The following is a 57,671-nucleotide window of genomic DNA, read 5'->3' on the forward strand; positions in this document are numbered from 1 at the left end:
GTGGCGAGCAGCACCGGCCATGTCCCGAGGCCGAAAGCGAGCATCAACAACGCGCTGTCCAGCGCATTGCCCTGACTCGCCGACCACAGCAGCGTGCTGTAAACCAGTCCGCACGGCAGCCAGCCCCACAGCGCGCCGAGCAGCAACGCACGGGGCAGTGTCGACACTGGGAGCAAGCGGTTGGCCAGCGGCTGAATGTAGCGCCACACGCCGCGTCCCAGGCTTTCGATGCGGGTCAGCCCGCTCCACCAGCCGGCCAGATACAGGCCCATGGCGATCAGCAGCAACCCGGCGAGGATGCGCATGAACATCGCCGCCGGACTGTTCGCCACCGCCCAGCCGGCCAGGCCGATCAGCAGGCCGGCCGTGGCGTAACTGAGGATGCGTCCGAGGTTGTACGCCAGCAGCAGGCGAAAGCGCCGACTGCGCTGTTCCTTGGGGATCGCCAGGGTCAGCGCGCCCATCAGGCCGCCGCACATCCCCAGGCAGTGACCGCCGCCGAGCAGGCCGAGGATCAGCGCTGAAACCAGCAGGGGAGCCAGCTCAAGCATGGGGGGGCGCCTTGTCCTGCGGTTTGTCGGACTTGGCTTCGTCCACGGCGGCGGTGTGGTTCGGGTCCTGATCATCGAACAGGATGCTGTGGGCCGGGCCATCGAGGTCGTCGTACTGACCGCTGTCCACCGCCCAGAAGAAGATGTACACGGCGATGGCCACGATCAGCAGGGCCGCGGGGATCATCACGTAAAGAGCTGGCATCGGTACTCCAGGCCCGCGCGGTTCAAGCCGGCAACGGGCGGGTTTCTGAGCGGGGGGCGGCGACCGGCGCACTCGGCAGGCGAGTCAGGCGCAGGGCATTGAGCACCACGGTCAACGAACTGATCGACATGCCGACCGCGGCCCACACCGGGGTGATCCAGCCGAGGGCGGCGAACGGCAACATGAGGCCATTGTACAGCGCCGCCCACAGCAGGTTCTCGATGATTACCCGGCGGGTGCGCCGCGCCAGCGTGAACGCCTGCACCAGCGCGTCGAGGCGGTTCGACAGCAGCACTGCATCGGCACTGGTCTTCGCCAGATCGGTGGCCGACCCCATGGCGACGCTGATGTCGGCGGCGGCCAGCACCGGTACATCGTTGACGCCGTCACCGAGCATCAACACTTTGCGTCCTTGCTGATGCAGTTGCTGCAGCACCTGCAACTTGTCATCCGGGCGCAAGCCGCCACGGGCCTCGTCGATGCCCAGTTCGGCGGCGACGCTGGCGACCATCGGCGAGCTGTCGCCGGACAGCAGCAAGGTGCGCCAGCCCCGGGCCTTGCACGCGGCAAGCAGCGCGGGCGCATCGTCGCGCAGGCGGTCGTCGAGAGCGAACCACGCCAGCGGGCCTTGATCGCTGCCGAGCAGCAGCCATTGCCCCGCTTCATTCGGCATCGTCGGCACAGGTGTGCCGCTGAGGTCGCAGACGAAGGCTGCCTGACCGATGCGCAAGCGCTGCGAATCGACCAGGCCTTCGAGGCCGAGTCCCGGCGTGCTGTGGACGTCTTCGGCGGCCAGTGGTGCACGGCCGAAGGCACGGGCAATCGGGTGTTCCGAGCGGTTTTCCAGGGCAGCGGCGAGGCTCAGGCATTGATCGCTGTTCAGCGTCGCCAGCGGGCGAATCGAACGCAGCACCAGCCGCCCTTCGGTGAGGGTGCCGGTCTTGTCGAAAATCACCGTGTCGATCTGGTTCAGGCCTTCCAGCACATGGCCGCGGGTCAGCAGCAGGCCAAGTTTGTGCAAGGTGCCGGTGGCGGCGGTCAACGCCGTTGGAGTTGCCAGCGACAGCGCGCAAGGGCAGGTCGCGACCAGCATCGCCAGGACGATCCAGAACGCCCGCGACGAATCCAGCTCCCACCACAACAGGCCGATGGCCGCCGCGGCAATCAGCGACAGCAGCAGAAACCATTGCGCCGCCCGGTCGGCGATTTCCGCCAGCCGGGGTTTCTCCGCCTGGGCGCGATCGAGCAGGCGGACGATGGCCGACAGCCGCGTGTCCTGACCCAGCGCCAGCACTTCGACGGTCAGTGCGCCTTCGACATTCAATGTGCCAGCGGTCACGGCGTCACCGCTCATGCGCGGTTGCGGCAGGTATTCGCCCGTCAGCAGCGATTCGTCGATGCTCGACTGGCCGTCGAGGATCTTGCCATCCGCCGGCAGGATCGAACCCGGCTGCACCAGCACCCGGTCGCCGAGGCGCAACTCAGTGAGCAGAATGCGTTCGCTCTGGCCGTCGGCGTCGAGGCGCAGGCACGAGGCCGGTAGCAGATTGACCAGTTGCGCCGTCGCGGCGGCAGTGCGTTCGCGGGCGCGGCGCTCCAGATATCGCCCGGCGAGCAGGAACAGCGCAAACATGCCGACCGCGTCGAAATACAGCTCGCCGACCCCGGTGATCGAGGTCCAGATCCCGGCAATGTAAGCGCTGCCAATGGCCAGCGACACCGAGACGTCCATGGTCAGGTGGCGGGTGCGCAAGTCGCGCATCGCGCCTTTGAAGAACGGCGCGCAGCTGTAGAACACGATCGGCGTGGTCAGGAACAGCGCGACCCAGCGCAGGATCGTGTGCAGCTCGGGGCTGAGGTCGATGTTGAATTCCGGCCAGGTCGCCATGGTCGCCATCATTGCCTGGAACCACAGCAACCCGGCGACGCCGAGTTGGCGCAGGGCCAGACGGTTCTCGCTGGCCAGTTGCTCGCTGGCGCGGTCGGCCTGATACGGGTGGGCGGCGTAACCGATGTGGCGCAGTTCGGCGAGGATCTGGCTCAGCGGCAATTGCGCATCGGCCCAGCGCACGTGCAGTCGATGGTTGGACAGATTCAGGCGCGCTTCGGCGACTGCCGGCAAGGTGCGCAGGTGCTTCTCGATCAGCCAGCCGCAGGCGGCGCAACTGATGCCTTCCATCAACAGGGTGGTTTCGGCAAGTTCGCCTTCGTGCCGGACGAAAGGTTGTTGCACGTCGGCGCGGTCGTACAGCGCCAGTTCATCGGTCAGTTGCACCGGCAGCGCTTCGGGGTTGGCCGAGGCTTCGCTGCGGTGCTGGTAGTAACTTTCCAGGCCACCGGCAACGATGGCTTCGGCCACGGCCTGACAGCCGGGGCAGCAGAACTCGCGGGACTCCCCGAGCACGACGGCGGTGAAGCGGCTGCCCGACGGAACGGGCAGGGCGCAGTGGTAGCAGGGGAGTGGGGTGGTCATTTGTGATGCCATGCAAATCTAGTGTGGCGAGGGAGCTTGCTCCCTCTAGGCTGCGAAGCAGTCGTAGGGCAGCCATTCATTCTGCCTGAATGAACCGGGAAGCTGGTTACAGGGGCGCTTCGCACCCCAACGGGAGCAAGCTCCCTCGCCACCGTGCAGATTGTTATTTATCCAGGTCTTCGGCGCCCTGCAGCGGCTCATCACCGAGCAGCAGATCCTTGTCATGGCTGACCTGTTCCTCTTCGAACATGCGCCACACGTGGTCATCCTGGCTGCCCAGCAGCTCGACAAAACGCCGGCCTTCGACCTTGTCGCCCAATTGGCCGATGTAGCGACCGGTTTCGGTTTCGCTGCGGGTCAGGACGATCTTGCGATCCTTCTCCGGCTGGGTCGGCGAGATCAGGTTCAGTTCCAGGGTTTTCGGCTGGCTGTCGCCGCTCAGTCGCAGGTCGACTTCGCCGGTCACGTCGTCCAGATGCACGTTGGCGCGCATCTTCAGTTCCTGCGCCAGCAGTTCGCGATCCAGTGAGCGGTTGATGCCCTTGCCGGCCTCGTAGTAGTTGTCGTTGACCAGGTTGTCCGGGTTGTTCACCGCAATGGTCACCATCGACAGGGTCAGGGTCACCGAGCAGGCCAGAATCCCGATGATGATCCATGGCCAAAGGTGCTTGTACCAAGGGCTTGCGGCGTTTGCGGCGGGCATGTTCAGTTCTCTCAACGGGTTTGTGGGCCGATGAATCGGCTCTTGGCTTCAACGTGGACGCTGTCGTTGTCGGCATCCTTGAGGATGAATTTCACCTCGTTGGTGCTCGACGGCAATTGTTCCGGTGCGCTCGACAACTCCACCGGCATGCTGAAGATCTCACCGGCCGGGACCTTGATCTCGCGTTTGCCCTGCAGACGCAGGTCCGGCAAACCGGCAGCTTCCAGCACATAAGTGTGGTCGCGCTGATCCTTGTTCATGATCTTCAGGCTGTAGACGTTTTCGATCCGGCCCTCGGCGTTCTCGCGGTACAGCACGCGGTCCTTGCTGACGTCGAAACCGACCAGCGAGCGCATGAAGAACGCGGTGACCAGCAAGCTGATCATCGCCAGCAGCACCACGGCATAGCCGATCAGGCGCGGCCGCAGTTTATGGGTTTTCTGGCCCGACAGGTTGTGTTCGGTGGTGTAGCTGATCAGCCCGCGCGGGTAATCCATCTTGTCCATGATCGCATCGCAGGCATCGATGCACGCGGCGCAGCCGATGCACTCGATCTGCAGGCCGTCGCGGATGTCGATGCCGGTCGGGCAGACCTGGACGCACATGGTGCAATCGATGCAATCGCCCAGGCCCATGGCCTTGTAGTCAACGCCTTTCTTGCGCGGGCCACGGCTTTCACCGCGACGCGGGTCGTAGGAAACGATCAGGGTGTCCTTGTCGAACATCACGCTCTGGAAGCGAGCATACGGGCACATGTAGATGCACACCTGTTCGCGCAGCCAGCCGGCGTTGCCGTAGGTGGCGAGGGTGAAGAAACCGACCCAGAAGTACGACCAGCCATCGGCCTGACCGGTGAAGAACTCGAACACCAGTTCGCGGATTGGCGAGAAGTAGCCGACAAAGGTCATGCCGGTGACGAAACCGATCAGCAGCCACAGCGCATGCTTGGCGGCTTTGCGCAGCAACTTGTTGCCGCTCATTGGCGCCTTGTCGAGCTTGATGCGCTGGTTGCGATCGCCTTCGGTGACCTTTTCGCACCACATGAAAATCCACGTCCACACACTTTGCGGACAGGTGTAGCCGCACCACACGCGACCCGCGTAAACAGTGATGAAGAACAGGCCGAACGCGGCAATGATCAGCAGGCCGGACAGCAGAATGAAGTCTTGCGGCCAGAACGTGGCGCCAAAGATGAAGAACTTGCGCTCCGGCAAGTTCCACCACACGGCCTGATGGCCGCCCCAGTTGAGCCAGACCGTACCGAAATACAACAGGAACAGCGCGGCGCCGCCGAGCATCCGCAGATTACGGAACAGACCGGTGAAAGCACGGGTGTAGATTTTTTCTCGAGAGGCGTAAAGATCGACGCTGTTGTTCGCGTTTTTGCTCGGTGGTGTGACGTCGTGTACCGGAATCTGGTTGCTCATCATTGCATCCCACGGCAGTGGAAAAATGCCTCGGTCGATACGTGCCGACCGCGGTCAGAAAGAGGTGGTGCAGTGGCGCAATGATACGCCTGTCGCTCTGACTCAAGGGTGCGACCTTTGGTCGCGTTGGGGAAAAAGCATTATTGGTGTAGCGAATGCAGCAAAGCCTGATGCAGATCAATTGACTTGTTGAGTATGGACAGTTTTGGCGCGGTCGCTCGTTCAATGTTCCCACGGGTTGATCAGGGCGACGCCGCTCGACTGGAAGTCACCGACATTGCGGGTGACCACCGTGAGCCCGTGTACCAAGGCCGTGGCGGCGATCAACGCATCGCTTTCATTGGCCTGGTCAGGCACATGCAGGCTGGCGCAGCGCAGGGCCACCGCGGCATCGACCGGCAGGATTCGTGTTTCGAAGGCCGGCATGACGTGACGCGTCAGCCAGCGGCGCAACAGCTTTCCTTGAGCAGGATCCCGCCGTTCCATTCGCAGCACTCCGGTTTCCAGTTCTTTCAAGGTAATGGCCGAGATGTACAAGCGCGGCGCGATGACGCCTTTGGCCCAACTGACGACATTGGCATCGGCTTGCGGCTTGCGAAGTTCGGAGATCACATTGGTGTCGAGTAAATACATCAGGACAGATCCACGGGACGGTGAATGATGACTGCTCGCTCGGTTTCGAATTCGATGTCGGCAGTTTCCGGCATGACCAGCAAATCGACGATGCTGGCGGTTGCACCGCTCAGTTTCTGATACTCCTCAATGCTCAACAGTACGTGAGAGGCCTTGCCACGGTCTGTGATGATCACTGGACCCAGGCGCGCAGCCTTTTTGGCGCTGCTGGTGTCCTGATTGAATTCACGGCTGGAGATGGTGGTGATTGCCATCATGGTTGACCTCTCGCAATACAGATGTAGCAACGTTACTACTTCGCCTTTGGTGCGGCAATCGAGGAAGACAGGACCCAGCCGTCCGCTGGTCGGTTCATGGCTGGCACCAGGCGAGCCGACCTCGCTGAGGGCGCAGGCCGGCTCGGGTTTATTCGGAACGGTCTTCAAGCTCAGGGAAGTCTGCCGCCGCCCAGGCTATCGAGGCTGCCGGTATTTCGGTGGGGTTTTGTACTGCCTTTGGCGTCGGGTTGCAGGCGTTTGCGCGTTGCCAGGACAGCGGAGTCCCCGGGGGCTTTCGATGATGGGTTTGCGTCATCGGCTTCGGTGAGGTCGTGCTCCACCGGAAGACGGGTTTTGTCGTCATTCAACATAGCGGCTTCATCCTTGAAGTGGCTCCGATGCGGGTCATCGGGGTGTGGAAGACCCTACAGAGCCGGCTGAATCGAGTCCATCAGGCATGTGTCTCAAAGTATTAATTTCAATACCGTTGTCCATGTTATGGAAATATTATTAGTTAATTATCTGGTTTTAAGTTTTCCTTGTTTTCGAATAACTTGCTGGCTGTTCTGCAGCGTATGAGTTGCATGTTCATGTGTTGATAATTAACTAAATAATGGATTGTTATGATGATCAAGGAAGTTAAAAAGCTTTTCGCTTGTCTGTGCCTGTTATCGCTGAGCTCTTTTGCCTGGGCCATTGAAGGTGTGCCGCAGCACATGGTATTTGCCTCGGACCCGCAATACCCGTGGACCGAGAAATCCGACAGTGGCGAAGATGAATCGAGCGCGGACTTCGAAAAGCGCTCGAAATGGCTGGTGGAAAGCCAATTCGCGAGCATTGCTCAGTTCCGCAACGAAATGGGCGGGCAGGCCGCCGTGCCGCTGATGATCAATGGCGACATGACCGCGTTTGGCCATGGCTGGCAGCGTTCGTTTGTCCGGACGATGCTGAAGAAACACTTTGGTGATCACTATCTCTACGGGTTGGGTAATCATGATTATCAGAACAACGTGAATGACTGTTTCAGTGAAAGTTGTGCGGCGGGCAGTATTGTCGATTACCGTGATCATCACGTTGATAAAGTCGATAAGTTCGATGTTGAAGTCACCGGCAGCTTCTTGAACAAGCACTATCTTGGCAGTCTTGCCTATTCAAAGAATATCGGTGACATTCATCTGGTGCAGCTGAACAATGAGCCCACCTATCAGGTGAAAATCTCCCACGCCTTGAATCCGACTTCCTTCGATATCAGGCAGTCGCTGGACTGGCTGGAGAAAGATTTGTTACTTGCGCGGGCGCAGGGCTACGCGATCATTATCAATATGCACAAACCCTATGACTGGGCAGGCAGTTGGGATCAGGAAAAGCGCTTTCGCGAAATGATTGAGAAGTATCAGGTGACAGCGATTTTTGCTGGCCATTTCCACGCCGAGGGGGGCAGCAAGACGAATGTGGGGAGCGTGCCGATGTTCCTGAGCGGCGCGGCTTCCCAGCAGACCTACCTGACCGCCAGTTTTTCCAGGGACCGCAAGCAACTGGAGGTGAGTCTGGTCGAGGCTAACGAGTGGCGCAAACGTACGCCGGTTGCCACGGTGCCGGTGAAAACGATCTGGGCCAATCGTCCATAAAAAAGCCCCCGTCAGGTCACTGGCGGGGGCTTTTTTCCTGCGTCAGGCGAGGGCTTTACTGGGCCTCGGCTTCCGCGGGTTTGTCTCCGTGGGACAGGCTGTACACGTAAGCCGCCAGCAGGTGCACCTTGTCGTTGCCTTGCAGTTGTTCCTGCGCAGGCATCTGGCCCTGACGGCCGTAACGGATGGTCTGCTGCAGTTGCGCGAAGCTCGAACCGTAGATGAACGCCGCCGGGTGGGTCAGGTTGGGTGCGCCCATCGCCGGGGTGCCTTTGCCTTCCGGACCGTGGCAGGCCACGCAGTTGGCGGCGAACAGTTTCTGGCCGTTGGCCGGATCAGCCTTGGTGCCTTCCGGCAATTTGCGGCCATCAAGCTGGGTGACCACGAAGGCCGCCACATCGGCTACGCCTTGCTCGCCGATCACTTCGGCCCAGGCCGGCATCACCGCGTGACGACCGCCCATGATGGTGGTCTTAATGGTTTCCGGTTCGCCGCCCCAGCGCCAGTCGGCGTCGGTCAGGTTCGGGAAACCGTAGGCGCCCTTGGCGTCGGAACCGTGGCACACCGAGCAGTTGGAGGCGAACAGGCGGCCCCCCATCTTCAGTGCTTGCGGATCCTTGGCGACTTCTTCGATTGGCATCGCCGCGAACTTGGCAAAGATCGGCCCGAACTTGGCGTCCGAGCGGGCCATTTCCTTTTCCCATTCGTGCACGCCGGTCCAGCCGGTCTTGCCGTTGGCGAACGCGGTCTGCTTGTCGTTATCGAGGTAGTTGTAGCCCGGCAGCAGACCTTTCCAGTTGCCCAGGCCCGGGTACAGCACCAGGTAGCCCAAGGCGAACACGATGGTGCCGACGAACAGCATGAACCACCATTTCGGCAGTGGGTTGTCGTACTCCTCGATCCCGTCGAAGGAGTGGCCGACCGTTTCGTCCGTCTGTTCGCTGCGCTGGCCCTTGCGGGTCGACAGCAGCAGCCAGGTCAGGGCGAAGATCGTACCGAGACTGAGGACTGTGACGTACAGACTCCAGAATGTAGTCATTCTTTGTTACTCCTAGAAGCTTGCTCGACGTGCTTGATGGCTTCGGGATCATCCGCAAAAGGCAGCAAGGTCGCGTCTTCGAACTCCGACTTGCGCTTGGGGCTGAACACCCACAGCGCCAGACCGATGAAGGCCACCATCACAACGACGGTGCCCAGGCCACGAATCATCCCGATATCCATTAAGAATCACCGTTTGCTTTTGATGATGGTGCCCAGGCCTTGCAGATAGGCCACCAGCGCGTCCATTTCGGTTTTGCCCTTCACGGCATCTTTGGCACCGGCGATGTCTTCGTCGGTGTAAGGGACGCCGAGCGTGCGCAACACTTCCATCTTCTTGGCCGTGTCTTTGCCGTCGAGCTTGTTTTCCACGAGGAACGGGTAAGCCGGCATTTTCGACTCGGGCACGACGTTGCGCGGGTTGTACAAGTGCGCACGGTGCCAGTCATCGGAGTAACGACCGCCAACCCGGGCCAGGTCCGGACCGGTACGTTTGGAACCCCACAGGAACGGGTGGTCCCAGACGCTTTCACCAGCCACCGAGTAGTGGCCGTAGCGTTCGGTTTCGGCGCGGAACGGGCGGATCATCTGCGAGTGGCAGCCGACACAACCGTTGGCGATGTAAACGTCGCGGCCTTCCAGTTCCAGCGCCGAGCGCGGCTTCATGCCTTCGACCGGCTTGTTGGTGACGTCCTGGAAAAACAGCGGAACGATCTGGGTCAGGCCGCCAACGCTGACGGCAATGACCATGAAGAAGGCCAGCAGGCCAATGTTCTTCTCGACAGCTTCATGCTTCATCAGTGAGCTCCAACGACAGCGATCTGGGCGGCGGCTTCGGCTTCAGCCGGGTTCGAGGCGCGCACGGTGCGCCAGACGTTGTAAGCCATCAACAGCATGCCGCTGGCGAAGAATGCACCGCCCAGGGCACGGACGATGTAGCCCGGGTGGCTGGCCTGCAGCGCTTCGACGAACGAGTAGGTGAGGGTGCCGTCATCGTTGATTGCACGCCACATCAGGCCCTGGGTGATGCCGTTGACCCACATCGAGGCGATGTACAGCACGGTACCGATGGTCGCGAGCCAGAAGTGCGCGTTGATCAGGCCGGTGCTGTGCATCTGCGCACGACCGAACAGTTTCGGGATCATGTGGTAGATCGCGCCGATCGAGATCATCGCCACCCAGCCCAATGCGCCGGCGTGTACGTGGCCGATGGTCCAGTCGGTGTAGTGCGAGAGCGAGTTGACGGTCTTGATCGCCATCATCGGACCTTCGAAGGTCGACATGCCGTAGAACGCCAGGGAGACCACGAGGAAGCGCAGGATCGGGTCGGTACGCAGCTTATGCCAGGCGCCCGAGAGGGTCATCATGCCGTTGATCATGCCGCCCCAGCTCGGCGCCAGGAGGATGATCGACATCGCCATGCCCAGCGATTGCGCCCAGTCCGGCAGAGCGGTGTAGTGCAGGTGGTGCGGGCCGGCCCAGATGTACAGGGTGATCAGCGCCCAGAAGTGCACGATCGACAGGCGATAGGAATAGATCGGACGTTCGGCCTGTTTCGGCACGAAGTAGTACATCATCCCGAGGAAGCCGGTGGTGAGGAAGAAGCCCACGGCGTTGTGGCCGTACCACCACTGGATCATCGCGTCGGTCGCGCCCGAGTAGGCGGAGTAGGACTTGAAGAAGCTGACCGGCAAGGATGCGTGGTTGACGATGTGCAGCATCGCGGTCACGACGATGAACGCGCCGTAGAACCAGTTACCGACGTAGATGTGCTTGGTCTTGCGCTTGGTGATGGTGCCGAAGAACACCAGCCCGTAGGAGATCCAGACAATGGCCAGCAGAATGGCGAGCGGCCATTCCAGTTCGGCGTATTCCTTGGTGGTGGTGTAACCCAGCGGCAAGGTGATGATTGCGCCGACGATGACGGCTTGCCAGCCCCAGAAGGTGAAGGCGGCGAGGCTGTCGGAGATCAGTCGCGTCTGGCAGGTTCGCTGCACGACATAGTAGGAAGTGGCAAACAGTGCACAACCACCGAAGGCGAAAATCACCAGGTTTGTGTGCAACGGGCGCAGGCGTCCAAAGCTCGTCCACGGCAGACCGAAGTTCAACTCCGGCCAGACCAGTTGCGAGGCGATGAAGACACCGAGCCCCATGCCAAGGATCCCCCAGACCACCGTCATGATGGCGAACTGGCGGACTACCTTATAGTTATAAGCAGTCGGACTGATTGCTGTGCTCATTCTAAGGTTCCACGGTTTAGGTGTTTTATTAGGATTAAAATCGGCCGCAAGTATGCAGAGAGCAGGGGGTCATTGCAACGCGCCATGACCTGGGTCAATGCTTTCCAACGCTGATTCTGCGGCCTTTCCATACGCCGCGTAAGGACAAAATTGGCCTCGGACAAAATGTCGCAGCGGACGAAAAAAGCGAGGGGTTCAGGTCAGTTGTAACTGGGTATGTTCGAACGCAGTGATCGGGTGACGGACGGTCATTGGCGCGATAGCCGGTATCCACCGGGCTTTGCGCCCTGTCAGTCAGGCGATTTGTCGAACACATCGCTCAAGGTCGACCTGGAACCGGCACGAGCCAGTCCGCATCGAGCAAGCGTAGACCCGAATCGGGGGATTCGAAAGGAGAGGGTGCGAAGGGGTGCGACAATGCGTCGCAAAGGGGCTGGATGCTGCCGCACCGAGAACGGTGCGGCAAAGGTGTAGGCAATGTTTACTGTTTATTGTCTTCAGTAATCAGTTTTTCTGTATTCAATCCGTGCGACAGGCTGTACACATAGGCTGCCAGCAATTGCACTTTATCGTTGCCCAGCAGTTCGCTCTGCGCCGGCATATGGCCTTGGCGGCCATGGCGGATGGTCTGTTCAAGCTGCGTCAGGCTGGTGCCATAGATAAATCCGGCCGGGTGCGTCAGATTCGGCGCACCCATGGCTTCAGTGCCGTGGCCGTTTGCCCCATGACAGGCTACGCACGTGGTGCTGAACGCTTGCTGTCCGGCTTGCAGGTCCGCCTTGCTGTCGGCGGGCAGCGGCAGGCCGGCCAGTTCGTGACGCACATACGCCGCGACGTTCTTCACCCCGGCTTCACCGAGCACTTCGCCCCAGGCCGGCATCGCCGCCATCCGCCCACCCATGATGGTGGTCTTGATGGTGTCGGCGTCGCCGCCCCAGCGCCAGTCGCTGTCGGCCAGGTTAGGGAAACCGAACGCGCCCTTGGCGTCGGAGCCGTGGCACACCGAGCAGTTGGAGGCGAACAGTCGGCCACCCATTTTCAGTGCCTGCGGATCCTTCGCCACTTCTTCCACCGGCATGGCGGCGAACTTGGCGAAGATCGGCCCGAATTTGGCGTCAGCCTTGTTCATCTCCTTTTCCCACTCGTGGACGCCGGTCCAGCCATCCTCGTAGCCGGGCAAGACACCTTTCCAGTTGCCCAGGCCCGGATACAGGATCAGATAGCCCACCGAGAACACCAGCGTGCCGGCGAACAACATGAACCACCATTGCGGCAGCGGGTTGTCGTACTCCTCGATGCCGTCGAAGCTGTGGCCCATGGTCTGGTCGACGCTGCCCTTGGTCTCGCCCCGACGCGTGCCGATCAGCAGCCAGGTCAGGCCGATCAGGCTGCCGATGGTCAGTACGCAGATCCACGTACTCCAGAAGGTGGTCATGGCCGGGTACTCCTTGGTTCAGATGCTTGGGTAGTGTCGGGTTGCGGCTCGTCGGCAAACGGCAACAGGCGCGCTTCGGCGAATTCCGGCGTGCGCTTGCGGTTGAACACCCAAAGCGTCAAACCGACGAAGGCGACGAACACCACCACCGTGCCGAGGCCGCGAATCAGGCCTGCACTCATTTCAATGACCATGGCTCACCTCTTGCTCTTGATCGCAGTGCCAAGCACTTGCAGGTAGGAGACGAGGGCGTCCATTTCGGTCTTGCCCTTGAGGCTGGCGACCGCGCCGCTGATGTCGTCGTCGGTGTACGGCACGCCGAGGGTGCGCATGGTCTTGAGCTTGGTTTCGGTGTGGCTGCTGTCGACCGCTTGCGTGACCAGCCACGGGTAGGCCGGCATTTTCGATTCCGGCACGACGTTGCGCGGGTTGTACAAATGCGCGCGGTGCCAGTCATCCGAGTAACGCGCACCAACCCGGGCCAGGTCCGGACCGGTACGCTTGGAGCCCCACAGGAACGGGTGATCCCACACGCTTTCACCGGCCACCGAGTAGTGCCCGTAGCGTTCGGTTTCGGCGCGGAACGGCCGGATCATCTGCGAGTGGCAACCGACGCAGCCCTCGCGGATGTAGATGTCGCGGCCTTCCAGTTGCAGCGCGGTGTAGGGCTTCATGCCTTCCACCGGTTTGTTGGTGACGTCCTGGAAGAACAGCGGGACGATCTGGGTCAGGCCGCCGATGCTCACGGCGAACACCATGAGCAGCATCAGCAGGCCGACGTTCTTTTCAATCGTTTCGTGTTTCATGGCGGACTCCTCAGGCCATCTGCGCGGCAGCAACGACGTCAGCAGGCTGCGAGGCCCGCACGGTGCGCCAGGTGTTGTAAGCCATCAGGAACATGCCGCTGAGGAAGATCGCCCCACCCACCAGCCGCACGACGAAGCCTGGGTGGCTGGCCACCAGGGTTTCGACGAAGGAGTAGGTCAGCGTGCCGTCCTCGTTCACCGCGCGCCACATCAGGCCTTGAGCGATGCCGTTGACCCACATCGACGCGATGTAGAGCACGGTGCCGATGGTCGCGAGCCAGAAATGCGCGTTGATCAGGCCGACGCTGTGCATCTGCTCCTTGCCGAAGACTTTCGGGATCATGTGGTACAGCGCGCCGATGGAAATCATCGCCACCCAACCCAGCGCGCCGGCGTGGACGTGGCCGATGGTCCAGTCGGTGTAGTGGGAGAGGGCGTTGACCGTTTTGATCGCCATCATCGGACCTTCGAAGGTCGACATGCCGTAGAACGCCAGCGAGACCACGAGGAAGCGCAGGATCGGGTCACTGCGCAACTTATGCCAGGCGCCCGAGAGGGTCATCATGCCGTTGATCATGCCGCCCCAGCTCGGTGCCAGCAGAATCAGCGACATCACCATGCCCAGCGACTGTGCCCAGTCCGGCAGCGCGGTGTAGTGCAGGTGGTGCGGACCGGCCCAGATGTACAGGGTGATCAGCGCCCAGAAGTGCACGATCGACAGGCGATACGAATACACCGGACGTTCGGCCTGTTTTGGCACGAAGTAATACATCATCCCGAGGAAGCCGGCGGTGAGGAAGAAGCCCACGGCGTTGTGGCCGTACCACCATTGCACCATCGCGTCGGTCGCACCGGCGTACACCGAGTAGGACTTGGTCAGGCTCACCGGCAACTCAAGGTTGTTGACGATGTGCAGGATCGCCACGGTGATGATGAACGCGCCGAAGAACCAGTTGCCCACATAAATGTGCTTGGTCTTGCGTTGCATGATCGTGCCGAAGAACACGATGGCGTAGGCGACCCAGACGATGGTGATCAGGATGTCGATCGGCCATTCCAGCTCGGCGTATTCCTTGGAACTGGTGTAACCCAGTGGCAGGCTGATGGCTGCCAGCAGGATCACCAGTTGCCAGCCCCAGAAGCAGAACGCGGCGATTTTCGGTGCAAACAATTGCGTCTGGCAGGTGCGTTGCACCGAGTAGAACGAACTGGCGAACAGCGCACAGCCACCGAACGCGAAGATCACCGCGTTGGTGTGCAGCGGGCGCAGACGGCCGAAACTGGTCCAGGGCAAATTGAAGTTGAGTTCAGGCCAGACCAATTGGGCCGCGAGAAAAACCCCGAGGCCCATGCCGACGATGCCCCACACCACCGTCATAATGGCGAATTGGCGGACCACCTTGTAGTTGTAGGCGGTACTGATAGAAGTGTTCATGGTTCCCCATCCACGGTTCAGCCGAAGTGAGCGCCAACAGCGCATCCTTCGCCTGGAGTTATAGGCAGACTAAAAGCGAGGCAAGCATGGACAAACAGCACAAGGCCAGTATTGACGGGGATCAATGGGCGCCGTGTGTGCGGGATCGTGGGTGGCTGTGGGATGGCGCATCGGGCGAGGCTTCGGCGACGTTGATCCTTGCGCATGGGGCGGGGGCGCCGATGGACAGTGAGTGGATGACGGATATGGCTGGGCGCCTTGCTGCATTGGGCGTGAACGTGTTGCGGTTTGAGTTTCCTTATATGGCGCAGCGGCGGGTGGATGGGGTCAAGCGACCGCCGAATCCTGCTGCGAAACTGCAGGAATGTTGGCGTGAGGTTTATGCCGAGGTGCGGCGTCATGTCACTGGGGTTTTGGCGATTGGCGGGAAGTCGATGGGCGGACGGATGGCCAGTCTCCTGGCGGACGAGTTGGGGGCTGATGCGCTTGTCTGTCTCGGGTATCCGTTTTATGCGGTTGGGAAACCCGAGAAACCGCGGGTTGAGCATCTGGCTGGGTTGAAGACGCGGACTTTGATTGTGCAGGGGGAGCGGGATGCGCTTGGCAATCGTGATGCTGTCGAGGCTTACGATCTATCGCCGAGTATTGAGGTGTTTTGGTTGGCCTCTGGGGATCATGATTTGAAGCCGCTCAAGGTTTCCGGGTTTACGCATGAGCAGCATTTGGCTAGCGCCGCGCAGAAGGTGGCTGCGTTTCTCAAGCTCTGATCCAGATTTTGAACCGCGTGAAGATCGGCTCCCTTTCCCCCTCGCCCCCCTGGGGGAGAGGGCTCGGGTGAGGGGGTAGATCTTGAACGCGACACCCTTTTCGATCTGTGTGCATATCCATTGCTGCGGTAACGGCTTCTTAGGGTTCCGCCCTTACGGCGGGTCACTTTTTACAAACGCCTAAAAAGTAACCAAAAACGCTTGCTCCTACGTCCGGCCCGCTCGCTGGGGCTCGGGGTTCCTTCGCTCCGGGATCCATCCGGGCGCATCGCCTCCGGTTTGCTTCGCTGCACCTCCTCTCGATGTGTTTGGCTTCGCCAAACGGTCGCTGCGCTCCCACCCCCGGATGAATCCCTCCACTCAGCCTTCCGACGTCGCCCGTGGATCAAGATCAAAAGCGGCAGCCGAGCTAACGCTCATCCTGTTGAGTGGTGAAAAGCACAAGCGGTGCGCGTTCTGCCCGATTGTGGGGGGCTGGCTTGCCAGTGATGGCGGCCTGACAGCCGACCAACCCCAACTGAATGCACTCAGTCAAATTGTGGGAGCTGGCTTGCCAGCGATGGCGGCCGACCAGCCGACCAATCCCCAACTGAATGCACCCGATCCAATTGTGGGAGCGAGCCTGCTCGCGAAAGCGGTCTGCCAAGCACCATCACTTTCAGACCCGCAATAAAAAACCCGGAAGCTTTCGCCGTCCGAGCTTTGAAGATCAAAAGATCGCAGCCTTCGGCAGCTCCTACACAATCGCTTTTTAGGAGCTGTGGCAGGCTGCAATTTTTTTACTTTGTAATGGGAAGCCTGCCAGTGATCACAAATTTATCGAACACTTTCTGCCCATCACGCGCGGCTTGCCGAACATCAAGGAATGTCAGTTCATCACGAGCTTTCTGTTTTGCGGGTTTTCGGGCGTAGATTGTATTCATGCTGGCCGGTCTGCGTGATTGAGTAGCGACCGGCAAACGATAGAACCTGGCTTCATCGAGCAACAGTCGGCGCATTCTGGGCGAGTTGTAGGCAGAGTCTGCATTGCTTGAGTGAGATCTTCGCGGACAGAGAAGGCCTCATCGCGAGCAGGCTCACTCCTACAAGGGATTGTCGTTGGACACAAATCTGTGATCCCACGTTCCAAAGTGGGAGCGAGCTTGCTCGCGAAAGCGGTCTGCCAACACCATCACTTTCAGACCTGCAACAAAAAACCCGGAAGCTTTCGCCGTCCGGGCTTTGAAGATCAAAAGATCGCAGCCTTCGCCAGCTCCTGCATTGGAATGCATGTTCCTGTAGGAGCTGCCGAAGGCTGCGATCTTTTGCTTTTAGCGGTTAAACCGCTCCACCAACGAATACTGCGTATTCGCCGTCTTCGTCAGCTCTTCACTCAGCAACGCCGAGTTATGCGCCTGTTCCGACGTCTGATCCGCCAATTCCGAAATATTGCTGATGTTGCGGCTGATCTCTTCAGCCACCGCACTTTGCTCTTCGGTCGCCGCAGCAATCTGGGTGGTCATGTCGGTGATGTTGGCCACCGCTTCACTGATCCCGACCAACGCCTGATCCGCTTCCAGCACCCGCGCCACGCCTTCTTCGGCCTGGCGATGCCCGGCTTCCATGGTTTGTACGGCGCTGGAGGCAGTTTGCTGCAGCTTGGCGATCAAGGCATGGATCTGCCCGGTGGATTCGCTGGTGCGTTGCGCCAGTTGGCGCACTTCGTCGGCGACCACGGCAAAGCCACGGCCCATCTCGCCGGCACGGGCCGCTTCGATGGCGGCGTTGAGGGCGAGCAGGTTGGTCTGGTCGGCGATGCCTTTGATCACGTCGACCACGCCGCCGATTTCGTCGCTGTCCTTGGCCAGTTGCGTCACGGTCAGGCCGGTTTCGCCGACGACGACCGACAGGCGCTGGATGGCCTCGCGGGTTTCCCCGGCGATGTCGCGGCCGCGACCGGTCAGGCGATTGGCTTCCTGGGTGGCGTCAGCGGTGCGCTGCACGTGGCTGGCGACTTCCTGGGTGGTGGCGGCCATCTGGTTGACGGCGGTGGCGACCTGTTCGGTTTCCACGCGCTGACGCTCCAGGCCGGTCGAGCTGCTGTGCGCCAGCGAGTCGGACTGCTTGGCCTGATCGGTCAAGTGTTCGGCGGTGTCCTGCAGGCGGGTCAGGCAGGTTTTCAGGCGGGCTTCCTGGCTGAGGATCGACATTTCCAGACGCGCTTGTGCGCCACGGCTGTCGGTGTACATCTGCGCGATCAGCGGGTCGGAGGTGGTCTGTTCGGCCAGGCGCAGCAGGCGCTTGAGCCCGCGTTGTTGCCATTGCAGGCCCATCAGGCCCAGCGGCACCGACAGACCGGCCGCGAGGGCAAAGCCCCAGTGCGAGTTCAGCGTTGCGCCGATCACGAAGCTCAGTTGGCTGACCAGAATGAACGGCAGCCAGTCTTGCAGCACCGGCAGCCATTTGTCGCTGGAAGGGATCGCCGACTTGCCTTGGTTGATGCGTTGGTAGAGCGCTTCGGCACGGCGGATCTGTTCGGCGGTGGGTTTGATCCGCACCGACTCGTAACCGACCACCTGATTGCCGTCGAACACCGGTGTCACGTAGGCGTTCACCCAGTAGTGGTCACCGGATTTGCAGCGATTCTTGACAATGCCCATCCATGGCAAGCCTTGTTTCAGTGTGCCCCACATGTGCGAAAACACCGCCGCCGGGACGTCAGGGTGACGGACCAGGTTGTGCGGCGCACGGATCAGCTCTTCACGCGAAAACCCGCTGATTTCGACGAAAGCGTCGTTGCAGTAGGTGATCACGCCCTTGGCGTCGGTTGTGGAAATCAACCGCTGCTGAGCCGGGAAAGTCCGTTCGCGTTGTGTAATGGGCTGGTTGTTACGCATGGTTTTTCAATCCGCAAGGCTTTGAAAGGTTGTCGGCGTTGTCAGGAAATTATTGAAGTTTTTTTTCAGATATAAGTACGGCGTCGCAAAACCGCTCTTGCTTCAACCGGCCAGCATCGGATAGGTGAACAGCGCAAAATGCAGCAGGTTCAGCCCAAAGTGCGTGGCGATTGCCGCCGCCAGCCCGCCATAACGGTAGGCCAGACCATAGCCGACACCTGCCAGACCCGCCAGCAGCACCCAGTGCCATCCCGCGCCCAGATGCGCCAGGGCAAAGATCAGCGACGCCAGCAGCAGGGCCAGGTTTTCACCCTGGGGCAGGTGCTTGAACAGGCGACTCAGGCCGCCCTGTATATAGCCGCGAAACAGGGCTTCCTCGACCAGCGTCACCAGCAGCAGGTTGTTCAGCAGCCACAGCCACGCCTGATCGGGCCACTTCGGCGCCCAGGCAATCATGCCGAACAACAGCGCGCCACCCAGCGCCAGAGTTGCGCTCAGCGCCAGGCCGAGGACGCTGGCGTACACCGTCAGACGCAGAGAGCGTGCCGCGACAATCCATGGGCAGGCCAGCAGCAGCCAGAAGCCGATCAGAGGTTTGTCCAGATTGAGGTACATCGCAAACGGCACGGCGTCGTCGGTGAAGCGCATCCGGGCGATGGCCCGACCGTTGTCGAACCCCGGCAACCAGTGCAGCGCCAGCGACAGGGCGAGGAAGATAAACAGAGCGTGCCCCAGTAACCGCGCCACCGGCACCTGCTGTTGGCGCACGGCGAACCCGGCCACCAACAACAATCCGAAGGAGATCAGCGCGAGCCAGCCGAGTTGGCCAACACTCAATGCCCATCCATAACCGAGGCTGAGAAGTGCCAGATAGAGCCATGGCAACGCCTTCATCGAAAGTCCTTGTGCAGAATTTTGTGGAAGGGCTTTCTACACGGGTGAGGGCGTTGGGACAAGTAAAGGTGTGGCGGGATGTGGGGACAGCCTACAAACCTGAAGCCAACTCGATCACCTGTAGGAGTGAGCCTGCTCGCGATGAGTTCGTGTCAGTCGAACGATATATAGCTGACACACCGCGATCGCGAGCAGGCTCACTCCTACAGGGTTTTGTATTTGGCTGAGGAATCAGCGCAGATCGAGCTTCGCCGCTGCGCGTTCGGTAATTGCCGTACGTGTCTTCAACGATGCCGCTGCACGCTCACGAGCCTCATCGACGATCGCGCTCGGTGCCGTCTGCGGACTGCCCGACTCAAACGGTGGTGCCGGCGCATATTCCAGTTGCAGTTGAATCAATTGCGCCGCCTCGGCCCCCACCAGTTCGGCGGCCAGCACCAAGGCAAAGTCGATCCCCGCGGTAATTCCGCCACCGGTAAACAGATTGCCGTCGCGCACCACCCGGTCCTTTAATGCAATCGCGCCGAGTTTCGGCAGCAGTTCGTGATAGGCCCAGTGGGTGGTGGCGCGTTTGCCTTTTAGCAGTCCCGCCGCACCCAGCACCAAGGAGCCGGTGCACACCGACGTTACGTACTTGGCCTGCGCCGCCTGACGCTGGATGAACCCCAGCGTCTGTTCATCTTCCATCAGCGGCCCGACCCCGGCGCCGCCGGGCACGCAGATCACATCCAGATCCGGGCAGTCGTCGAAGGTGGTGGTCGGTTTCAGCAGCAGGCCGGTGCTGGCGGTGACCGGCACCAGGTCCTTCCAGATCAGATGCACCTGCACGTCCGGCAGCGAGGCCAGCACGTCGTAAGGACCGGTCAGGTCCAGTTGCTGCACCTGTGGAAACAACAGAAAACCGATCTGCAACGTCATGGGGCATTTCTCCATTTGAGGGGTGGACGGCTTCACTGTAGGCGCGTAGGTTCTGGCGTATACGCCAATCACCCCACGAATTACGCCAAATGCCCAAAGCCGTTCACGTACTCGCGTTTGCCAGCATGCAGATCCTCGACGTCACCGGCCCGTTGCAGGTGTTCGCCTCAGCCAACGACCTCGCCCGCCAGCGCGGCTTGCCCGTGCCGTATGCGCCCTCGGTGATTGCCCGGGAGGGCGGGGCGGTGATGTCGTCGGCCGGGCTGGCGGTGCTTGCCGAGCCTTTGCCGCGGCAGCCCAGCGATACCTTGATCATCGCCGGCGGCTGGGGCATTTACCCGGCGGCCGAGGACCTGGCGCTGGTGGACTGGGTGCGCGAACACGCAGCGGGTTGCCGCCGCGTGGCTTCGGTGTGTACCGGTGCATTTCTGTTGGCCGCCAGCGGCTGGCTCGACGGCCGCCGCGTGGTCACCCACTGGACCCGTTGCGAGCAACTGGCGCAGCAGCACCCGCAGCTGCAGGTCGAAGCCAATCCGATCTTCATCAACGACGGCCCGGTCTGGACCTCGGCGGGCGTCACCGCCGGCATCGATCTGGCGCTGGCGATGGTCGAGCAAGACCTCGGCCGCGAAATCGCCCTCGACGTCGCCCGGCATCTGGTGGTGTTCCTCAAACGCCCGGGCGGGCAATCACAGTTCAGCGTGACCCTGGCCCTGCAGAATCAGGGCAATCGTTTCGATGACCTGCACGCCTGGATCGCCGAACACCTCACCTGCGACCTCGGCGTCCCGACCCTGGCCGAACAGGCCGGCATGAGCGAGCGCAGTTTCGTCCGCCACTACCGCGCCGATACCGGCCAGACCCCGGCGCGGGCCATCGAACTGATCCGCGTCGAAACCGCGCGGCGTCTGCTCAGCGACACCGGACTGCCGGTGAAACGCATCGCCGCCAACTGCGGGTTTGGCAGTGAAGAAACCTTGCGCCGCAGTTTCCTGCGGGCGATTGGCGTGACGCCGCAGGCGTATCGGGAGCGGTTTTCGGTCAGTGCTGGCGAAGCAGAGTCAGCGACGCCCTGAGGGAAAGCTATCCGAACAGCGCTTTCTGCCAATGAGCTTCGCCGATGATCGCAATCGGTACGCCGCTGTCTCTCAGTTCTACGGCTTTCTTGATCTTGGTGCCGTAAGAACTGTGAAGCCACTGATCATTGCCGATGCTGCCCACCACCAGGTAATGGATCTTTTTGCTGACGGAGCCACCGATAAGTCCGCCACGTTCGATGATCTGCGACTCACATTCCTTTCGTGGACCGTAGGCCATGATGCCTGTAAAGAGGAATACCCGATCGGCCAGACATAATTCCGGGGCCGGGTGGTCGAGAGGAAGGCTGGTCGATGCTGTATGAGGTTGTGCGCTGCCGACCGACAATCCCGTGAATTGATGGAGCATTTCCAGCAACTCCACGGATTCATCGGCATCCAGTACTCCGTCGCTGAGCATGTCGGCGAGTCGTTTATAAAGAATGTTTACAACCGGATCTTCCAGGTGCACTAAATGGGTTTCGATCCATGTCTTGAGAAACTCGGCTTCCTGCTGGTTGATCTTGCCGTCGGCGGCAAGTCCGGCGGCAATGCCGACCAGCGCATCGGCTGAACGACGGTCGATCCTGGCCTGATGAAAGAAAGCGCTGTTTTGAAATTCCTGATGTAAATCGACCATTGCTGCTTCTCCTTAAGCCTCAGCTTCCGCCACCTGATTGAAATACTTGGTCCGATCCGGAGTAAACGTCACCCGCATCTTCGTCCGCGAACAGGTCAGTGCACGTTCTTCACCCAGATCAATATCCAGATCTTCCCCACGCAAGCCCTGCCACTGCGCCAGGTATTTCAGCGAACCGTATTTCTCGTTTTTCTTCAGGCTGCGGCTCACGCCACCTTTCCAGCCGAGCACGGGCAGTTCGCCGGCGAGGCATTTTTGGGCGAGGTCGGGGAAGCGGGCGGCGCGCTGGCGGCCGATTTCCCAGCATTTGATCAGGCCTTTGTCGGCGTCGTCCCAGAGTTGGATGCGGGTCAGGCCGGTACGCAGGGGCGTGGCGATGGGGCGGTGGACGTGCTGGGTCATTCTGGTTCCTTGAATTCGGGTTTTATTGGACAGCTCCGCTGTGCCCGTTGCGGTGGATGGTAGGGGGGGATGTAACAGCTGGCAACAAGGTATTTCGGGGTGTAAGTGCAAGTTGCGGGGGAGGGAATGTGTGGGAATCGTTGAGTGGATGTAGGTATGGAGGTATGCAACCTGTGGCGAGGGAGCTTGCTCCCGCTCGGCTGCGCAGCAGTCGCAAAGTCAGGCAATGCGGTCCCTCAGGACAAATGGGGCGCCGGGTTTGGGGCCGCTTCGCGACCCGGCGGGAGCAAGCTCCCTCGCCACAAAGGGAATTATTCTGCTGATGGCTGCGTAGGACTTGGCCTGGTAAAGCACAGTTTTGTGGAATATGTCCTACAGAAAGTGGCGAGCTTTACGGCTGCCACTCACTCTTTTCCCCACTCAAGCGCCGATCAAGAAAGCTCGCCGCACTGATCAACGCCAGATGCGTCAGCGCCTGCGGGGTGTTGCCCAAGTGCCGGCCCTTGCTGTCGAACTCTTCGGCGTACAGGCCCAACGGATTGGCATAGCGCAACAGTTGTTCAAACTCCAGGTGAGCCTTTTCCACCTGACCGGCGCGGGCCAGGCATTCAACGTACCAGAACGAACAGGCGGCAAACGCGCCTTCAGTGCCAGTCAAACCGTCGATGTTGGCGTCGTCGTTGCGGTAGCGGTAAACCATGCCGTCGCGCACCAGACTCTTTTCAATGGCCTCCAGGGTCGACAGCCAGCGCGGGTCCTTGGCGCTGACGAACCGCACCAGCGGCATCAGCAGCATCGAACCGTCGAGCGCCGTGCCGCCCTTGTACTGGACGAAATGGCCGCGCTCCTCGTCCCAGAAGTTGTCCCAAATGTCGGCGTAGATCGCCTGGCGGGTCTGGTCCCACTGGACGAACGGAGCCGGCAGCGAGCGTTTCGAGGCCAGACGAATCGCCCGGTCCAGCGCCACCCAGCACATCAGTCGCGAATGCAGGAAGTGATGCTGCTCACCGCGCATTTCCCAAATCCCGACATCGGTGGTCTGCCAGGTCTCACACACCTGATCGACCACTTCGCGCACATGTTTCCAGCCTTCGTGGGAAATCGCGTCGCCATACTTGTTGACCAGATACACCGCGTCCATCAGCTCGCCGAAGATATCCAGCTGGATCTGGTCATAGGCGCCGTTGCCGATGCGCACCGGTTGCGCGCCGCCGTGACCGGACAAATGCGTCAGCTCGGTTTCCGGCAATTCCTGACGACCGTCGATGGCATACAGGATGTTGAGTTTGGTTGAGTGACCCTGGCAATCGCTGACCCGCCCGCGCAGCCAGCTCATGTAGGCGTTGGCCTCGCTGACGAAACCCAGGCGCATGAACGCGTAGACGGTGAACGAGGCATCGCGGATCCAGGTGTAGCGATAATCCCAGTTGCGCTCGCCGCCGGGGGTTTCCGGCAAGCCGAAGGTCGCGGCGGCAAGGATCGCGCCGTGCTTGCGCGAGGTCAGCAGCTTGAGTGCCAGCGCCGAGCGATTGACCATTTCCCGCCAGCGCCCGCGATAGTTGGACTGGCCGATCCAGTCTCGCCAGAACTTCAGCGTGCGCTCCAGGCACATTTTTGCGCCGTCATCCTTGAAGCGTGGATCGTCGGCACCACCGAGGATGAATTCGGCGGTTTCGTTGTGCTGCAGACTGAACGAGGCGACGGCCGATTCGCCATCAATGTGCAGCGCCTGATCCGCCACCAGACGCAGCGACGGCTGGCCCTCGGCGCTGAAAATCACCGACTGCCCGGCCATCTGCGCCCGGGTCTCGGCGCGGGCGTAGTCATGGCGCACCGCGCAACGCATGTGAAAGGTTGCCGCGCCGCTGACCACCCGCACCCGACGCATCAGCATCGGCAGGTCATCCTCGCTGTCGCCTACCGGCAGCAGGTCGGTGATTTCCACCACGGCATCGTCGCTGAGCCAGCGGGTCTGCAGGACGTTGGTGTCGGGCAGGTAGATCTGCTCGCGGCGGGCGTCGGGCAGGTCTGGCGCAAGCTGGAAAATCCCGGCGTCGGGGGTGTCCAGCAGCGAGCAGAAGATCGACGGACTGTCGAATTCCGGCCAGCAGAAAAAATCCACGCTGCCCTTGTCGTTGACCAGCGCCGCACTGCGCATGTCGCCGATGATGCCGTGGGCGTCGATGCTGCTTTGTCGTTCGAGGTGATGCTCAGCCATTGCCGCGAAACTCCGGATAAAGACTCATGCCGCCGTCGATGAACAGGGTGGTGCCGACGATGTAGTCGGCGGCATCGGAGGCGAGGAACACCACCGCGTTGGCCACGTCCTCGACATCACCGATGCGCCCGTAGGGGATCAGCTCCAGCAGTTTCTCACCGGCGGCGCCTGCGGTGGCCTCGCTGTTGATCGCGGTACGAATAGCCCCCGGGGCAATGCCATTGATGCGAATGCGCTGATGGCTGACTTCCTGAGCGAGGGTCTGCATCAACTGATCGACGCCGCCCTTGGACGCCGCGTAATTGACGTGCCCGGCCCACGGGATGCGCTGGTGCACCGAGCTCATGTGAATGATCTTGCCGGCCGCCCGTGACACGCCTTCGCGTACGCCCTGGCGGTTGAAGATCCGCAGCGCGGCGCGGGCGCAGAGGAACTGGCCGGTGAGGTTGACGCCGATCACCGTGTTCCAGTCTTCAATGGTCATGTCCACGGCCGCCGCATCCTTTTGCAGACCGGAATTGGCCACCAGAATGTCCAGCGAACCAAAGGCCTCGAGGGTCTCGGCGAACAGCCGTTCGACCTCGTCTTCCTTGGATACGTCGGCGCCAATCGCAATGGCCTGGCCACCGTCGGCAATGATTTGTCGCGCCAGGGCTTCGGCGGGTTCGGCCTGGCGGTTGTAATTGATGACGACTGCGGCGCCGGCAGCGGCGAGGGCTTTGGCGGCGGCGTGGCCGATGCCGGAGCTGGCACCGGTGATCAGTGCCACCTGGCGGGCGAGGGATATTTGCATGCTCGAAATGCCTGGGTTAAGGGCTTAGTCAGCTGACCCATGGCGAGCTGTGAGAGTTCATCCGCATGCATGAAAAGATCGACACGTTCAGACGTGATAGCGGCCGCTGTGCCGGTGCCATTCAAGACTACCGGCGACCCAGCTTTTTATGCCGGTCAGAAAACGCTGCAGTAGCGGCGATGCATCCGGCAGCACCGCTTGTTCCGCCGCTTCATACAGGTGCACGATTTCGTCATGAATGTGCGCGCACTTGATCATTGCTTGTCGGGGCGAGCAATTGTGTTCACGAGCCAGTAACAGCGGCAGATTGAAATCGCCGATGGCGGCCTGATTTTCCTTGTGTGCCGAATACAGATCGTTGGCGATGATCGTGGCACTGGCGGCCAGCGTGGTCACTCGCCGCACGGCAGGGGCGCTGTAAAGGTGTGCGGGCAGTTCGTATCCGCCGATCACGTCGATCAATGACATGCAGGGTAGAAAGCTGTTGGTCTGGCGTTGCGCGAGGTATTCCCAGATGGCTGGGGTCAATCCTTCCAGACGCCAGGCCGCTTCGGCCGTCATGGTGACAAACATGGCGATGATTTCGTGGCGTACCCTGGCCACTTGTGCGGAAGATGCGAATGCCTGAACACGGTTCATGTAGGCGCGAAGCGCAACCAGTACCGGGTCACTGTTCAGTGCCTGATCAAGACCGCAGCGAAAGCGAGAGGGCAGGTGCGCCGTCTCCAGTGCGGCCAGTGCCAGCGAGAGTCGGGGACCTACCAGGCGCGGTTCGGAGCCGGTTCGTTCGTCATCGCAGTAGTAATCATCCACGGCAAACAGGGCGGCGATGCATTGTGCCGAAAGTAGCAGGCGATCGAGGTCGTGAGTATCTGTGTGGCAAAGCATGGCGAAGCGACCGAACCCCATGGCGCGGACCTTTTCCAGCTGTCCCGGAAATATCCCGACCTCCTCGATCCATGGCATAAGCCGTTCATCGACAGCCTCGGCCAGCGCCCCATCGACCCGAAACGGCGCCGGGCAATACAGCGGCGGGACGGCCCAAGGTGAATTTGCCCGTTTTCCAGAAGCATAGGGCGTTGATCGTGCCGTTGACGCGTCGCGGACGGCCTCGAACCACTGCCTTACACCCACGATCCCGAACTGCTCGAACATCCGGCGAAACCAGATCGTGAACTGATCGGGTACCTGTTCGATCCGTTGGGTGATCTCCTCCAGTGATAGCCACTCCCAACTTTCGACCTCCTCGGGATTGGCTAACGGATCGAGCTGACTGAGGCCGGCAAACACGTGGTCAAATTCGTGCTCGATCAGTTGATTGGACACTTGCTCGTAATAGAGCATCGAGGCGACTTTCTGCAGTTTGCACCTCGTGCCCATTTCTTCCAGCAGTCGACGGTGGGCAGCGGCGGCCGTGCGTTCGCCGGGGCGAGGATGCCCGCAGCACGTGTTGGTCCATAATCCGCCGGAATGGTATTTGCCTAACGCGCGTTGCTGCATCAGCAACCGACCTTGGGAGTCAAAGAGCAGGATCGAGAATGCGCGATGGCGCAGTCCCTGGTGATGCACTTTCAGCTTTGGGGCTACACCGGTCGGGCGATCCTTGGGTGATACCAGAATAAGCTGTTCTTCCATGGCAAGGCTCCTTGGCGCATGCGCCATGGGATAGTGCTCAAGAGCAGGTGCTCGTTCATTGAGCCAAGGACTCATGAGAACCGCAATCGCACTAAAAGGCACCTGTAAAACCTGACAGGTGTGCGCGAATTTCGACTGTCGGTCATGTGATTCCAGAAGTGAGCGGTAATGCCATTGGTCTTGGGAGTGATCCTCAGCGAGTGCCTGGAATCGCAAGGTGTCGAGTTTCGCGCCTTCACATTCCACCAACAATTGCGCGCTTCCACGCTCGTCAGCCTTTATGGCAACTTGGCGGCCCCTGATGAGGCTGTACCCATGGCAAATCCTTACCGCGAATTGTTCACCGCCCCCGGTGCCCGAAACTTTGTACTGGCCGGGATGATCGCGCGCATGCCGATTTCCATGACCGGTATCGGCGTGATCACCATGCTGTCGCAACTCAAGGGCGGGTATGCACTGGCGGGGGCGGTGGCGGCGACGTTTGCCCTGGCCACGGCGTTTTGTGCGCCGCAGGTCTCGCGTCTGGTCGACCGCTTCGGTCAAGGCAAGGTGCTGCCGCTGTCGGCGTTGCTTGGCGGCGGGGCGTTGCTGATGTTGCTGCTGTGCACGCGCTTGCAGGCGCCGACCTGGACGCTGTTCATCTTTGCCGCGCTGGCCGGTTGCATGCCGAGCATGTCGGCGATGGTGCGGGCGCGCTGGACCGAGATCTACCGCGGCCAGCCGCAATTGCAGACCGCCTATGCGCTGGAATCGGTGCTCGATGAAGTGTGTTTCATCGTCGGCCCGCCGCTGTCGGTGGGGCTGTGCGTGCTGGCGTTTCCCGAGGCCGGGCCGCTGGCCGCGCTGCTGGCGCTGGCGATCGGGGTCACCCTGTTTGTCGCCCAGCGCAGCACCGAGCCGGCGGTGCACCCGCAGGAATCGCAGCATCAGGGTTCGATCATTCGTTCCACCGACATTCAATGGCTGCTGGCATTGATGGTCGCCATGGGCGTCATCGTCGGTGTGGTCGATGTGGTCAGCGTCGCGTTCGCCCAGCAACAGGGGCAGCCGGCAGCGGCAAGCATCGTGCTGTCGGTGTACGCCATCGGATCTTGCCTGGCCGGTATTGCCTTCGGCGCGATGCGTTCGAAATGGCCGTTGCCGCGGCTGTTCCTGTATGGCGGCATCGCGACGGCCGTGACCACCTTGCCGTTGCTGCTGGCGAGCAATATTTTCGGGCTGTCGCTGGCGGTGTTTGTCGCCGGTCTGTTCTTTTCGCCGACGCTGATCGTTGCCATGGCGCTGGTCGAGCGCATCGTGCCAGCGGCCAAACTCACCGAAGGCCTGACCTGGCTGGTGACCGGCCTGAGCATCGGCGTGGCGCTGGGGGCGGCGGGGTCTGGCGCGCTGGTGGATGCCTTCGGCGCGCGCAGCGGGTTCTGGCTGGCGATTGTCGCCGGGGCAGTGGTACTCGGCTCGGCGGTGCAGAGTTTCCGTCATCTGAAATAACGGTTGCCGAGGCGCAGGGCTAATTTGCGTCAGGTTGTCTTCGTTCTTCTATACAGACAACTTTTCGAGGTAAGCCGGGTGACTCAGCTGACATTGCTGTGCCTTCCTTATTCGGGCGCCAGTGCCATGGTCTACAGCCGCTGGCGGCGCAAGCTGCCGCAGTGGCTGACGCTGCAACCGGTGGAACTGCCGGGGCGTGGCGCGCGCTTCAACGAGCCGCTGCAAACCGACTTGCGCACCCTGGCCCGACAACTGGCTGCCGAGCTGCAACCGTCGTTGCGCGCGCCGTATGCGATTTTCGGCCACAGCCTCGGGGCCTTGCTGGCCTGTGAGCTGGCGCATGCATTGCGCGCGCTGGGCCTGCCGGAACCGGTGGCGCTGTTCGCCTCGGGCACCGCGGCGCCGACGATGCGCAGCGACTACGATCGCGGTTTCGCCGAACCCAAGACCGACGCCGAACTGATCGAACAATTGCGCTCCCTCAATGGCACCAGCGAAGAGGTCCTGGCCAGTGCCGAGTTGATGAGCCTGACCTTGCCGATCCTGCGTGCCGACTTTCTGCTGTGCGGCACCTTCCATCCGCTTCAGCGTGCGTTGCTGAAATGCCCGATCCACGTGCTGGGCGGCACCACCGACCGCGCCACCACCGAACAACTGATCGGCTGGAGCAAGGAGACCCTTGGCAGCTTTTCCGTGGACATGCTCGCCGGCGGGCACTTTTTCATTCATGAGCATGAAGCCAAGGTGCTGAAGGTGATCAAGGATCAACTGGAAGTGCACCATCGCCGGCACAGTCTGATGGCCGCTGTGTAGCGCGATTCCTGGCTTCACCCAACCCCCTGTAGGAGTGAGCCTGCTCGCGATAGCGGTCTGTCAGTCGCTGCATTATTGACTGAAAAACCGTTATCGCGAGCAGGCTCACTCCTACAGGGGTTTGTCTTGTCTGCAAGTTGTTCTCATTCGCTAATTTTTCCGGTCTGCATTCGTTTTATAGGGACGACGTGCCTTTGTGCTTCCTGCCTACTGATCCGGATGCTGAGAAATGAATGCTGAAGACTCCTTGAAACTTGCTCGCCGGTTTATCGGGTTGCCCCTGGAAAAGCGCCAGATGTTCCTCGCGGCCTTGCACAAGGAGGGCGTGGATTTCGCCCGTTTTCCGATCCCTCGGGGAGTCGAGGCCGATGACCGGCAGGCGCTGTCCTACGCGCAGCAACGCATGTGGTTTCTCTGGCAGCTCGACCCGCACAGCGGCGCCTATAACCTGCCAGGCGCGGTGCGCCTGACCGGATCTCTGAACCTGGCGGCGCTGGAGCAAGCGTTCGCCCATCTGGTCGAGCGTCACGAAACCCTGCGCACAGTGTTCCAGCGCCAGGGCGACGACAGCCTGCTGCAGGTGCCGGCGTCGAAGCCGCTGCTGATCGAGTCGGTGGATTTCACTGGGTTGAGCCCGGCCGAACGTGAACTCGCCGTGGCCGACGCGGCTCAGCAGCAGTCGCTGCTGCCGTTCGATCTGGCCGTGGGGCCGTTGCTGCGGATCAAGCTGCTCAAGCTCGACCCGCACGAGCATGTGCTGTTGCTGACCCTGCATCACATCGTGTCCGACGGTTGGTCGATGAACGTGCTGATCGACGAGTTCATCCGTTGCTACGACGCGTTCGACGCCGGCCAGCCGGTGCAACTGGCGGCGCTGCCGATCCAGTACAGCGACTACGCCCTGTGGCAGCGCCGTTGGCTGGAAGCGGGGGAGCAGGCACGACAGCTCGATTACTGGCAGGCGCAATTGGGTGATGAACACCCGGTGCTGGAGTTGCCCACCGACCACCCGCGTCCGGCGATGCCGAGCTATCGCGGCACCCGTTTCCCATTCGCCATCGACGGTGCGTTGGCCGAGCAGTTGCGCGGCACCGCCCAGCAGCATGGCATCACCTTGTTCATGTTGCTGCTCGGCGCGTTCAACGTGCTGCTGCATCGTTACACCGGGCAGGCCGACATCCGCGTCGGCGTGCCGATTGCCAACCGTAACCGCAGCGAAATCGAGGGGCTGATCGGCTTCTTCGTCAACACTCAGGTGCTGCGCACCCAACTGGACGGGCAGACCCGGGTCGATGACCTGCTGCGCGCGATCAAGGAAACCGCGCTTGGCGCCCAGGCCCATCAGGACCTGCCGTTCGAGCGTCTGGTCGAAGCCTTGAAACTGGAACGCAGCCTCAGCCACACGCCGCTGTTCCAGGTGATGTACAACCATCAGCCGCAAGTCGCTGACATCACCGCGGTCAGCACCGCTTCCGGGCTGGAGCTGGGCGTGATCGAGTGGCAGGGCCGCACCACCCAGTTCGATCTGACCCTGGACACTTATGAAAAGGCCGGCACCTTGCACGCCGCGCTGACCTACGCCAACGATCTGTTCGACCCGCAGACCATCGAGCGCATGGCGCAACACTGGCTCAACCTGTTGCGCGGCATGGTCCAGGACAGTCGCCAGCGCATCAGCGATCTGCCGATGCTGGAGCACGCCGAGTATCAACAGATCGTCTGCGACTGGAACCGCATGCCGGCCGATATCGCTGCAGCCTCGTGCATTCATGAGTTGATCGAGCAGCAGGTCGCCCGGCAGCCGCAGGCGCTGGCGGTGACCTTTGGCGAGCAGGCATTCAGCTACGCCGATATCGACGCACGGGCCAATCGTCTGGCGCACAAATTGATCGAGTGCGGCGTCGGCCCCGAAGTGCGGGTCGGGGTCGCCATGCAGCGTTCCGACCATTTGCTGGTCGCCTTGCTCGCCGTGCTCAAGGCCGGTGGCGCCTATGTGCCACTGGACCCGGACTACCCGGCCGACCGCGTCGCCTACATGCTCGAAGACAGCCGTGCGCGGGTGTTGCTGACGGAGCAGGCCATCGCGCAAACGCTCGTGGTCGGCACCGACACGCAAGTGTTGCTGCTCGACTGCATCGCTGGCGAACTGGCGGCGTACCCACGCCAGGCGCCCGTGACTTCGGTGACCGCCGACAACCTGGCGTATGTGATTTACACCTCAGGCTCGACCGGCAAGCCGAAAGGCGTGGCCATCGCGCACCGCAACGTGCAAGCGCTGATCGACTGGTCGCGCAGCGTCTACAGCGGCGATGACATTCAAGGTGTATTGGCCTCGACCTCGGTGTGCTTCGACCTGTCGGTGTGGGAGCTGTTCGTCACCCTGGCCAACAGTGGCTCGCTGATCATCGCGCGTAACGCCCTTGAGTTGCCGCACCTGCCGGCGCGCAATCAGGTGCGTCTGATCAACACTGTGCCGTCGGCGATCAATGCCTTGCTGCGCGACGGGGCCATCGCTTCGAGCGTGCGCACCATCAATCTTGCGGGCGAACCGTTGAAGCAGAGCCTGGTCGATGCGTTGTATCAGCAGACCGCCGTCGAGCAGATCTTTGATCTGTATGGCCCATCGGAAGACACCACTTACTCCACCTGGACGCGCCGTGAGGCGGGTGGGGTGGCGAGCATCGGCCGGCCGTTGACCGGCACCGCCAGCTACCTGCTGGACGCCGATCTGCAACCGGTGCCACAAGGGGTCGCCGCTGAACTGTATCTGGCCGGCGCCGGCATCACCCGGGGCTACCTGGGACGTGCGGCGATGACCGCCGAAAAGTACGTGCCGAACCCGTTTTCCAGCACCGGCGAGCGGCTGTATCGCAGCGGTGACCTGACCCGTTATCAGGTGGATGGCGCACTGCAATACGTCGGGCGTATCGACCATCAGGTCAAGGTGCGCGGTTTCCGCATCGAGCTGGGCGAAATCGAAGCCCGGCTGTTGCAGCAGGACACCGTGCGCGAGCTGGCGGTGCTGGCGCAGGAAGGCGCCAGCGGACAGCAACTGGTGGCGTACATCGTGCCCGCTGACGCCACAGTGCTGGCGGCAGACGCTGATGTGCAGGCGCGCCTGCGCGAAACGCTGAAAGCTGCACTGCGTCAGCATCTGCCGGATTACATGGTGCCGGCGTACCTGCTGTTCCTCGAACACCTGCCGCTGACCCCCAACGGCAAGCTCGACCGCAAGGCCTTGCCGGCGGTCGATGGGCGTCAGCAGCAGCGCGAACACGTAGCGCCGCGCAGCGCCATGGAAAAAGCCCTGGCCGCGATTTGGCAGGAGGTGCTGTCAATTGAAAACGTCGGTCTGGAAGACAACTTCTTCGAGCTGGGCGGCGACTCGATCGTGTCGATGCAAGTGGTCAGCCGGGCGCGCCAGGCCGGGATCGTGCTCAGCCCCAAAGAACTGTTCCAGTACCAGACCATCCGCAGTCTGGCGCAGGTCGCCCGGCAGGGTGAGCAGAGTCTGATCGACCAGGGACCGGCCGTCGGTGCGGTGCTGCTGGCGCCGGTACAGCGCTGGTTTTTCGAACAGGACATTGCTCAGCGTCAGCACTGGAACCAGTCGTTGCTGCTGGTGCCGCAGCAAGCGATGAACGCCCAGGCGCTGGACCGTGCACTCAAGCAACTGATCAACCATCACGACGGTTTGCGCCTGCGCTACACCTTGAGTGCCGATGGCTGGCAGCAAGCCTACGCGGCGCTGTCCGACGAATCGGTGTTGTGGCAGCGCAATGCCGCGTCGGCGCAAGACCTCAAGGTGTTGTGCGACGAAGCCCAGCGCAGTCTGGACCTGGCCCGGGGACCGCTAGTGCGCGCACTGCTGGTGGATCTCGCCGACGGCAGTCAGCGCTTGCTGCTGGTCGCTCATCACTTGGTGATCGACGGCGTTTCGTGGCGAGTGCTGCTGGAAGATTTGCAGCAGGCTTATGCCCAGGCCCTGAGCGGCACGGCCATCGCCTTGCCGGACAAGACCAGCGCTTACCAGCACTGGGTCGCACGTTTGCAGGGACACCTGCCGAGCTTCGCCCGCAGCCTCGATTACTGGCAGACGCAATTGCGCGATGCCGCGCAGAACGACTTGCCTTGCGAGCGGCCTCACGGTTCGCTGGAAAACCGCCACGAGCAGAAAATCGAGCTGAAATTCAGCGCCGGTCAGACGCGCAAATTGTTGCAGCAGGCCCCGGCGGCTTATCGCACTCAGGTCAACGACCTGCTGCTGACGGCGCTGGCCCGGGTGATCTGCCGCTGGAGCGGTCAGGCCGGCAGCCTGATTCAACTGGAGGGCCATGGCCGCGAAGACCTGTTCGACGACATCGATCTGACCCGCACCCTCGGCTGGTTCACCAGCCTGTTCCCAATCAATCTGGTGCCGACGGACGCCCTCGGCGCGTCGATCAAAACCATCAAGGAGCAACTGCGCGCGGTGCCGGACAAAGGTCTGAGCTACGGCGCGCTGCGTTATCTGGGCGATGCGCAGACCGCCGCGACGCTGGCCGCTCAGGTCCAGCCGCGCATCACCTTCAACTACCTCGGGCAGTTCGATCGTCAGTTCGACGAGGCGGCGCTGTTCGTGCCTTCCAGAGAAGGCGGCGGTGTCGCACAGGACCCGTCGGCGCCGCTCGGCAACTGGCTGACCGTCGAGGGTCAGGTGTACGGCGGCGAGCTGTCGATGACCTGGGGCTTCAGCAGCCAGATGTTCGATCGTGCGACCGTGCAGCGCCTTGCCGATGAGTACGCAAGCGAGCTGGATGCAGTGATCGAGCACTGCTGCGCCATCGACACGCCGCAGGCAACGCCGTCGGACTTCCCGCTGGCTCAAGTGAGCCAGGCGCAGCTCGATGCGCTGCCGCTGCCGGCCGGGCAACTCGAAGACCTGTATCCCCTGTCGCCGATGCAGCAGGGCATGCTCTTTCACACTTTGTACGAGCCCGAAGTCGGCGCCTACATCAGCCAGTTGCGCCTGGACATTCATGGCCTCGATCCACAGCGTTTTGCCCAGTCCTGGCAGGCGGCGCTGGAGCGGCATCAGATTCTGCGCAGCAGCTTCCACTGGCACGGCCTCGACGCGGCACATCAGGCGATCGTGCGCGAAGTGAGCTTGCCGCTGGAAGTCTTGCCAGCGACCGATACCGACGCCCTGGCCGCTGCCGAACGTGCTCAGGGTTTCGCCCTCGACTGCGCGCCGCTGCTGCGTTTGAAACTGGTGCGCAGCGGTGCCGCTGACTGGCACCTGATCTACACCAGCCACCATATTCTGATGGACGGTTGGAGCAACGCGCAGTTGCTTGCCGAAGTGATCGAACACTACAGCGCCGGGCAGACGCTGGCGGCGCCGGTCGGGCAATACCGCGATTACCTGACGTGGTTGCAGGCGCAGTCGGCCAGCGCCGGCGAGCAGTTCTGGAAAGCTGCACTGGCACCGCTGCAAGCGCCGACGTTGCTGGCTGACGCCTTGCGTGCGCCGGTGGCGGGCGAGGGCAGCGCGGAGCATCGCGTGGTGCTCGACGGCCACACGACCCTGCGTCTTGGCGAGTTCGCCCGTCAGCAGAAGGTGACGCTCAACACCGTTCTGCAAGGTGCCTGGGGCCTGTTGCTGCAACGCTACACCGGCCAGGATTGCGTGGCGTTCGGCGCCACGGTGGCCGGTCGTTCGGCACCGCTGGCGGGGATCGAAGCGCAGCTGGGCCTGTTCATCAACACCTTGCCCCTGGTTTGTGCGCCCAATCCGCAGCAGACCGTGAGCCAATGGCTCGGCGACTTGCAGGGCCAGAACCTGGCGATGCGCGATTTCGAGCACGTGCCGCTGTATGACATTCAAGGCTGGGCCGGTCAGCAGGGCAGCGCGCTGTTCGACAGCCTGCTGGTGTTCGAAAATTTCCCGGTGGCCGAGGCGTTGAAGCAGGGCGCGCCGGCAGGGCTGTCGTTCAGCAATCTGCATAACCATGAACGCACCCACTATCCGTTGACCCTGGGCGTCGAAATCGGCGCGACCCTGACGCTCGACTTCAGCTACGACACCGCACGTTTCAGTGCCGGGCAAGTGGCAACGTTGTCGGCCAACCTGCAGCACTTGCTGACGCAAATGGCCGCTGGCGCCGATGCGGCTTTGGGTTCGCTGGAGTTGCTTGATGCCCAGGCCCGGGCGCCGTTGCTGGCGGTGAGCCGAACGCCGGCGGTGGTGTTGCAGGATCCGCGTCTGGCTCACGAACAGATCGCCGCTCACGCGGCGGCCACCCCCGATGCACTGGCACTGGCGGTTGACGGCCAGACCCTGAGCTACGGCCAGCTCAATGCCCAGGCCAATCGTCTGGCCCATCGCCTGATCGCCCACGGTGCCGGCCCGGGTGCCCGGGTTGGCCTGGCGTTGAACCGTGGCCCGCAATTGATCGTCAGCCTGCTGGCGGTGCTCAAAAGCGGCGCGGCATATGTGCCGCTGGACCCGAAATACCCGGCCGAGCGCCTGCGCTACATGATCGACGACAGCCGCCTCGACGTGCTGCTGTGCGAGTCCGGCCTGCTGCAGGATCTGCCGTTGCCGTCGGTGGTGCGCCTGGTGCTGGATGACAGCGCCGGTTTTGCCGAACACGACCCGCTGACGCAGGCCGACGCGCAGGATCTGGCCTATGTGATTTACACCTCCGGTTCCACCGGTCTACCCAAGGGCGTGGCGATTGCCCATGGCGCGCTGCGCGAGTTCTGTCAGAGCGCCGCCGAGTATTCGCGGCTGTCGGCAGCAGACCGCGTGCTGCAGTTCGCAACCTTCAGTTTCGATGGATTCGTCGAGCAGTGCTTCCCGGCGCTGTGTGTCGGCGGCGCATTGATCATGCGTGGCGATGCGCTGTGGGATGCCGGGCGCCTGGCGGCCGAAATCGTCCGTCATGGCGTCACCGTGGCCGACTTGCCGGCGGCCTACTGGTACCTGCTGGCCCGTGAATGCGCCAGCGGTGCGATTGGCACATTGGGTTCGTTGCGTCAGGTGCACGTCGGTGGCGAGGCGATGTCCGTCGAGGGCTTGCGTCTCTGGCATCAGGCGGGTCAGGGCCATGTGCGCCTGCTCAACACCTACGGGCCAACCGAGGCCACGGTGGTGTCCAGCGTGCATGACTGTCGCCTGGACGATGCCAGCGACAGCTTCGGCGTGCCGATCGGCCGCGCCATTCCCGGACGTTCGCTGTATGTGCTCGACAGTGCCGGGCAGTTGCTGCCGGCCGGTGGCATCGGCGAGCTGTGCATCGGCGCGCCGGCCTGTCTGGCGCAACGTTATTTCGACCGTCCGGCATTGACCGCCGAACGCTTCCTGCCAGACCCGTTTGCCGTTGAACCCGGCGCACGTCTGTACCGCAGCGGTGATCTGGCGCGCTACAACGCCAACGCCGAGCTGGAATACGTCGGGCGTATCGACCACCAGGTGAAGATTCGCGGTTTGCGCATCGAGATGGGTGAGATCGAGGCCTGCCTGCAAGCGCGTGCCGAGGTGCGCGAGGCGGCGGTCATTGCTCAGGACGGTACGCAACTGGTGGCATACGTCGTGGCCAACGGCGCGGTTGGCGACGAGGCGAGTTATCGCCAAGCCCTCGACGCCGCCCTGCGTCAGTCGTTGCCGGACTACATGGTGCCGAGCCATCTGGTGCCGATGGCCGCCTTGCCGCTGAACAACAACGGCAAACTCGATCGCAGCGCCTTGCCGCGTGTTGTCGGCAGTGCCGGTCAGCGCGAGTTTGTGGCGCCGGTACCAGGGCTGGAAACGCAACTGGCGCAAATCTGGCAAGAGGTGCTGCACGTCGAGCGCGTGGGGCGCGACGACAACTTCTTCGAACTGGGCGGCCATTCGCTGCTGGTGCTGCAAGTGATCTCGCGGGTGCGTCAGCAACTGCAACTGGAGTTGCCGGTCAGCAGCCTGTTCTCGGCGGCCAGTCTGGCCGGGTTTGCCGAGCGCGCGGCCCAGGCCGGTGGTCACGCCCAACCGCTGTTGCAGGCCGCTGCCGGCGACCAACCAGCGGTAATGTCCTACGCCCAGCAGCGGCAGTGGATTGTCTGGCAACTGGATCCGCACAGCCCGGCGTACAACATTCCGGCGGCGTTGCGCCTCAAGGGGCGGCTGGATCAGCCGGCACTGCGCCTGGCGTTCGAGCAATTGCAGGCGCGCCACGCCACTTTGCGCACCACCTTCGAACAGGACGGGCAACAGGCACGGCCCCGGGTGCATGCGCAGTTGCCGCTGCAACTCGATCAGCATCCGATCGACGCGGCGTCCCTCGACGCTGCCATCGCCGCGCAAATCGCCCGGCCGTTCGACCTGCGCAACGGCCCGTTGTGGCGCATGTTGCTGCTGCAGCTGGGGGCCGAGGAACATGTGCTGGTGCTGACCGTGCATCACATCGCCGCTGATGGCTGGTCGATGCAGATCATGGTCGACGAGTTCAGTGCGCTGTATCAGGCGGCTGTCGAGGGGCGTGACGCCGACCTCAAGCCGCTGCCGGTGAGCTACAGCGATTACGCACGCTGGCAGCGCGACTGGCTGGAAGCGGGCGAGGGCGAACGTCAGCTCGGTGAGTGGCGCCAGCGCCTGGCCGGCAGTCAGACACCGCTTGAGCTGCCGAGTGAATTGAGCCGCCCGGCGCGTCGCAGCGAGCGTGGTGCCAGCCTGCTGCTGAACGTGGACGCGCCGCTGCTGGCGGCATTGCGTGAATGCGCGCAGGCCCGGCAAGTGACCTTGTTCATGTTGCTGCTGGCGAGCCTGCACACCTTGTTGCACCGCCAGAGCGGGCAAGCGGCGATCAATGTCGGCGTGCCGAGTGCGGGCCGTTCGCGCCTGGAAACCGAAGGCCTGATCGGCTTCTTCATCAACACCCAAGTGCTGCGTGCCGAGGTCGACGGCCAGCAGTCCTTCAGCAGCCTGCTGCAACAGATCAAACAGTTGGCGTTGCACGCGCAGGCCAATCAGGACCTGCCGTTCGAGCAACTGGTCGATGCCTTGCAGCCGGAGCGCAGCCTCAATCACAGCCCGCTGTTCCAGGTGTTGTTCAACCATCAGCAGCAACTGGGCGCCAGCGTCGAACGTAGCGTTGCCGACTTGCAGGTCGAGCGTTTGCACTGGCAGCAAACCACCGCGCAGTTCGATCTGGTCCTCGATACGCAGGAGCAGGGCGATACGCTGGACGCGAGCCTGACCTACGCCACCGATGTGTACGACCCGGCCTCGATGCAGCGCTTCGCCGAGCAGTGGCTGAACCTGCTGCGCGCCGTGGCAGCTGACCCGCAGCAACGGGTGGCCGAGCTGCCATTGCTGCACAGCGCTCAGCGTCAGGCGTTGATCGCTGAATGGAACCCGGTGTTCGATCTGCAACCGCCGTCGCCCACCTTGCATCAGTTGTTCGAAGCCCAGGTGGCGCTGCGGCCGCAGGCGATTGCGCTGGTCTACGAAGGCGAGCGTTTGAGCTATGCCGCGCTCAATGCCCAGGCCAACCGTCTGGCGCGCAAGTTGCGCGAGCAGGGCGTCGGGCCGGAAGTGCGGGTCGGCATCGCCACCGAGCGTGCGCTGCCGCTGGTGGTCGGTCTGCTGGCGATCCTCAAGGCCGGTGGCGCCTACGTGCCGCTCGATCCGCAATACCCGGTGGAGCGCCTGAGCTACATGATCGAAGACAGCGGCATCGCCTTGCTGCTGACTCAGCAACATCTGCTCGATGGCTTGCCGGCGCGTGAGCACGTGCAAGTCCTGAGCCTCGATACGCTGGCGCTGGACGCCTACAGCGCTGAGGATCTGCCGAGCCTGAGCAGCCCGGACAACCTCGCGTATGTGATCTACACCTCGGGTTCCACCGGCCGGCCGAAAGGTGCGTTGCTCAGCCATGCCAACGTCGGGCGCCTGTTGAGCGCGACCGCCAGTGAATTCAACTTCGGCCCGGATGATGTCTGGACCCTGTTCCATTCCTACGCGTTCGATTTCTCGGTGTGGGAACTGTTCGGTTCGCTGTGCACCGGCGGGCGCCTGGTGATCGTGCCGTACTACATCAGCCGCGAGCCGCGGGAGTTCCATCGCCTGCTGTGCGACGAAGGCGTGACAGTGTTGAACCAGACGCCGACCGCGTTCCGCCAACTGCTGCCGATTGCCTGCGCCAGCCCGCGCCACCTGGCGCTGCGCCAGGTGATTTTTGGTGGCGAAGCGCTGGAAGTGGCGAGCCTGCGACCCTGGTTCGAGCGCTTCGGCGATCAGCAGCCGACACTGGTCAACATGTATGGCATCACCGAAACCACGGTGCACGTGACTTACCGCGCAATCCGTCTGGCGGACCTCGACGGCAAGGCGCAGAGCCCGATCGGCCTGCCGATTCGCGACCTGCGCTGGTACTTGCTCGACAGCCAGTTGCAACCGGTGCCGGTGGGGGTGGCGGGTGAGTTGTACATCGCCGGGGCCGGTCTGGCGCGCGGTTACCACGGGCGTTTCGAGCTGACCGCCGAGCGCTTCGTGCCGAGTCCGTTTGACGCGTCGCAGCGGCTCTATCGCAGCGGCGATCTGGCGCGCCAGCGTCTCGACGGCAGCATCGACTACCTGGGGCGTATCGACCAACAGGTGAAGATCCGTGGCTTCCGCATCGAACTGGGAGAAATCGAGGCGGCGCTGCTGGCGCAACCCGGCGTGCGTCACGCGGTGTTGAGCGTGCACGACGACGAGGGCGGGCCGCAGTTGTGCGCCTACGTGGTCGCCGAGCAAGCCCCGGCGGACCCGATGGCCTGGCGCGACCACCTGCGGGCTGCGCTCAAGGTCGATTTGCCGGACTACATGGTGCCGAGCCACTGGCTGCTGCTCGATGCCTTGCCGCTGACCAGCAACGGCAAGCTCGACCGCAAGGCCTTGCCGCTGCCCGATGCCCAAGCCCTGCAGCGCCCTTATGAAGCCCCCGAAGGCGAACTCGAACGGCAACTGGCGGCGATCTGGGCCGATGTGCTGGGCGTGGCGCAGGTCGGGCGGCGCGACAACTTCTTTGAATTGGGCGGGCACTCGCTGCTCGCCGCCCAGGCCAGCGCCCGTGTGGAGCTGGAACTGGGCATCGAGCTGGCGCTGCGTGCGCTGTTCGAATCCAGCGACCTTCAGGCTTATGCCGCCATGGCCGGGCAACTCGCCCCGACTGACAACGATGCACGTCTGGATGCGCTTGAGTCGCTTCTCGACGAGATGGAGATCAACTGATGGAACACACCACCGCCTGGCGCATCGCCACCCGTTTTGCCGCATTGCCGGCAGACAAGCGCCGCGAATTTCTGCAACGCATGCAAGAGCAGGGTGTGAGCTTCGGCCAGTTGCCGATTCCGCCCGCCGCCGAGCCGCAAACGACCTTCGAGCTGTCGTACGCGCAGCAACGCCAGTGGTTTCTCTGGCAGCTCGACCCACAGAGCGCGGCCTACAACATCCCCGCCGTGCTGCGCCTGCAAGGGCCGCTGAACATCGCCGCGCTGCAACACAGTTTCGACGTGTTGCTGGAGCGTCACCAGAGCCTGCGCAGCCGCTTCGTCGAGGATGACGGACAGGTCCTGCAAACCCTGGCGGCGTTCACCGCGTTGCCGATCGAACAACATGACTTGCGCGCGCAGCCACAGGCTGAGCGCCTGGCCTGCGCCATGCGTCAGGTGCAGGCGGACATTGCCCGGCCTTTCGATTTGCAGCATGGCTCGCTGTTGCGTGTCAGCCTGTTGCAACTGGATACCGAAGACCACGTGCTGGCGCTGACCCTGCATCACATCGTCACCGACGGCTGGTCGATGGGCGTGCTGATCGAGGAATTCTCGCGGCTTTACGCCGCCCATTGTCAGGGCCAGGATGCACCGCTTGAACCGCTGCCGATCCAGTATTCGGACTATGCCGCCTGGCAACGCCGCTGGATGGAGGCCGGTGAGCTTGAACGTCAACTGAACTGGTGGCGCGACACTCTGGGCAGCGAGCAACCGCTGCTGGAACTGCCCACCGACCGTCCGCGTCCGGCCCAGCCGAGCCAGCGCGGCGCACGTCTGGATTTCGCCCTGGAGGCCGATCTGGCTGCTGGCCTGATGGCGCTGGCAAAGCAGGCCAATGTCACGCCGTTCATGTTGCTGCTGGCCAGTTTTCAGGCGTTGCTCTATCGCTACAGCGGACAGTCGGACCTGCGCATCGGTGTGCCGATCGGCAACCGTAACCGCGCCGAAACCCGTGGCTTGATCGGCTTCTTCGTCAACACCCAGGTGATGCGCGTCGAGGTCGACGGGCGTCAAACCTTCAGCCAATTGCTCGAGCAGACCCGGGCCGCGGCGCTGGATGCGCAGGATTATCAGGACTTGCCGTTCGAGCGTCTGGTGCAGGCGCTGCAAGGCGATCGCAGCATGAGCCACAGTCCGCTGTTCCAGGTGATGTTCAATCACCAGCAGGCCAAAGCCGCGGCGGTCGGCGGTTTGCTCGCGGGCCTGCGGGTCGAGGCGCTGAACGCCACGACGCCGACCACTCAGTTCGACCTGCAACTGGATACTCAGGAAGTGGGCGACCAGTTGTTCGCCAGCCTGACCTACGCCACTGACCTGTTTGACGCCGGACGCATCGAGCACCTGGCCCGGCATTGGCGCAATCTGCTGGCCGGGGTGCTGGCGAACCCGCAATGCCCGCTGGCCGAACTGCCGCTGCTGGATGCCGACGAGCGCGTGGGCATTCTCGATGAGCTCAATGACACCGCGCAGGTGTACCCCGGCGAGGTCTGCGTACAGCGGCACTTCGAGACGCGCGCGGCACAGCAACCCGACGCCACGGCGCTGGTGTTTGAGGGCCAGCGCCTGAGCTATGCCGAGCTGAACCGCCGCGCCAACCGTCTGGCTCATCACTTGCGGGCGCAAGGCGTCGGCGCGGAGGTGATCGTCGGGATCGCCTGCGAGCGTTCGTTCGAAATGGTCGTCGGCCTGCTGGCGATTCTCAAGGCCGGTGGCGCCTATGTGCCGCTGGACCCGGAATATCCGCGCGACCGTTTGAGCTACATGATCGAAGACAGCGGCATCGCGTTGCTGCTGACCCAGGAGCCGCTGCGGGCGCAACTGCCGACCCCGGATTCGCTGCGCACGCTGTGCCTGCAAGCGGATGCCGACTGGCTGAGCGAACTGCCGGACACCGACTTGCCCAATCTGGCGCTGGCGGAAAACCTGGCCTATGTGATCTACACCTCCGGCTCCACCGGCAAACCCAAGGGCGCCGGCAACCGCCATGTGGCGTTGCACAATCGTCTGGAATGGATGCAACAGGCCTACAACCTGCAACCGGGCGACCGGGTGCTGCAAAAGACTCCGTTCAGTTTCGACGTGTCGGCCTGGGAGTTTTTCTGGCCGTTGATGAAGGGCGCGACACTGGTCATCGCCGCGCCCGGCGAGCATCGCGACCCGCAGCGTCTTGCCGCGCTGATTGTCGAGCAGTCGATCACCACGCTGCACTTCGTACCGTCGATGCTCTCGGCATTCATCAGCGCCGAGGAGTCGCTGGCGTGCACCTCGCTGACGCGGATCATTTGCAGCGGCGAAGCGTTGCCGATGGAGTTGCAGCGTCAGACCCTGCGCAACCTGCCGCAAGCCAATCTGTACAACCTGTATGGCCCGACCGAAGCGGCAATCGACGTGACCCACTGGACGTGTGTGGAAGAGGGCCGCGACAGCGTGCCGATCGGTCGGCCGATCGCCAACCTGCGCACCTGCATTCTCGACAGCGAATTGCAGCCGTTGCCGCTGGGCGCGGTGGGTGAGTTGTACCTGGGCGGTATCGGTCTGGCCCGTGGGTATCACCGTCGTGGCGCGTTGACCGCCGAGCGTTTTGTAGTCGACCCGTTTGGCAGCGGCGAGCGTCTGTACCGCACTGGCGACCTGGCGCGTTATCGCGCCGACGGCGCCATCGAATACTGTGGCCGCATCGACCATCAGGTGAAGATTCGCGGTCTGCGGATCGAGCTGGGCGAAATCGAGGCGCGCCTGCAAGCACACGCCGAGGTGCAGGACGCGGTGGTGCTGGCGCTGGACGGGCCGAGCGGCAAGCAACTGGTGGCGTACGTGGTGCCGCAGGATCGGGCGCTGCCGCAGGCCGATATCGCCCGGCAGAATGCCTGGCGCGAAACCCTGAAAACCCATCTGCTCGCGAGTCTGCCGGACTATATGGTGCCAGCGCAGACCGTGCTGATCGAGCAGATGCCGCTCAGCCCCAATGGCAAACTCGAACGCAAGCGCTTGCCGGCACCGACCCTGCAAATCAGCCAGCGGGCGTTCGAGGCACCTTGCACAGAACATGAACAAGCGCTGGCGCAGATCTGGCAGGACGTGCTGGGCGTCGAGCAAGTCGGCCGTCAGGACAATTTCTTTGAGCTGGGCGGCGACTCGATCATTTCGATTCAGGTGGTCAGCCGGGCCCGGCGTGCCGGCCTGAGCCTGCAACCGCGTGATCTGTTCCAGCAACAGACGCTGCAGGCACTGGCCGCAGTGGTCAAGGTTCAGGCTGCACCGCTGGCGCCACAGGGGCCGGTGAGCGGTGAGCAGATACTCACGCCGATTCAGCGCTGGTTCTTCGACGAGCCGATCCCGCAACGCCAGCACTGGAATCAGGCCGTGCTGCTGGTGCCGCGCCAGACATTGGAGTTGCCGCGCCTGCAAGGCGCGGTGCAGCGTCTGCTCAAACAGCACGACGCCTTGCGCCTGCGCTTCAGTCTGGTCGACGGTCAGTGGTCGGCGCGCTATGTCGCCGCCGACAGTGCCGACGTCATCGACATGCTCTGGACTGCGCGGGTTGCCAACGACGCATCGCTGGAATCAGTCTGCGAAGAGGCCCAGCGCAGCCTGAGTCTGCAGGATGGCCCGTTGCTGCGGATCGCCTTGATCGCGCAGGCCGACGGCTCCCAGCGTCTGTTGCTGGTGATCCACCATTTGGCGGTGGACGGTGTGTCCTGGCGGGTGCTGCTGGAAGACTTGCAGGCGGCTTATCAGAACCAGGCACTGCCGCCCAAGACCAGCGCGTTCCAGAATTGGGCGCTGAAGCTGCAAGACTATGCGCGCAGTGACGCGGCGCTGGCCGAGCTGAGCTGGTGGCAGACGCAACTCGGCGAGGCCCGCGACTCTTTGCCGGCGGCTAATGCCCAGGCCAGTCAGGCCGGGCATTTGCGCCAAGGCGTGAGCATTGCGCTGGACCGCGAGCAGACGCGCCAATTGCTGCAACAGGCGCCAGCGGGGTATCGCACCCAGGTCAATGACCTGTTGCTGACTGCGTTGGCCCGGACCCTGAGCCGCTGGAGCGGCAACGAATCGGCGCTGATCCAGCTCGAAGGCCATGGTCGCGAAGACCTGTTCGACGACATCGACCTGACCCGCACGGTGGGCTGGTTCTCAAGCCTGTTTCCGGTGCGCCTGACGCCGACGGCGGACCTTGCCGGTTCAATCAAGGCGATCAAACAGCAACTGCGCGAGATCCCCGGCAAGGGCCTGGGTTTCGGGCTGCTGCGCTACATGGGCGATGCCGCGACGCAGGCGGCGCTGAAGGCGTTGCCGAGCGCGCGGGTGACGTTCAACTACCTCGGGCAGTTCGACCAGAGCTTTGCCGAGGACGCGCTGTTCAGCCCCGCCAGCGAGGCCAGCGGTGCCGCGCAATCGGCTGACGCACCGTTGCCGAACTGGCTGTCGGTGGACGGTCAGGTGTATGGCGGTGAACTGAAACTGGACTGGACCTTCAGCCGCGAATGCTTCGAACTCGGTGAAATCGAACAACTGGCCGCGGATTATCGCCAGGAGCTGCTGGCGCTGATCGAGCACTGCCTGAGCGACGAGGCCGGTGGCGTGACCCCGGCGGATTTCCCGCTGGCGCGTTTGCGCCAGGCGCAACTTGATGATTTGCCGGTGGCGGCGTCGCAGATCGAGGACCTGTATCCGCTGTCGCCAATGCAGGCCGGTCTGTTGTTCCACAGCCTGTTCGAGTCGGCGTCGGGTGCCTACGTCAACCAGCTCAACGTCGAGGCCCGTGGCCTGGACGCCGAGCGATTGGGTCAGGCCTGGCAAGCGGTGATCGATGCGCATCCGATTCTGCGCAGCAGTTTCCACTTTCCGCAGGGCTTCGAGGCGCCGGTGCAACTGGTACATCGTCATCTGCAACTGCCGTTCCGTTGCCTGGACTGGCGTGGCCGTGCCGATCAGGCCGAGGCGCTGGCCCAGTTGATCGACAGCGAGCGCCGGCAGCTCGACCCGGCTCAAGCGCCGTTGATGCGTTTGACGCTGGTACGACTGGACGACGAGCGTCAGCAACTGATCTACACCCACCACCACTTGTTGCTCGATGGCTGGAGCAATTCGTTGCTGCTCAGCGAGGTGTTGCAGCGTTACGCCGGACAAACGGTACAGGCGCCAAGCGGGCGTTTTGCCGACTACATCGGCTGGTTGCAGCGTCAGGATGCGCAGGCCGACGAGCGTTTCTGGCTGGCGCAACTGGCGCCGCTGGACAACCCGACCCTTTTGGCGCAGAGCCTGGCCCATGGCGATCTGCAACCGTCGGACACTCAGGCCTTTGCCGACCATCTGCAGAACTTCGACGTGGCCGCGACCCGGCGTCTGAGCGAGTTCGCCCGTCAGCAGAAAGTCACGCTCAACACCTTGCTGCAAGGCGCCTGGGCGCTGTTGCTGCAACGCTACAGCGGCCAGCGCTGCGTGGCATTTGGCGCGACCGTGGCCGGTCGGCCGGTGGACCTGCCGGGAGCCGAAAGTCAGTTGGGCCTGTTCATCAACACCTTGCCGGTGATCAGTTGCCCGGACGCGGTGGAAACAGTCAGCCAGTGGCTAAGCCGTTTGCAGGCGCAGAACCTGGAGCTGCGTGAGCACGAATTCACTGCGCTGGGTGACATTCAGCGTTGGGCCGGGAGAGCCGGCGAGCCGCTATTTGACAGCCTGCTGGTGTTCGAAAACTTCCCGGTGGCCGAGGCGCTGCAACAGGGCGCACCGGCCGGCCTGAGTTTTTCGATCCCGCAGAACCATGAGCGCACCAACTTCCCGCTGACCCTGGCGGCCACCGCGGAAAACACCCTGAGCCTGAACTGGAGTTACCAGTGCAGCCACTTCAGCGCCGCCGTGATTGCCCGCATGAGCGAGCATCTGGCGGCATTGCTCAATGCAATGGTCGGCGCCCCCGACGCTGCCTTGAGCGAACTGGATCTGCTGACGGCCAGCGAGCGCGAGCAGCAGTTGCAGACATGGAACCCAGCCTTCGTCGCGAACGAAAATCCGCTGTGCGTGCATCAACTGATCGAAGCCCAGGCCGAGATCCGGCCGCAGGCCACGGCGCTGATTTTTGCCGATGTGCAGCTGACGTTCGCTGAACTCAACAGCCGCGCCAACCGCCTGGCCCATCGCTTGCGCAACCTGGGCGTTGGCCCGGAAGTACGGGTCGGTCTGGCGATGCAGCGTTCGCCGGAAATGATCGTCGGCCTGCTGGCGATCCTCAAGGCCGGCGGCGCCTACGTGCCACTTGACCCGGCGTACCCGGCCGAGCGCCTGCAATACCTGATGCAGGACAGCGGCATTGTGCTGATGCTCACGCAGTCCTGGCTGCGCGCAAAACTGGCGCTGCCGGACGCTCTGCCGGTGCTGGAGATCGACCGTGAGCCGCTGCAATCGCTGCCGGACAGCAACCCGGTCAACCTGACCTGCGGGGAAAACCTTGCCTATCTGATTTACACCTCGGGTTCCACCGGGCGGCCCAAAGGCGTGAGCGTGGCCCACGGCCCGTTGGCGATGCACTGCCTGGCCATCGGCGAGTTGTACGGCATGACCCCCGAGGATCGTGAGCTGCAGTTTGCCTCGATCAGCTTCGACGGCGCCCACGAACGCTGGCTGACGCCGCTGATCTTCGGTTCGGCGGTGATGCCGCGTGATGATGAGTTGTGGAGCGTTGAGCGCACCTGCGCGGAAATCGAGCGGCACGGCATCACCATCGCCTGTTTTACGCCCACCTATCTGTTGCAGATCGCCGATTTCATGGGCGAAGCGGGGCGCAAACTGCCGATCCGTTCCTACACGCCGTGTGCCGAAGGCATGCCCAAGCACGCGTTCGATGAGGTCCAGCACGTGCTGCAACCGCCGCGCCTGATCAACGGTTATGGCCCGACCGAAACCGTGATCACCCCGCTGATCTGGCTGGCGTACCCGGACACCGGGTTCGACTCGGCCTTCATGCCGATTGGCCGACCGGTGGGCAACCGCAGTGCTTACATTCTCGACGGTGGTTTGCAGCCGCTGCCGGTGGGTGTGGCCGGCGAGTTGTACCTGGGCGGCGAGGGCGTTGCCCGCGGTTATCACCAGCGTCCGGACCTGACCGCCGAGCGCTTCGTGCCGGATCCGTTCGTACCGGGTGCGCGGTTGTATCGCAGTGGTGACCTGGCGCGGTTCCGCGCCGACGGTGTGGTGGAATACCTGGGCCGGATCGACCAGCAAGTGAAGATTCGCGGCTTCCGCATCGAACTGGGGGAAATCGAGGCCTGTCTGCTGGAGCACGAAGGCGTGCGCGAAGCGTTGGTGATTGATCGCGACGGGCCGGTGAGCCGTCAGTTGGTCGGCTATATCGTGCCGCGCGATCCGCTGGCCAACGAGCAGGATTTGCACGAAGCGTTGAGCGCCCACCTGCGTAGTCGTCTGCCGGCGCACATGCTGCCGGCGCACCTGATGTGCCTGGCCGCATTGCCGTTGACGCCCAATGGCAAGCTCGATCGCAAAGGGTTGCCAGCGCCGGACCTGGCGCGCCAGAGTCAGGATCAGGTGCCTGCCGCGACACCGGCCGAAGCGCTGTTGGTGGAGATCTGGCAGGACCTGCTGGGCCTGGATGCGCTGGGCGTCACCGAGAACTTCTTCGAACTGGGCGGTGACTCGATCATCTCGCTGCAAGCGGTCAGCCGCGCCGGGCAACGCGGGCTGGTGTTCAGTCCGAAGCAGTTGTTCGAACAACAGACCATTCGTGCGCTGGCGGCGGTGGCGGTCACTCGCGAGGCGACCTTGAACGAGGCGCCGAAAGTCGCCGCCTTCGCGCTGGTGCCGCACATTGATGTGGCGGCTCGCGAAGGTTTGCAGGACCTCTATCCGCTGTCGCCGATGCAGCAGGGCATGCTGTTCCACTGCCTGGACTCACCGGAGCTGAACCCTTACGTCAACCAGTTGAGCGTGGCGGTGGAAGGTCTGCAGGTGCCGCGATTCCGCGCGGCCTGGCAAGCCCTGATCGAACGCCATGAGGTGCTGCGCGCGGCATTCCGCTGGCGCGATGGTCTGGCCGATCCGCTGCAAGCGGTGTTTGCCGAGGTCGAGTTGCCGATCGAAGAACTCGACTGGCGCGACCGCCACGACACTGAGCAGGCACTCAGCGAACTGGCGGCTGCCGAGCAAGCCAAGGGCTTCGACCTGAGCCGCCCGCCGCTGATGCGTTTCGTGCTGGTGCGCCTGGACGCCGAGCGCTATCAGATGATCTGGGTCTACCATCACCTGTTGCTCGACGGCTGGAGTGCTTCACGCCTGCTCGGCGAGATGCTGCGCCTGTATCACCACGCCAGCCTGCCGGCGCTCAATGGCCGTTACGCCGATTACATCGGCTGGCTGCAACGTCAGGACAGCGCTCAGGCCGAAGGCTTCTGGCGCGAGCGCCTGGCGTTGCTGGAAGCACCGACGATTCTGGCCAAGGCCAGCGGTGCGAGCGGTTCCGGACACGGCGTGATGTACACCGATCTCGACGCCGACGCGACGCGCAAGCTGCACGGTTTTGCCAAGCGCCAACGCGTGACCCTCAACACCCTGGTGCAAGCCGCCTGGCTGTTGCTGTTGCAACGTCACAGCGGCCAGCGCAGCGTGGCATTCGGCGCCACGGTAGCAGGGCGCCCGACCGGTTTGCCGGGGGCGCAGGAAATGCTCGGTCTGTTCATCAACACGTTGCCGGTGATCCAGACGCTCGACCCGCAACAGCCAGTAGGCGAGTGGCTGCGTGAGCTGCAGGACTACAACCTGACCGTGCGCGACTATGAGCACACGCCGTTGTCGGACATCCAGCGCTGGGCCGGACTCGGTGGCCAGGGCTTGTTCGACAGCATCATCGTGTTCGAAAACCATCCGGTCGACCGGGCGTTGCGCGGTGGCGAGGAGGGCGAGTTGCGCTTTGCCGAGGTGGGCAGCGCCGGTGTCACCAACGTGCCGATGGACTTGATGGTCAGTGCCAACGAAGACGGCCTGGAAGTCGAATACCTGTATCTGCGCGATCGCTTCAGTGATGCCGAGGTCGAGCAGATCCGTGCGCAACTTGAAGGTTTGCTGCACACGTTGCCTGAAGATGAACACTGCCTGATCGGCAATCTCGGTTTGCCCGGCGCGCGCCTGGGCCTGCCAGAACCGTCGACCGACGACACTGATCTGTTGCGCAGCTTCAATGAACACGTGCGCAACCAGCCGCAGAAAACCGCGCTGTTCTGTGAAGCGCGTGAAGTCAGTTATGCCGAGCTCGAAGCCCGGGCCAACGCTTTGGCTGGACAATTGATCAAGCGCGGTATCGGCGCAGAAAGTCTGGTGGCGGTGGCATTGCCACGCTCGGAGCGCACGATCATTGCGTTTCTCGCCGTGCTCAAGGCCGGTGCCGCGTACTTGCCGCTGGACCTGGCGTATCCGCCGGAGCGTCTGGCCTACATGCTCGATGATTCGGCGGCCAGCCTGCTGCTCTGCGACAGCGATCTGGGTGAGCGCCTGACGTTTGCCGACCGCGTGCCGCGGTTGCTGCTCGATCAATTGCCGGACGATGACAGCGCTGAATGCCCGTTGTCCCGGCCGCTGGCAGGGCACCTTGCGTACCTGATCTACACCTCCGGTTCCACCGGTCAGCCCAAAGGCGTGGCCGTGGCTCGCGGGCCGATTGCCCGGCATTGCCGCGGCATCATCGATCTGTATGAACTGGTGCCGGACAGCCGCGAACTGCACTTCATGTCGTTCGCCTTCGACGGTGCTCAGGAGCGTTGGCTGAGCGTGTTGCTGGCCGGTGGCAGCCTGGTGATCCGCGAGGACAATCTGTGGACGCCGGAGCAGACCCTGCAAGTGCTGCAGCGTCATCACGTTACCGTTGCCTGCTTCCCGCCGGCTTATCTGCAACAGATGGCCGAAGTGGCCGAACGGTTGGGCAATCCGCCGCCGGTGCAGGTGTATTGCTTTGGCGGCGATGCGGTGCCGGAGGCCAGTTTCGAGCAGGTCAAACGCGCCTTGCGTCCCCAGCGTCTGGTCAATGGTTATGGCCCGACCGAGACCGTGGTCACGCCGCTGTTGTGGCGTGCCGAAGTCAGTGAGCGTTGCGAGGCGGCCTACGCGCCGATCGGCCGTGGCGTGGCCGGGCGTGGCTTGTACGTGCTCGATGCTGACCTCAATCCGTTGCCGGCCGGGGTCAGTGGCGAGCTGTATCTGGGCGGTGAGTGCCTGGCGCGGGGTTACCACCAGCGTCCGGGCATGAGCGCTGAGCGCTTCATTCCCGATCCGTTCGAGGCGGGCGGGCGCATGTACCGCACCGGCGACCTGGTGCGCCAGCGCGAATGCGGCTTGATCGACTACCTCGGGCGTCTCGACCAGCAGGTGAAGATCCGCGGTTTCCGTATCGAACTCGGCGAAATCGAAGCCCGTCTGCGCGAATGCGCCGGGGTGCAGGATGCCGCCGTGGTGGTGCACGACACGCCGACCGGCAAGCAGTTGGTGGGGTATGTGGTGGCCGCTGCAGTCACGGGGCTGGACCGATGGATCAAGGCCGAGTTGCAGGCGCAATTGCCCGATTACATGGTGCCGGCACGGATCATGGTGCTGGAGCGCTTCCCGCTGTCGGCCAACGGCAAGCTCGACCGGCGGGCGCTGCCCCAGCCAGAGTGGGCGCTGGGTGGCTATCGTGCGCCACGCAATGCGCTGGAACAGGCACTGGCGACGATCTGGCAGGACGTGCTCGGCGTACCGCAAATCGGTATCGACGATAACTTCTTTGAACTGGGCGGTGACTCGCTGCAGGTGCTCAAGGTCATTTCGCGGGTCCGCAGTCAGCCGCAACTGGGGTTCGAGCTGAAGCTGCGCGATCTGATGCAAAAGCCATGCATCGCTGAGCTCAGCGGCTATCAGGTGCAGGAGACGGCCACGGCGCCAGATCCACTGCTGGCGCTCAACAGTCGCCTCGCGCATGTGCCCGCGCTGTTCTGCCTGCACGCCGGGTTCGGCACGGTGTTCGATTACGAGCCGTTGGCGCGCCGTCTGGAAGGTCGACGCACGGTTTATGGTCTGCAATGCCGGATGCTGCTCGACCCGCAATGGCAGGACGCGTCGCTGCCGGCGATGGCCCAGGCCTACGCCCAACGCATTCGCGCGCAACAACCTGAAGGCCCGTATTACCTGTTGGGTTGGTCGCTGGGCGGGGCGCTGGTGCAACTGGTGTCCCGCGAGCTGGAAAGCCAGGGCGCGACCGTTGCATTCGCCGGTCTGGTCGACAGCTACGTGGCCGGCACGGCAGAGGCGGGAGACTGGCGTGAGGACCTGGCGGACTTCCTGAAGTTCGTGCTCGGTCTGTCGGTCGAAGAGGCGCAAGCGCTGATTGCCCGGAAAGCTGCTGGACTCAACGAGCAAGCCGCTGCCGCTGCGGTCATCGAGGCCGCGCTGCACGGCTCCAGTGGCGATGCTGCGCTGGGCGCCGATGAGTTCACGCGGATTTTTGCCACCGGTGCAGCGCTCAAGCAACTGGCCCTGGCCCAGCGGCAATTGCCCAAGGTTGAGGTGGCCACTCACCGCTGGTGGGTGGCTGACCGGGACGCCGAACGCGAGGTGTTTGCCGCTCAGGTCGGACGCCATGGGGTCGACCGTTTACTGACCGGCGGGCACTACGAATTGATGCGCGGTGACGAGTTGCTCGATCAGTTGCAAGCATTGCTCGAACGTCGCACCACTGTCGCTTGATCACCACCGGGCAGCCCGTGCTGCCCGGTCCATGACCTGTATTTGGAAGGATGTAACCGATGGCTGTACTGCCAGAGCTGCAAGCATTTCTCGAACTCGCCGAGTTCGGCCGACTGACCGGTAAAAGCCGTGCGATGCACGAACAGACCCCACAACAGGCACGCATCGATTTCGAAGCGGCTTCGGGGTTTCTCGATGTGCCGCTGGACAGTGTGACTTGCCAGGATTTCACCATCGCCGCCCGCGATGGCCACAGTCTGGCGGCGCGCCTGTACCGCGCCGGGCCAGCACCCGAAGGCCTGCAACCGGTGATGTTGTATTTCCATGGTGGCGGCTATGTGGTCGGCAGCCTCGATTCCCACGATGCGCTGTGTCGGCGCCTGGCGGCGCAGGGTGGTTTCGCACTGTTGACAGTGGACTATCGCCTGGCACCGGAGTGGCGTTTTCCGACCCCGGTACAGGATGCCTGCGACGCCGCTAACTGGCTGGTGCGCGAAGGCGCAAGCCTGGGCCTGGACGCGGCGCGGGCGGTGCTGGCCGGTGACAGTGTCGGTGCGACACTGGCGACCGTGCTGTCGTTGATGGCGGTACGTGAACCTGCGGAACTGCGTCTGCTGCCAAAGGCGCAGGTGCTGGTGTACCCGGTAACCGACGCAACCACCCATCGCGCCTCGCATCGCGACTTTGCCGAAGGCTATCTGCTGGAGACCCCGACCCTGGACTGGTTCTACGCGCATTACGCCCGCACGCCGGAAGACCTGGCCGACTGGCGCTGCTCGCCGTTACTGGCGCAGGATGTATCCGGTGTTGCGCCGGCGCTGGTCTACCTGGCCGGGCATGATCCGCTGTATGACGAAGGTCGTGCCTATGCCGAGCGCCTGCGTGCGGCCGGCAATGACCTGACCCTGCTCGAACAACCGGGCATGACCCACGACTTCCTGCGCATGGCCGGGCTGCTCGGTGAGGTCGAGGCGATCCATGCCGAGGTGGCGCAGTGGGTGCGATCACGCATCTGAGCTGATCCCGGAACCGCCATTGCCGAGTCGGCAATGGCGGTTTTTTTTGTCCGGGCAAAAGAGCTTGAGGCCGGCGACGGGGCAAAAAAAATGCCCGCCTGTTTCGAGGCGGGCATGGGTGTTTCCGGATTGAATCAGAAGTTGTATTTGGCGGTGAGTTGCAGGTTGCGTGGCTCGCCGTAGAAGGTGGTGTCGAAGTTGCCCAGGCCCGTCAGGTACTTCTTGTCGAAGACGTTGTTGGCATTGACGGTGAAGCTCAGGTGTTCGTCGTACTCGTACTTGGTCATCAGGTCCACCAGCGAGTAGCCGCCTTGCTTGATGCGGGTGTAGTCGCCGGCCGGCGCGCTGTAGATCTTGCCGTAGAACGCGCTCTGCCAGCTGACACCGCCACCGACAGTAACCTTGTTCAGCACACCCGGCAGACGGTACGTGGTAAAGGTGCGGAACACGTGTTCGGGTTTGGTGGTGGACAGCGGGTAGCCGTAGATCCGTTGCTCGTCCTGGTCACGGGTGCGGGCGTAGGTGTAGCCGGCGGACAGGTTCCAGCCTTCTTGCAGCTCACCGGCCAGTTCCAGTTCGACACCGTTGGTGGTGGCGCCGTCGATGGCTTTGTAAATGCCTTCGTTGGTGACCGGGTTGGTGCCGATCGATTCGGCGAAGTTGTCCTGCTCGATGCGGAAGAACGCCAGGCTGGCGTTGAGGCGGCCATCAAGGTAGGCGGCCTTCAGACCGGTTTCGTAGGCATTGCCTTCGACCGGAGCGAGGGTCTTGCCGTCGGCATCCTTGTAGATCTGCGGCTGGTAGATGTTGGTGTAGCTGCCGTACAGCGAGTAGGTGTCGTTGAGGTCATAGACCACACCGGCGTAAGGCGTGACGACGCCGTGTTCCTTGTAGCTGGCATGGGTGTCGGACATGCCGGTGCCGGCGTTATAGGAGTAGTCCTCGTTGTACTTGAAGGTGCTCAAACGGCTGCCGAGGATCACCGACAGGTCATCGGTCGGGCGCAGGCGCGTGGCGAGGTAGATGCCGTTCTGGCTCTGGGTGCGCTCGTATTTGCCGTTCTTCGGGAAATCCTGTTTCGGCAGGTGGCTGTTCCAGTCGTAGATGCTGCCCGGTACCTGGCTGAAGGCGCTGGTGTCGAACGTGGCACCGGTCTGGCGCGAATGCGAGGCCATGAAACCGGCCACCAGTTCATGCTCGCGACCGCCCAGGGTGAACGGGCCGGAGAGGTTGATGTCCGCCGAATCCTGCACGCGGTGACCTTCCCAGCGGCCCCAGTAAAGGAACATGCCTTCGCCGGTGGCGCGATCCGGGTTGCCGCCGCTGGCCGAGGCCAGTTGGGTGTCGTGATCGGAGATTTTCTCGTTGAGGCTGACCTTGAGTTTCCAGTCGTTGGCCAGGGCCTGCTCCAGCGAGGTGAAGTAGGTCACGGAGTCGAAGTCGCGACGGCTCCAGTCGGCACCCGGGTTGAAGCTGCGCGGGAAGTCGGTACGCCCGCCATCGGAGAAATACACCGGGTTGCCGGTCCAGGACGAACCGCGCGGGGTCACGCTCTGTTTGTCGATGCCGAAGGTCAGCAGGGTGTCTTCGCTGAGGTCGGCTTCGAGGATGCCGTAGTACACATCCTTTTTCTGCGTGTAGTGATCGATGTACGAATTCTTGTCCTGATAGGCACCGACGAAACGGCCGCGCACCGAACCGCTGTCGTTGAGCGGGCCGGAGATATCGCCTTCGGTGCGATAGTTGTCCCACGAACCGGCCGTGCCGGTGATCGATGCCTTGAATTCCTTGGTCGGCTTCTTGCGCACCAGGTTGACGGTGGCCGATGGATCGCCCGAGCCGGTCATCAGGCCGGTAGCGCCCTTGATGATTTCGACGCGGTCGTAAGTGGCCATGTCGACGTGGGTCGCGCCTTCGTCGTACACGCCGTCGTAGACGTTGTTGACGCCGTCGTACTGGAAGTTGGTGATGGCAAAGCCGCGGGTCGAGTACTCGGTGCGGTCGCTGTCATATTGCTGCACGGAAATGCCGGGCGTGTTGCGCAACACGTCGCCGATGTTCTTCTCGCCACGGTCGTCCATCTGCTGACGGGTCACCACGGTCACCGATTGCGGCGTCTCGCGAATGGTCAGCGGCAGCTTGGTCGCGGTGGTGGTGGCGCCGGTGGTGTAGGAGCCGCTGTCTTCGGTGGTCAGCCCCAAGGCCTGGCCGGAAATGGTGGTCGCGCCCAGTTGCAGGGTCGAATCCGCAGCGCCCGATACCAGGGTCACGCTGCTGCCATTGATCTGGAAGGAAATCCCGCTGTCCTTGAGCATGGCCGCCAGGGCTTCGGACGGCTCCAGCGAGCCGGACACTGCGCGGGATTTGATCCCGGCGACCTGATCCGGGCTGTAGAGAATCTGCAGGTTGGTTTGCAGACCCAGTTCGGTCAACGCGCTGGACAGCGGCTGCACCGCGATATTGACCTTGACCGGTGCCGCATTGGCCATCGAGCTCCCCAGCAAGGTGGCGGTCAGCAGGACACTTGTCAGCAGGTTTTTATGCAAAGTCGGGCGCTGTACAGCCAGCGCGAGAGGTGTGCGGCGTGGAAGAGGGTGCATTACTGCCTGAGCTCCTGAGAAGTGTTGTGCAGCGTTTTTGTTAATAGGAATTATTATTAAGACGGAGCGATGGCAAAAAACCGGAAACAAACCCGACAAATAAATATCGGTCGGGTTGTTTCTGTGCGCTGGAAGCCGGGGGCGGCGTTGCGGATCAAGCCGCAAAGGCATCAAGCAGACGTGTCAGGCCGGCGTCAGCTCGCTGACCACACGGCCACGCTCCATGCGCACCAGTTGATCGGCGACATCGAAATAGCGGTCGTCGTGGGAGATCACGATGATGGTTTTGCCCAGACGCTTGAGGTCCGGTAACAGCTCGGTATAGAAGATGCGGCGGAAGGTCGGGTCCTGATCGGCGGCCCACTCGTCGAACACCAGCACTGGACGCTCCTCCAGCCAGGCATTGATCAGGGCCAGGCGCTTGCGCTGGCCGGTGGACAGGTCGGTGGTGGTGAAGTTGCCGTCCTTGACGCTGACCTTGTGCGCGATCTCCAGCCGTTGCAGGTATTTGTCGGCGTCTGCAGGGATCTGCATGTCGCCCTGGACCACGTCGTCGAACAGGTAGTAGTCGGCAAAAATCGTGGTGAACAGCTGACGGTAGTCATCGCGATTGTGCGCATCGATGGCCAGACCGTTGACGCGAATCTCACCCTGTTGCGGGGTGTACAGGCCCAGCAGCAACTTGATCAGGGTGGTTTTGCCGCAGCCGTTTTCACCGACGATAAAGGTAATGTCGCCCTGTTTGATCGTCAGGTTGACCGGCCCCAGCTGAAACGGCGCAGCCCCTTCGACGGCCGGGAACGCATAGCGCACGTCAGCCAGTTCCAGGCTGTGCACGGTCTTGTCGGCCTGGCCCTGATCGCTGAGCAACAGGTGCGCTTCGGGGGTGGAGAATTGCTCGGACAGTTCAGCGATGCGGCGAAAGGCGATCTGCGCCCGGCTGACAATCGGCAGCGTGCTGATCAAATGCTCCAGTGGGCCTTTCATGTACAGCAGCACCAGCACGAAGCCGCTCATGACGGTCTTGTCGGCGCTGGGCCAGAAGGTTTGCAGGGCCAGTGCCAGGCCAATCACCACGAAGAACAGCATCGAACCAAACGTCTTGGCGATCACAAAGGTGTTGATCGAACGCACCTGGGTGTTGCAGATGAACTCGGCGGTGGCCTTGATCCCGGAGACAAACATGCGCTGACGGCGCGGGCGGTGAATGCGCAGTTCCTTGGCACCTTCGGCAATTGCGTTGTAGTGCTTTTGCAGTTCGTCTTCGGCGTCACGCGCGGCCATGAAGCCTTGCACACCCTTGCTCTGGGCATAGGCCTGGATGGCGGTGCCGATCAGGATCGCCGCGACCATGATCAGGAACATCGGCCACGACAGCAATGCCAGATAGCCCATGCAGCCCAGGGTCACGGTGACGGAAATCGCCAGCGGCGCGAAGGCGAAGGCGAAGTCGCTGATGGTGTCGACGTCGTGAGTCAGCACCGGGATCAGCCGATGGCTGCGGTAGCGCTCGATCTGTTCGATCGGCGCCGAGAGGACTTTCTCACCCAGTTGCTTGCGCAGTTTGGCGATGATGTGCTGGCCGACGTAATTGGTGCCGATGTCGGAGCAGATCGAACTGGCCAGCGCCAGCAGGCACAGGCCGGCGAACAGCGCCACCACGCCTTGGGTCAGGCCGCTTTGCGAATGCAGGGCGTTGTTGATGG

The 57,671-nt window shown here is 62.7% G+C and carries 34 protein-coding genes (1 of these 34 running past the window's edge); 8 read left to right on the plus strand and 26 right to left on the minus strand.

Annotated features, from left to right (window positions below; translation table 11 throughout):
- The 8 genes from J5M57_RS23485 to J5M57_RS23520 all read right to left on the minus strand — a co-directional run.
- On the minus strand, positions 1 to 551 hold a 551-nt coding region (locus J5M57_RS23485; RefSeq protein WP_207872009.1), incomplete at its 3' end, for a sulfite exporter TauE/SafE family protein.
- The gene (gene ccoS, locus J5M57_RS23490; RefSeq protein WP_025110359.1) at positions 544 to 756 is read right to left on the minus strand and encodes a cbb3-type cytochrome oxidase assembly protein CcoS; all 213 of its coding nucleotides are present in this window, start codon (positions 754 to 756) and stop codon (positions 544 to 546) included. The genes ccoS and J5M57_RS23485, both read right to left, overlap by 8 nt.
- A 22-nt stretch (positions 757 to 778) precedes the next feature.
- Positions 779 to 3,229 (minus strand): heavy metal translocating P-type ATPase, encoded by a 2,451-nt coding sequence (locus tag J5M57_RS23495; RefSeq protein WP_207849571.1) that lies wholly within the window; start codon positions 3,227 to 3,229, stop codon positions 779 to 781.
- Positions 3,230 to 3,392: 163 nt separating this feature from the next.
- Positions 3,393 to 3,932 carry a FixH family protein gene (locus J5M57_RS23500; protein ID WP_064586793.1) on the minus strand — a complete coding sequence of 180 codons (540 nt, stop codon included), beginning with the start codon at positions 3,930 to 3,932 and terminating at the stop codon, positions 3,393 to 3,395.
- 11 nt (positions 3,933 to 3,943) lie between these two features.
- Positions 3,944 to 5,359, minus strand: coding sequence for a cytochrome c oxidase accessory protein CcoG (ccoG, locus tag J5M57_RS23505; protein WP_207849572.1), 1,416 nt, complete (start codon positions 5,357 to 5,359; stop codon positions 3,944 to 3,946).
- Between the two features lie 222 nt (positions 5,360 to 5,581).
- Positions 5,582 to 5,992, minus strand: a complete 411-nt coding sequence (locus J5M57_RS23510; RefSeq protein ID WP_083366462.1) for a type II toxin-antitoxin system VapC family toxin — start codon at positions 5,990 to 5,992, stop codon at positions 5,582 to 5,584.
- On the minus strand, positions 5,992 to 6,246 hold the full coding sequence (locus J5M57_RS23515) for a type II toxin-antitoxin system Phd/YefM family antitoxin (protein ID WP_064589972.1): 255 nt from the start codon (positions 6,244 to 6,246) through the stop codon (positions 5,992 to 5,994). Before J5M57_RS23515 ends, J5M57_RS23510 begins: the two co-directional genes overlap by 1 nt.
- Positions 6,247 to 6,419: 173 nt before the next feature.
- Positions 6,420 to 6,620: a hypothetical protein gene (locus J5M57_RS23520; protein ID WP_169840763.1), complete on the minus strand. Its 201-nt coding sequence runs from the start codon at positions 6,618 to 6,620 to the stop codon at positions 6,420 to 6,422.
- A gap of 252 nt (positions 6,621 to 6,872) precedes the next feature.
- Here J5M57_RS23520 and J5M57_RS23525 point away from each other — a divergent pair, with 252 nt between their 5' ends.
- A complete protein-coding gene (locus tag J5M57_RS23525; RefSeq protein ID WP_169840762.1) occupies positions 6,873 to 7,877 on the plus strand; it encodes a metallophosphoesterase in 1,005 nt (334 codons plus the stop codon).
- Between the two features lie 55 nt (positions 7,878 to 7,932).
- Here J5M57_RS23525 and ccoP (J5M57_RS23530) read toward each other — a convergent pair whose 3' ends face one another.
- The 8 genes from ccoP (J5M57_RS23530) to ccoN (J5M57_RS23565) all read right to left on the minus strand — a co-directional run bounded on the left by ccoP (J5M57_RS23530) (position 7,933) and on the right by ccoN (J5M57_RS23565) (position 14,831).
- The gene (gene ccoP / locus J5M57_RS23530) at positions 7,933 to 8,916 is read right to left on the minus strand and encodes a cytochrome-c oxidase, cbb3-type subunit III (RefSeq protein ID WP_064586798.1); all 984 of its coding nucleotides are present in this window, start codon (positions 8,914 to 8,916) and stop codon (positions 7,933 to 7,935) included.
- Positions 8,913 to 9,098 carry a CcoQ/FixQ family Cbb3-type cytochrome c oxidase assembly chaperone gene (locus tag J5M57_RS23535; protein ID WP_003175465.1) on the minus strand — a complete coding sequence of 62 codons (186 nt, stop codon included), beginning with the start codon at positions 9,096 to 9,098 and terminating at the stop codon, positions 8,913 to 8,915. The genes ccoP (J5M57_RS23530) and J5M57_RS23535 overlap by 4 nt, the downstream gene beginning before the upstream one ends.
- A 6-nt stretch (positions 9,099 to 9,104) precedes the next feature.
- Positions 9,105 to 9,713 (minus strand): cytochrome-c oxidase, cbb3-type subunit II, encoded by a 609-nt coding sequence (gene ccoO / locus J5M57_RS23540; protein ID WP_064116879.1) that lies wholly within the window; start codon positions 9,711 to 9,713, stop codon positions 9,105 to 9,107.
- Positions 9,713 to 11,155, minus strand: a complete 1,443-nt coding sequence (gene ccoN, locus J5M57_RS23545) for a cytochrome-c oxidase, cbb3-type subunit I (protein WP_064586799.1) — start codon at positions 11,153 to 11,155, stop codon at positions 9,713 to 9,715. The genes ccoO (J5M57_RS23540) and ccoN (J5M57_RS23545) overlap by 1 nt, the downstream gene beginning before the upstream one ends.
- A gap of 481 nt (positions 11,156 to 11,636) precedes the next feature.
- Positions 11,637 to 12,590: a cytochrome-c oxidase, cbb3-type subunit III gene (gene ccoP / locus J5M57_RS23550; protein ID WP_207849573.1), complete on the minus strand. Its 954-nt coding sequence runs from the start codon at positions 12,588 to 12,590 to the stop codon at positions 11,637 to 11,639.
- Positions 12,587 to 12,784: a CcoQ/FixQ family Cbb3-type cytochrome c oxidase assembly chaperone gene (locus tag J5M57_RS23555; protein WP_207849574.1), complete on the minus strand. Its 198-nt coding sequence runs from the start codon at positions 12,782 to 12,784 to the stop codon at positions 12,587 to 12,589. Before J5M57_RS23555 ends, ccoP (J5M57_RS23550) begins: the two co-directional genes overlap by 4 nt.
- A 3-nt stretch (positions 12,785 to 12,787) precedes the next feature.
- On the minus strand, positions 12,788 to 13,396 hold the full coding sequence (gene ccoO, locus J5M57_RS23560) for a cytochrome-c oxidase, cbb3-type subunit II (RefSeq protein ID WP_003223389.1): 609 nt from the start codon (positions 13,394 to 13,396) through the stop codon (positions 12,788 to 12,790).
- 10 nt (positions 13,397 to 13,406) lie between these two features.
- Positions 13,407 to 14,831: a cytochrome-c oxidase, cbb3-type subunit I gene (ccoN, locus tag J5M57_RS23565; protein ID WP_083366458.1), complete on the minus strand. Its 1,425-nt coding sequence runs from the start codon at positions 14,829 to 14,831 to the stop codon at positions 13,407 to 13,409.
- An 86-nt stretch (positions 14,832 to 14,917) separates the two neighbouring features.
- Between ccoN (J5M57_RS23565) and J5M57_RS23570 the strand changes: the two genes are divergently transcribed.
- The gene (locus tag J5M57_RS23570) at positions 14,918 to 15,598 is read left to right on the plus strand and encodes an alpha/beta family hydrolase (protein ID WP_207849575.1); all 681 of its coding nucleotides are present in this window, start codon (positions 14,918 to 14,920) and stop codon (positions 15,596 to 15,598) included.
- A gap of 1,310 nt (positions 15,599 to 16,908) precedes the next feature.
- Here J5M57_RS23570 and J5M57_RS23575 read toward each other — a convergent pair.
- The 3 genes from J5M57_RS23575 to inhA form a co-directional block, all read right to left on the minus strand.
- Entirely contained in the window at positions 16,909 to 18,474 is a 1,566-nt protein-coding gene (locus J5M57_RS23575) for a PAS domain-containing methyl-accepting chemotaxis protein (protein ID WP_207849576.1), read from the minus strand.
- 102 nt (positions 18,475 to 18,576) lie between these two features.
- A complete protein-coding gene (locus J5M57_RS23580) occupies positions 18,577 to 19,368 on the minus strand; it encodes a CPBP family intramembrane glutamic endopeptidase (RefSeq protein WP_207849577.1) in 792 nt (263 codons plus the stop codon).
- A gap of 231 nt (positions 19,369 to 19,599) precedes the next feature.
- Positions 19,600 to 20,286: an isonitrile hydratase gene (gene inhA / locus J5M57_RS23585; RefSeq protein ID WP_207849578.1), complete on the minus strand. Its 687-nt coding sequence runs from the start codon at positions 20,284 to 20,286 to the stop codon at positions 19,600 to 19,602.
- 89 nt (positions 20,287 to 20,375) lie between these two features.
- Here inhA and J5M57_RS23590 point away from each other — a divergent pair, with 89 nt between their 5' ends.
- Positions 20,376 to 21,362, plus strand: a complete 987-nt coding sequence (locus J5M57_RS23590) for a GlxA family transcriptional regulator (protein WP_207849579.1) — start codon at positions 20,376 to 20,378, stop codon at positions 21,360 to 21,362.
- A 7-nt stretch (positions 21,363 to 21,369) separates the two neighbouring features.
- Here the strand turns inward: J5M57_RS23590 and J5M57_RS23595 are convergent, their stop codons facing one another.
- From J5M57_RS23595 to J5M57_RS23615, 5 genes are all read right to left on the minus strand, one after another.
- A complete protein-coding gene (locus J5M57_RS23595; RefSeq protein WP_207849580.1) occupies positions 21,370 to 22,002 on the minus strand; it encodes a BRCT domain-containing protein in 633 nt (210 codons plus the stop codon).
- A gap of 12 nt (positions 22,003 to 22,014) precedes the next feature.
- Complete coding sequence (locus tag J5M57_RS23600) at positions 22,015 to 22,404, minus strand: hypothetical protein (protein WP_064586808.1); 390 nt, start codon at positions 22,402 to 22,404, stop codon at positions 22,015 to 22,017.
- A 391-nt stretch (positions 22,405 to 22,795) separates the two neighbouring features.
- On the minus strand, positions 22,796 to 24,622 hold the full coding sequence (locus J5M57_RS23605; RefSeq protein ID WP_207849581.1) for a glycoside hydrolase family 15 protein: 1,827 nt from the start codon (positions 24,620 to 24,622) through the stop codon (positions 22,796 to 22,798).
- Positions 24,615 to 25,415 carry an SDR family oxidoreductase gene (locus J5M57_RS23610; protein ID WP_207849582.1) on the minus strand — a complete coding sequence of 267 codons (801 nt, stop codon included), beginning with the start codon at positions 25,413 to 25,415 and terminating at the stop codon, positions 24,615 to 24,617. Before J5M57_RS23610 ends, J5M57_RS23605 begins: the two co-directional genes overlap by 8 nt.
- Before the next feature lie 87 nt (positions 25,416 to 25,502).
- A complete protein-coding gene (locus J5M57_RS23615) occupies positions 25,503 to 27,050 on the minus strand; it encodes a family 2 encapsulin nanocompartment cargo protein terpene cyclase (protein WP_207849583.1) in 1,548 nt (515 codons plus the stop codon).
- A 315-nt stretch (positions 27,051 to 27,365) separates the two neighbouring features.
- On the opposite strand from J5M57_RS23615, the gene J5M57_RS23620 reads away from it, so the two are divergent.
- From J5M57_RS23620 to J5M57_RS23640, 5 genes are all read left to right on the plus strand, one after another.
- Positions 27,366 to 28,538, plus strand: coding sequence for an MFS transporter (locus J5M57_RS23620; RefSeq protein ID WP_207849584.1), 1,173 nt, complete (start codon positions 27,366 to 27,368; stop codon positions 28,536 to 28,538).
- A gap of 78 nt (positions 28,539 to 28,616) precedes the next feature.
- Positions 28,617 to 29,351 carry an alpha/beta fold hydrolase gene (locus J5M57_RS23625; protein ID WP_082920296.1) on the plus strand — a complete coding sequence of 245 codons (735 nt, stop codon included), beginning with the start codon at positions 28,617 to 28,619 and terminating at the stop codon, positions 29,349 to 29,351.
- A 229-nt stretch (positions 29,352 to 29,580) separates the two neighbouring features.
- Positions 29,581 to 40,587 carry a non-ribosomal peptide synthetase gene (locus J5M57_RS23630; RefSeq protein ID WP_207849585.1) on the plus strand — a complete coding sequence of 3,669 codons (11,007 nt, stop codon included), beginning with the start codon at positions 29,581 to 29,583 and terminating at the stop codon, positions 40,585 to 40,587.
- Complete coding sequence (locus J5M57_RS23635) at positions 40,587 to 52,349, plus strand: non-ribosomal peptide synthetase (protein WP_207849586.1); 11,763 nt, start codon at positions 40,587 to 40,589, stop codon at positions 52,347 to 52,349. The genes J5M57_RS23630 and J5M57_RS23635 overlap by 1 nt, the downstream gene beginning before the upstream one ends.
- A gap of 59 nt (positions 52,350 to 52,408) precedes the next feature.
- On the plus strand, positions 52,409 to 53,365 hold the full coding sequence (locus J5M57_RS23640; protein ID WP_207849587.1) for an alpha/beta hydrolase: 957 nt from the start codon (positions 52,409 to 52,411) through the stop codon (positions 53,363 to 53,365).
- 134 nt (positions 53,366 to 53,499) lie between these two features.
- Here the strand turns inward: J5M57_RS23640 and J5M57_RS23645 are convergent, their stop codons facing one another.
- Together J5M57_RS23645 and J5M57_RS23650 are read right to left on the minus strand one after the other, a co-directional pair.
- The gene (locus J5M57_RS23645; protein WP_083366446.1) at positions 53,500 to 55,965 is read right to left on the minus strand and encodes a TonB-dependent siderophore receptor; all 2,466 of its coding nucleotides are present in this window, start codon (positions 55,963 to 55,965) and stop codon (positions 53,500 to 53,502) included.
- A 183-nt stretch (positions 55,966 to 56,148) separates the two neighbouring features.
- Positions 56,149 to 57,671 carry the 3' portion of a cyclic peptide export ABC transporter gene (locus J5M57_RS23650; RefSeq protein WP_083366445.1) on the minus strand. 127 nt of this gene lie beyond the right edge of the window, so the window shows 1,523 of its 1,650 coding nt (coding positions 128-1,650); its start codon lies beyond the right edge, outside the window; its stop codon occupies positions 56,149 to 56,151.

Origin of the sequence: Pseudomonas sp. 86_A, assembly GCF_017491705.1 — a bacterium.
In the GTDB taxonomy this organism is placed as follows: Bacteria; Pseudomonadota; Gammaproteobacteria; order Pseudomonadales; family Pseudomonadaceae; genus Aquipseudomonas; species Aquipseudomonas koreensis.

What these genes read in the sequence shown, in the direction of transcription:
- ccoS (WP_025110359.1), bottom strand. Translation starts at nt 756, where the DNA reads ATGCCAGCTCTTTACGTGATGATCCCCGCGGCCCTGCTGATCGTGGCC.
- J5M57_RS23495 (WP_207849571.1), bottom strand. Translation starts at nt 3,229, where the DNA reads ATGACCACCCCACTCCCCTGCTACCACTGCGCCCTGCCCGTTCCGTCG.
- J5M57_RS23500 (WP_064586793.1), bottom strand. Translation starts at nt 3,932, where the DNA reads ATGCCCGCCGCAAACGCCGCAAGCCCTTGGTACAAGCACCTTTGGCCA.
- ccoG (WP_207849572.1), bottom strand. Translation starts at nt 5,359, where the DNA reads ATGAGCAACCAGATTCCGGTACACGACGTCACACCACCGAGCAAAAAC.
- J5M57_RS23510 (WP_083366462.1), bottom strand. Translation starts at nt 5,992, where the DNA reads ATGTATTTACTCGACACCAATGTGATCTCCGAACTTCGCAAGCCGCAA.
- J5M57_RS23515 (WP_064589972.1), bottom strand. Translation starts at nt 6,246, where the DNA reads ATGGCAATCACCACCATCTCCAGCCGTGAATTCAATCAGGACACCAGC.
- J5M57_RS23520 (WP_169840763.1), bottom strand. Translation starts at nt 6,620, where the DNA reads ATGTTGAATGACGACAAAACCCGTCTTCCGGTGGAGCACGACCTCACC.
- J5M57_RS23525 (WP_169840762.1), top strand. Translation starts at nt 6,873, where the DNA reads ATGATGATCAAGGAAGTTAAAAAGCTTTTCGCTTGTCTGTGCCTGTTA.
- ccoP (WP_064586798.1), bottom strand. Translation starts at nt 8,916, where the DNA reads ATGACTACATTCTGGAGTCTGTACGTCACAGTCCTCAGTCTCGGTACG.
- J5M57_RS23535 (WP_003175465.1), bottom strand. Translation starts at nt 9,098, where the DNA reads ATGGATATCGGGATGATTCGTGGCCTGGGCACCGTCGTTGTGATGGTG.
- ccoO (WP_064116879.1), bottom strand. Translation starts at nt 9,713, where the DNA reads ATGAAGCATGAAGCTGTCGAGAAGAACATTGGCCTGCTGGCCTTCTTC.
- ccoN (WP_064586799.1), bottom strand. Translation starts at nt 11,155, where the DNA reads ATGAGCACAGCAATCAGTCCGACTGCTTATAACTATAAGGTAGTCCGC.
- ccoP (WP_207849573.1), bottom strand. Translation starts at nt 12,590, where the DNA reads ATGACCACCTTCTGGAGTACGTGGATCTGCGTACTGACCATCGGCAGC.
- J5M57_RS23555 (WP_207849574.1), bottom strand. Translation starts at nt 12,784, where the DNA reads ATGGTCATTGAAATGAGTGCAGGCCTGATTCGCGGCCTCGGCACGGTG.
- ccoO (WP_003223389.1), bottom strand. Translation starts at nt 13,396, where the DNA reads ATGAAACACGAAACGATTGAAAAGAACGTCGGCCTGCTGATGCTGCTC.
- ccoN (WP_083366458.1), bottom strand. Translation starts at nt 14,831, where the DNA reads ATGAACACTTCTATCAGTACCGCCTACAACTACAAGGTGGTCCGCCAA.
- J5M57_RS23570 (WP_207849575.1), top strand. Translation starts at nt 14,918, where the DNA reads ATGGACAAACAGCACAAGGCCAGTATTGACGGGGATCAATGGGCGCCG.
- J5M57_RS23575 (WP_207849576.1), bottom strand. Translation starts at nt 18,474, where the DNA reads ATGCGTAACAACCAGCCCATTACACAACGCGAACGGACTTTCCCGGCT.
- J5M57_RS23580 (WP_207849577.1), bottom strand. Translation starts at nt 19,368, where the DNA reads ATGAAGGCGTTGCCATGGCTCTATCTGGCACTTCTCAGCCTCGGTTAT.
- inhA (WP_207849578.1), bottom strand. Translation starts at nt 20,286, where the DNA reads ATGACGTTGCAGATCGGTTTTCTGTTGTTTCCACAGGTGCAGCAACTG.
- J5M57_RS23590 (WP_207849579.1), top strand. Translation starts at nt 20,376, where the DNA reads ATGCCCAAAGCCGTTCACGTACTCGCGTTTGCCAGCATGCAGATCCTC.
- J5M57_RS23595 (WP_207849580.1), bottom strand. Translation starts at nt 22,002, where the DNA reads ATGGTCGATTTACATCAGGAATTTCAAAACAGCGCTTTCTTTCATCAG.
- J5M57_RS23600 (WP_064586808.1), bottom strand. Translation starts at nt 22,404, where the DNA reads ATGACCCAGCACGTCCACCGCCCCATCGCCACGCCCCTGCGTACCGGC.
- J5M57_RS23605 (WP_207849581.1), bottom strand. Translation starts at nt 24,622, where the DNA reads ATGGCTGAGCATCACCTCGAACGACAAAGCAGCATCGACGCCCACGGC.
- J5M57_RS23610 (WP_207849582.1), bottom strand. Translation starts at nt 25,415, where the DNA reads ATGCAAATATCCCTCGCCCGCCAGGTGGCACTGATCACCGGTGCCAGC.
- J5M57_RS23615 (WP_207849583.1), bottom strand. Translation starts at nt 27,050, where the DNA reads ATGGAAGAACAGCTTATTCTGGTATCACCCAAGGATCGCCCGACCGGT.
- J5M57_RS23620 (WP_207849584.1), top strand. Translation starts at nt 27,366, where the DNA reads ATGGCAAATCCTTACCGCGAATTGTTCACCGCCCCCGGTGCCCGAAAC.
- J5M57_RS23630 (WP_207849585.1), top strand. Translation starts at nt 29,581, where the DNA reads ATGAATGCTGAAGACTCCTTGAAACTTGCTCGCCGGTTTATCGGGTTG.
- J5M57_RS23635 (WP_207849586.1), top strand. Translation starts at nt 40,587, where the DNA reads ATGGAACACACCACCGCCTGGCGCATCGCCACCCGTTTTGCCGCATTG.
- J5M57_RS23640 (WP_207849587.1), top strand. Translation starts at nt 52,409, where the DNA reads ATGGCTGTACTGCCAGAGCTGCAAGCATTTCTCGAACTCGCCGAGTTC.
- J5M57_RS23645 (WP_083366446.1), bottom strand. Translation starts at nt 55,965, where the DNA reads ATGCACCCTCTTCCACGCCGCACACCTCTCGCGCTGGCTGTACAGCGC.